51 protein-coding genes and 1 tRNA gene (1 of these 52 cut by a window edge) are annotated in these 56,756 nt (G+C 61.1%); 21 read left to right on the forward strand and 31 right to left on the reverse strand.

Annotation, left to right across the window (positions count from 1 at the left end):
• The 3 genes in view from aguB to GL4_RS13435 are tightly spaced (at most 41 nt apart) and all read left to right on the forward strand, a layout consistent with a single transcriptional unit that may run on beyond the window.
• Positions 1-362, forward strand: partial view of an N-carbamoylputrescine amidase gene (gene aguB, locus GL4_RS13425; protein ID WP_045368259.1) — the 3' end only. It extends 496 nt beyond the left edge of the window; only the last 362 of its 858 coding nucleotides appear in the window; its start codon lies off the left edge, out of view; the stop codon is at positions 360-362.
• Positions 359-1,270, forward strand: a complete 912-nt coding sequence (locus GL4_RS13430; protein ID WP_045368261.1) for a PhzF family phenazine biosynthesis protein — start codon at positions 359-361, stop codon at positions 1,268-1,270. Before aguB ends, GL4_RS13430 begins: the two co-directional genes overlap by 4 nt.
• Positions 1,271-1,311: 41 nt before the next feature.
• The gene (locus GL4_RS13435) at positions 1,312-2,232 is read left to right on the forward strand and encodes an aldose 1-epimerase (protein WP_052464534.1); all 921 of its coding nucleotides are present in this window, start codon (positions 1,312-1,314) and stop codon (positions 2,230-2,232) included.
• A 43-nt stretch (positions 2,233-2,275) separates the two neighbouring features.
• On the opposite strand, the gene GL4_RS13440 is transcribed toward GL4_RS13435, so the two are convergent.
• Positions 2,276-2,680, reverse strand: a complete 405-nt coding sequence (locus tag GL4_RS13440; RefSeq protein WP_045368263.1) for an ArsC/Spx/MgsR family protein — start codon at positions 2,678-2,680, stop codon at positions 2,276-2,278.
• A 221-nt stretch (positions 2,681-2,901) separates the two neighbouring features.
• Here GL4_RS13440 and lpxB point away from each other — a divergent pair, with 221 nt between their 5' ends.
• Entirely contained in the window at positions 2,902-4,068 is a 1,167-nt protein-coding gene (gene lpxB / locus GL4_RS13445) for a lipid-A-disaccharide synthase (RefSeq protein WP_045368265.1), read from the forward strand.
• Positions 4,069-4,080: 12 nt separating this feature from the next.
• On the opposite strand, the gene GL4_RS13450 is transcribed toward lpxB, so the two are convergent.
• Positions 4,081-5,082: a Gfo/Idh/MocA family protein gene (locus GL4_RS13450; RefSeq protein ID WP_045368266.1), complete on the reverse strand. Its 1,002-nt coding sequence runs from the start codon at positions 5,080-5,082 to the stop codon at positions 4,081-4,083.
• A gap of 365 nt (positions 5,083-5,447) precedes the next feature.
• Here GL4_RS13450 and GL4_RS13455 point away from each other — a divergent pair, with 365 nt between their 5' ends.
• Positions 5,448-6,605 carry an exo-beta-N-acetylmuramidase NamZ family protein gene (locus tag GL4_RS13455; RefSeq protein WP_045368267.1) on the forward strand — a complete coding sequence of 386 codons (1,158 nt, stop codon included), beginning with the start codon at positions 5,448-5,450 and terminating at the stop codon, positions 6,603-6,605.
• 8 nt (positions 6,606-6,613) lie between these two features.
• Here the strand turns inward: GL4_RS13455 and GL4_RS13460 are convergent, their stop codons facing one another.
• The 4 genes from GL4_RS13460 to GL4_RS13475 form a co-directional block, all read right to left on the reverse strand.
• Entirely contained in the window at positions 6,614-7,348 is a 735-nt protein-coding gene (locus GL4_RS13460; protein ID WP_052464536.1) for a vWA domain-containing protein, read from the reverse strand.
• A 61-nt stretch (positions 7,349-7,409) separates the two neighbouring features.
• Positions 7,410-8,159, reverse strand: a complete 750-nt coding sequence (locus tag GL4_RS13465) for a vWA domain-containing protein (RefSeq protein WP_045368268.1) — start codon at positions 8,157-8,159, stop codon at positions 7,410-7,412.
• 39 nt (positions 8,160-8,198) lie between these two features.
• Positions 8,199-8,840 (reverse strand): vWA domain-containing protein, encoded by a 642-nt coding sequence (locus GL4_RS13470; RefSeq protein ID WP_045370170.1) that lies wholly within the window; start codon positions 8,838-8,840, stop codon positions 8,199-8,201.
• A gap of 192 nt (positions 8,841-9,032) precedes the next feature.
• Entirely contained in the window at positions 9,033-9,566 is a 534-nt protein-coding gene (locus GL4_RS13475; RefSeq protein WP_045368270.1) for an HdeD family acid-resistance protein, read from the reverse strand.
• A 230-nt stretch (positions 9,567-9,796) separates the two neighbouring features.
• Between GL4_RS13475 and fdhD the strand changes: the two genes are divergently transcribed.
• The 4 genes from fdhD (at position 9,797) to GL4_RS13495 (ending at position 13,673) form a co-directional block, all read left to right on the forward strand.
• A complete protein-coding gene (fdhD, locus tag GL4_RS13480; protein WP_045368273.1) occupies positions 9,797-10,627 on the forward strand; it encodes a formate dehydrogenase accessory sulfurtransferase FdhD in 831 nt (276 codons plus the stop codon).
• Between the two features lie 326 nt (positions 10,628-10,953).
• Positions 10,954-11,508: a BPSL1445 family SYLF domain-containing lipoprotein gene (locus tag GL4_RS13485; protein ID WP_045368276.1), complete on the forward strand. Its 555-nt coding sequence runs from the start codon at positions 10,954-10,956 to the stop codon at positions 11,506-11,508.
• 125 nt (positions 11,509-11,633) lie between these two features.
• Positions 11,634-11,957 carry a DUF2853 family protein gene (locus GL4_RS13490; RefSeq protein ID WP_045368278.1) on the forward strand — a complete coding sequence of 108 codons (324 nt, stop codon included), beginning with the start codon at positions 11,634-11,636 and terminating at the stop codon, positions 11,955-11,957.
• Positions 11,958-12,188: 231 nt separating this feature from the next.
• Positions 12,189-13,673, forward strand: a complete 1,485-nt coding sequence (locus GL4_RS13495) for a glutamine synthetase family protein (protein ID WP_045368280.1) — start codon at positions 12,189-12,191, stop codon at positions 13,671-13,673.
• Between the two features lie 18 nt (positions 13,674-13,691).
• On the opposite strand, the gene GL4_RS13500 is transcribed toward GL4_RS13495, so the two are convergent.
• The 3 genes from GL4_RS13500 to aroQ all read right to left on the reverse strand — a co-directional run bounded on the left by GL4_RS13500 (position 13,692) and on the right by aroQ (position 15,226).
• A complete protein-coding gene (locus GL4_RS13500) occupies positions 13,692-14,228 on the reverse strand; it encodes an Lrp/AsnC family transcriptional regulator (RefSeq protein WP_045368283.1) in 537 nt (178 codons plus the stop codon).
• A 119-nt stretch (positions 14,229-14,347) separates the two neighbouring features.
• Positions 14,348-14,512, reverse strand: coding sequence for a hypothetical protein (locus GL4_RS13505; protein WP_156137605.1), 165 nt, complete (start codon positions 14,510-14,512; stop codon positions 14,348-14,350).
• A 147-nt stretch (positions 14,513-14,659) separates the two neighbouring features.
• Complete coding sequence (aroQ, locus tag GL4_RS16905; protein WP_052464544.1) at positions 14,660-15,226, reverse strand: gamma subclass chorismate mutase AroQ; 567 nt, start codon at positions 15,224-15,226, stop codon at positions 14,660-14,662.
• A 108-nt stretch (positions 15,227-15,334) separates the two neighbouring features.
• Here aroQ and ampH point away from each other — a divergent pair, with 108 nt between their 5' ends.
• The 3 genes from ampH (at position 15,335) to GL4_RS13520 (ending at position 17,893) form a co-directional block, all read left to right on the forward strand.
• Positions 15,335-16,492 carry a D-alanyl-D-alanine-carboxypeptidase/endopeptidase AmpH gene (gene ampH / locus GL4_RS13515; RefSeq protein WP_045368287.1) on the forward strand — a complete coding sequence of 386 codons (1,158 nt, stop codon included), beginning with the start codon at positions 15,335-15,337 and terminating at the stop codon, positions 16,490-16,492.
• Positions 16,493-16,593: 101 nt separating this feature from the next.
• Positions 16,594-16,764 (forward strand): Flp family type IVb pilin, encoded by a 171-nt coding sequence (locus GL4_RS17255; RefSeq protein WP_082025804.1) that lies wholly within the window; start codon positions 16,594-16,596, stop codon positions 16,762-16,764.
• Positions 16,765-16,897: 133 nt separating this feature from the next.
• Complete coding sequence (locus GL4_RS13520) at positions 16,898-17,893, forward strand: glutathione S-transferase family protein (protein WP_045368288.1); 996 nt, start codon at positions 16,898-16,900, stop codon at positions 17,891-17,893.
• Here GL4_RS13520 and GL4_RS13525 read toward each other — a convergent pair.
• A complete protein-coding gene (locus tag GL4_RS13525) occupies positions 17,890-18,393 on the reverse strand; it encodes a cupin domain-containing protein (protein ID WP_052464545.1) in 504 nt (167 codons plus the stop codon). The genes GL4_RS13520 and GL4_RS13525 overlap by 4 nt on opposite strands.
• Positions 18,394-18,570: 177 nt before the next feature.
• On the reverse strand, positions 18,571-18,837 hold the full coding sequence (locus GL4_RS13530) for a GlsB/YeaQ/YmgE family stress response membrane protein (protein ID WP_045368290.1): 267 nt from the start codon (positions 18,835-18,837) through the stop codon (positions 18,571-18,573).
• A gap of 513 nt (positions 18,838-19,350) precedes the next feature.
• Between GL4_RS13530 and GL4_RS17570 the strand changes: the two genes are divergently transcribed.
• Positions 19,351-19,494: a hypothetical protein gene (locus GL4_RS17570; RefSeq protein ID WP_156137606.1), complete on the forward strand. Its 144-nt coding sequence runs from the start codon at positions 19,351-19,353 to the stop codon at positions 19,492-19,494.
• Between the two features lie 210 nt (positions 19,495-19,704).
• On the opposite strand, the gene GL4_RS13540 is transcribed toward GL4_RS17570, so the two are convergent.
• From GL4_RS13540 to GL4_RS13585, 10 genes are all read right to left on the reverse strand, one after another.
• A complete protein-coding gene (locus GL4_RS13540; protein WP_156137607.1) occupies positions 19,705-21,021 on the reverse strand; it encodes a hypothetical protein in 1,317 nt (438 codons plus the stop codon).
• Between the two features lie 35 nt (positions 21,022-21,056).
• Positions 21,057-23,786 (reverse strand): nitrate reductase, encoded by a 2,730-nt coding sequence (locus GL4_RS13545; RefSeq protein ID WP_045368293.1) that lies wholly within the window; start codon positions 23,784-23,786, stop codon positions 21,057-21,059.
• Positions 23,776-25,377, reverse strand: coding sequence for a sulfite reductase subunit alpha (locus GL4_RS13550; protein ID WP_045368295.1), 1,602 nt, complete (start codon positions 25,375-25,377; stop codon positions 23,776-23,778). Before GL4_RS13550 ends, GL4_RS13545 begins: the two co-directional genes overlap by 11 nt.
• Positions 25,374-27,170, reverse strand: a complete 1,797-nt coding sequence (locus tag GL4_RS13555; RefSeq protein WP_045368297.1) for a NirA family protein — start codon at positions 27,168-27,170, stop codon at positions 25,374-25,376. The genes GL4_RS13550 and GL4_RS13555 overlap by 4 nt, the downstream gene beginning before the upstream one ends.
• Positions 27,167-28,411: an NAD(P)/FAD-dependent oxidoreductase gene (locus tag GL4_RS13560; RefSeq protein WP_082025671.1), complete on the reverse strand. Its 1,245-nt coding sequence runs from the start codon at positions 28,409-28,411 to the stop codon at positions 27,167-27,169. Before GL4_RS13560 ends, GL4_RS13555 begins: the two co-directional genes overlap by 4 nt.
• Positions 28,408-30,171: an ABC transporter ATP-binding protein gene (locus tag GL4_RS13565; RefSeq protein ID WP_045368300.1), complete on the reverse strand. Its 1,764-nt coding sequence runs from the start codon at positions 30,169-30,171 to the stop codon at positions 28,408-28,410. The genes GL4_RS13560 and GL4_RS13565 overlap by 4 nt, the downstream gene beginning before the upstream one ends.
• Before the next feature lie 9 nt (positions 30,172-30,180).
• On the reverse strand, positions 30,181-31,257 hold the full coding sequence (locus tag GL4_RS13570; RefSeq protein ID WP_082025672.1) for an ABC transporter permease: 1,077 nt from the start codon (positions 31,255-31,257) through the stop codon (positions 30,181-30,183).
• 58 nt (positions 31,258-31,315) lie between these two features.
• A complete protein-coding gene (locus GL4_RS13575; protein ID WP_045368302.1) occupies positions 31,316-32,701 on the reverse strand; it encodes a CmpA/NrtA family ABC transporter substrate-binding protein in 1,386 nt (461 codons plus the stop codon).
• Positions 32,702-33,026: 325 nt separating this feature from the next.
• On the reverse strand, positions 33,027-34,271 hold the full coding sequence (locus GL4_RS13580) for a CmpA/NrtA family ABC transporter substrate-binding protein (RefSeq protein ID WP_052464552.1): 1,245 nt from the start codon (positions 34,269-34,271) through the stop codon (positions 33,027-33,029).
• A gap of 10 nt (positions 34,272-34,281) precedes the next feature.
• On the reverse strand, positions 34,282-34,926 hold the full coding sequence (locus GL4_RS13585) for an ANTAR domain-containing response regulator (protein ID WP_045368304.1): 645 nt from the start codon (positions 34,924-34,926) through the stop codon (positions 34,282-34,284).
• Positions 34,927-35,486: 560 nt separating this feature from the next.
• Between GL4_RS13585 and GL4_RS13590 the strand changes: the two genes are divergently transcribed.
• Complete coding sequence (locus GL4_RS13590; protein ID WP_045368305.1) at positions 35,487-36,011, forward strand: hypothetical protein; 525 nt, start codon at positions 35,487-35,489, stop codon at positions 36,009-36,011.
• Between the two features lie 537 nt (positions 36,012-36,548).
• On the opposite strand, the gene GL4_RS16910 is transcribed toward GL4_RS13590, so the two are convergent.
• The 3 genes from GL4_RS16910 to GL4_RS16915 all read right to left on the reverse strand — a co-directional run bounded on the left by GL4_RS16910 (position 36,549) and on the right by GL4_RS16915 (position 43,742).
• On the reverse strand, positions 36,549-40,241 hold the full coding sequence (locus GL4_RS16910; RefSeq protein WP_052464554.1) for a glycosyltransferase: 3,693 nt from the start codon (positions 40,239-40,241) through the stop codon (positions 36,549-36,551).
• Between the two features lie 70 nt (positions 40,242-40,311).
• Complete coding sequence (locus GL4_RS13605) at positions 40,312-41,505, reverse strand: NAD-dependent epimerase/dehydratase family protein (protein WP_045368311.1); 1,194 nt, start codon at positions 41,503-41,505, stop codon at positions 40,312-40,314.
• Between the two features lie 272 nt (positions 41,506-41,777).
• Complete coding sequence (locus GL4_RS16915; protein WP_082025673.1) at positions 41,778-43,742, reverse strand: glycosyltransferase family 2 protein; 1,965 nt, start codon at positions 43,740-43,742, stop codon at positions 41,778-41,780.
• Between the two features lie 691 nt (positions 43,743-44,433).
• Between GL4_RS16915 and GL4_RS13620 the strand changes: the two genes are divergently transcribed.
• Both GL4_RS13620 and GL4_RS17575 read left to right on the forward strand, forming a co-directional pair.
• Positions 44,434-44,613, forward strand: a complete 180-nt coding sequence (locus GL4_RS13620) for a hypothetical protein (protein WP_045368315.1) — start codon at positions 44,434-44,436, stop codon at positions 44,611-44,613.
• A gap of 275 nt (positions 44,614-44,888) precedes the next feature.
• The gene (locus GL4_RS17575) at positions 44,889-45,032 is read left to right on the forward strand and encodes a hypothetical protein (protein WP_156137609.1); all 144 of its coding nucleotides are present in this window, start codon (positions 44,889-44,891) and stop codon (positions 45,030-45,032) included.
• A gap of 312 nt (positions 45,033-45,344) precedes the next feature.
• On the opposite strand, the gene GL4_RS18260 is transcribed toward GL4_RS17575, so the two are convergent.
• Positions 45,345-45,599, reverse strand: coding sequence for a helix-turn-helix domain-containing protein (locus GL4_RS18260; protein ID WP_425283175.1), 255 nt, complete (start codon positions 45,597-45,599; stop codon positions 45,345-45,347).
• 170 nt (positions 45,600-45,769) lie between these two features.
• Here GL4_RS18260 and GL4_RS13630 point away from each other — a divergent pair, with 170 nt between their 5' ends.
• From GL4_RS13630 to GL4_RS13645, 3 genes are all read left to right on the forward strand, one after another.
• Entirely contained in the window at positions 45,770-46,969 is a 1,200-nt protein-coding gene (locus GL4_RS13630) for a site-specific integrase (protein WP_244462624.1), read from the forward strand.
• 607 nt (positions 46,970-47,576) lie between these two features.
• The gene (locus GL4_RS13640; protein ID WP_045368318.1) at positions 47,577-48,242 is read left to right on the forward strand and encodes a hypothetical protein; all 666 of its coding nucleotides are present in this window, start codon (positions 47,577-47,579) and stop codon (positions 48,240-48,242) included.
• A gap of 660 nt (positions 48,243-48,902) precedes the next feature.
• A complete protein-coding gene (locus GL4_RS13645) occupies positions 48,903-49,973 on the forward strand; it encodes a tyrosine-type recombinase/integrase (RefSeq protein WP_082025674.1) in 1,071 nt (356 codons plus the stop codon).
• 68 nt (positions 49,974-50,041) lie between these two features.
• On the opposite strand, the gene GL4_RS13650 is transcribed toward GL4_RS13645, so the two are convergent.
• From GL4_RS13650 to mnmA, 3 genes are all read right to left on the reverse strand, one after another.
• Positions 50,042-50,118, reverse strand: a tRNA-Met gene (locus GL4_RS13650).
• 189 nt (positions 50,119-50,307) lie between these two features.
• The gene (locus GL4_RS13655) at positions 50,308-51,099 is read right to left on the reverse strand and encodes a class I SAM-dependent methyltransferase (protein WP_082025675.1); all 792 of its coding nucleotides are present in this window, start codon (positions 51,097-51,099) and stop codon (positions 50,308-50,310) included.
• Positions 51,100-51,164: 65 nt separating this feature from the next.
• Positions 51,165-52,370: a tRNA 2-thiouridine(34) synthase MnmA gene (gene mnmA, locus GL4_RS13660; RefSeq protein WP_045368323.1), complete on the reverse strand. Its 1,206-nt coding sequence runs from the start codon at positions 52,368-52,370 to the stop codon at positions 51,165-51,167.
• Between the two features lie 411 nt (positions 52,371-52,781).
• Here mnmA and sciP point away from each other — a divergent pair, with 411 nt between their 5' ends.
• A complete protein-coding gene (sciP, locus tag GL4_RS13665) occupies positions 52,782-53,060 on the forward strand; it encodes a CtrA inhibitor SciP (RefSeq protein ID WP_045368324.1) in 279 nt (92 codons plus the stop codon).
• 122 nt (positions 53,061-53,182) lie between these two features.
• Here the strand turns inward: sciP and GL4_RS13670 are convergent, their stop codons facing one another.
• The gene (locus GL4_RS13670; protein WP_045368326.1) at positions 53,183-54,289 is read right to left on the reverse strand and encodes a hypothetical protein; all 1,107 of its coding nucleotides are present in this window, start codon (positions 54,287-54,289) and stop codon (positions 53,183-53,185) included.
• A 275-nt stretch (positions 54,290-54,564) separates the two neighbouring features.
• On the opposite strand from GL4_RS13670, the gene GL4_RS13675 reads away from it, so the two are divergent.
• On the forward strand, positions 54,565-55,437 hold the full coding sequence (locus GL4_RS13675) for a hypothetical protein (RefSeq protein WP_156137610.1): 873 nt from the start codon (positions 54,565-54,567) through the stop codon (positions 55,435-55,437).
• Between the two features lie 103 nt (positions 55,438-55,540).
• Here the strand turns inward: GL4_RS13675 and GL4_RS13680 are convergent, their stop codons facing one another.
• Positions 55,541-56,026 (reverse strand): YajQ family cyclic di-GMP-binding protein, encoded by a 486-nt coding sequence (locus GL4_RS13680; RefSeq protein WP_045370190.1) that lies wholly within the window; start codon positions 56,024-56,026, stop codon positions 55,541-55,543.
• A 129-nt stretch (positions 56,027-56,155) separates the two neighbouring features.
• Entirely contained in the window at positions 56,156-56,554 is a 399-nt protein-coding gene (locus GL4_RS13685) for a flagellar export protein FliJ (RefSeq protein WP_045368331.1), read from the reverse strand.
• Positions 56,555-56,756 lie beyond the last annotated feature (202 nt).

Genomic DNA, 56,756 nt, shown 5'->3' on the forward strand with positions numbered 1-56,756 from the left:
TGGTGCTCCAGGGCGCGGAACTCTTGCTCTACCCCACCGCCATCGGCTCGGAGCCCTATGACGCGGGGCTGGACACGAGCGCGCGCTGGCGCCGGGTCATGCAGGGGCACGCCGTCGCCAACGCCATCCCCGTCATCGCCGCGAACCGCGTGGGCGAGGAAGACAATGACGGGGTATGCCAGCGCTATTACGGGCACTCCTTCGCCGCCGATCACACAGGCGAAATCGTCGCCGATATGGAAGAGGACGCCGAAGGCGTGAACTTGGCGGCGTTCGATCTCGACGATATTGCAGCCTATCGCGCCGACTGGGGATTCTTCCGGGACCGCCGCACGGATCTGTATGGGACTGCGCTGACATGACACTGTTTCGCTTCAACACCGTCGATGTATTCGCCGAGCGCCAGTTTGGCGGCAACCCGCTTGCCGTCGTCCATGGCGCCGACACGCTGACCACGGAGCAAATGCAGGCAGTGGCGGCCGAGTTCAATCTGTCCGAGACCACATTCGTGCTCAGGCCGCAGGATCCCGCCCATACGGCGCGCGTCCGCATCTTCACGCCGCGCGCGGAGCTGCCGTTTGCAGGCCACCCGAATGTGGGCACGGCCTATGTCCTGGCCTCCGAGGCGGAGCGCCGGGGACGGCCTTATGCGAACGATACGCTCACATTCGAGGAGCTCGGGGGCCTCGTCACCGTCAATGTGCTGCGGAACGGCGCCGGCATCGTCGGGGCCCACGTCGCGGCCCCGCAGCCGCTCAAGATAGGATCGGGCGTGGCGCCAGGCGCCGTCTCGGCACTGTGCGGGCTGCCCACCCATGCCATCGAGCAGAGCCGGCACCTTCCCCTGATTGCGAGCGCGGGCAATCCATTCGTGTTTACGCAGCTCCGGGACCGCGCAGCCTTACGGTCTGCCAAGCCCAACGAGGCCGCCTTCGAGGCCCATCTCCCGCGCGACATGGCTGCCGGCCTGTTTCTGTACATCCGCGAGCCGGCCAACGACCCGCCCATTCAGGCCCGCGCATTCGCACCGCTCCACGGCATTCCCGAGGATCCGGCGACGGGCTCGGCCAATGTGGCCTTGATCGGTCTTTTGGCGCATCTTAACAGCAAGCCGGATCTCGTCCTGAAAGCGCGGATAGGCCAGGGCGTCGATATGGGGCGTCCGAGCTTGCTGGAGGCGATGGCCGCAAAACGAGGCGGCGTTGTCACGGCGACAAAGGTCGGCGGCCAATGTATACCGGTGATGAGCGGCACACTGACGATCCGATGATCGCATGATGCCCGCCTCGCGCAGCGTCGAAGGAGATAAAAGTGACTGAGACTCACCTTCCCAATCTTCTCGGCGATCCCAATGCGACGCTAATTTCCGCGGGCGATACCGAGGCCGAATTCCTCCCCGGATTCGGAATGATCGGCATTTCGCTGAAGAAAGGTGACACGGAAGCCTTGCGCCGGGTCGACAATCTCATTGTCGCCGCGGCCGCCAACCGCACCGTGGGCATCCCGCTCTTGTTTCCGTTCGCGAACCGTCTCGCCGACTTCCAATACGAGGTCGCGGGGCGCGGCGTGACGCTGCCGCCGCGTTCGCTTGTGTTGCGCTATGACGAGAACGGACTTCCCATGCACGGGCTGATGTGGCCGCACCTGACGTGGGACATCGCCGATGTCTCGGATTCGGCTTTGTCGGCACGGCTCGACTGGTCCCATCCGCAAGGCCTCGCCATGTTTCCCTATCCTTGCCGGTTGACACTGACTGCCGCCGTCGAACCGGGCAGCTTGACGATCAAGACCGCGTTGACGGCGACAGGCGATATCGACGTTCCGGTGAGTTTCGGCTTTCATCCCTATTTTGGCTTCGAGGAAGATCGTGCGGATTGGCGCGTGCATCTCCCACCAATGCGCCACCTCACGCTGGACGCCCGCCAAATCCCGACCGGCGCGTCGGAACCCTATCCAGGGCTGGATGCGTTGCTGGGCACGCGGAGCTTCGACGACGGTTTCGCGCTGATCGAGCCAGAAGCGACGCTCTCGATCGCTTATGGCGACCACCAGATATCCGTGGACCTGCTCGACGGCTACACGCACACGCAGGTCTACGCACCGCACGACGAGAACTACCTCGCCTTCGAGCCTATGACGGCGCCGGCGAATGCGCTCATCAGCGGAGACGGTCTGCGCCTTGTCTCTCCCGGCGATACTTTCAGCGCGACATTCCGCATCCGCGTCGACTAGAGGGTCTCAATGGCCTCTATCGTGTATGTCGCCGGCTAGATGCCTACGCGCCCGCGCCCGACTTCAGATAGGTCTCGTCGACCCGCTCGCGCGTGCTCGACAGACCAATCCAGATATCGACCTGATCCTGTTCGAAGCCCGTTTCGCGGCGCGCGCCAACCTGCAGCAAGGGCCGGCGGATAAGCCGTGGATCCTCGATCATCAAGGCGAGCGCTTTGCTAGCGGCGATCGAGTGGGGGTCGATCTCCCCCGATTTGATTCGCGCCGCCGACGGGTTGAACCAAGCGCTGACCGGGCGCGTCCCGAAAAAAGCCCGCAACATTTCGGGCGTCCAAGCCTCGCTCAGGAGGTTGCGCACGTCCACTTCGTGGCCGGAGGCCATCAGCAGCGCCTTCTGCCGCGCATTTCCGCCGCAACCGGGCTTCTCATAGAAGATTATTCTCGCCATTCGTCCTGACGTCCTTCTCGCTAAAAGAGTTTCCGCCCTGGGGCGCAAGGTTTGCGCCAGCGGAAAATCTCACCAACATTTCAGAGGCTTGTGGGACCGCCACAGCATGCCTGCGACATGGATTGTCGGGGATACGACACACGTCGTGGCCAATTTTTCTGGAATAACGGCCCCCGCCTGCCCTAAGTCCTAGGGCTCACGAGTACAAATTGGAGCATAGCATGAATCGGCAGGAGCCGCTGGTCTTTATCATCGCGGGCGAACCCTCCGGCGACAATCTCGCCGGGCGGCTGATCGCCGCTCTGAGGGAGATGACCGGCGGCCGCGTCCAGATTGCCGGAATCGGCGGACCGCAAAGTGAGGCGCAAGGGCTGAAAAGCCTGTTTCCGATGCGCGAACTGGCCCTGATCGGCATCGCCGAAGTCGTCCCCCATCTCCCGCGCCTCTTGCGTCGGATGAACGAGACCGCCGCGACGATCCGCGAGATGAAGCCCGACATCGTGGTCACCGTCGACGCGCCGAGCTTTACCTTGCGTGTCGCAAATAAGCTGCGCGGGTCGGGCATCCCGATCGTGCACTACGTGGCGCCTCAGGCTTGGGCCTGGCGCGCCGGCCGCGCCAAGACGCTCGGTAAGCGCGTGAACCATCTCATGGCGTTGCTGCCCTTCGAGGTGCCGTTCTTCGCCGAACATGGCCTGCCGACCAGCTATGTCGGACATCCCGCGATCGAATCCGCAATGGCTGGAGACGGCAAGGCCTTCCGCAAGGCGCATGGCATCGACGAGGCGGCAACCCTCCTATGCGTGGTGCCGGGGAGCCGGAACAGCGAAGTCGGACGCATGCTGCCGGTCTTCGCCGAAGCGGTGGCGCTCCTGGCGGACCGCTATCCGGATCTTCACATCGTGATCCCAGTCGCGCCGAACGTGGCCGAACAAGTCCAAGAGCGGACGAAGGGCTGGCCTTTGCCCGTGCTGCACGTCACGGACCCGGCGGAACGGTTTCATGCCTTTGCCGCGAGCGATGTCGCCATGGCGAAGTCCGGCACGGTGACGTTGGAGCTTGGCCTGGCGCGCGTGCCCATGGCCGTGGCTTACCGCGTGAGCGCCCTCACCGCCTTCATCGTCCGCCGCATGCCGATCGCCGTGAAATTCGCCTCGCTCGTGAACCTGCTGGCCGACCGTGAAGTGGTACCCGAACTCATACAGGAAGAGTGCACGGCCGAAGCCGTGGCGGAAAAGGTCGGGCACCTTCTCGGGTCACCGGAAGCCCGCGCGGCGCAGCAGGCAGGCTTCGCTGAAGTCCTGCACGTTCTCGGCGACGCCGATCCGCCGCCGAGCCGGCGCGCGGCCAAGGTCGTGCTCGATCTCATCGAGAAGCGGGAAACCTGAACGGTTGAGCCTCTAGGTCTTCGCCGTGACTGTGACAGGCGAGCCCGGCGTGAGCCAGGCCTGCACCTTCTTGAGTTGCGCATCGATGCTCTGGTTGATCATGACGGCGACGCGCAACGCCTCCGACCCCGCGTAGCCGTCCACAAACGGCTTCTTGCCGGTTTTGACGCAGTCCAGGAACGAGGCGATCTCGTTGCCGAGGCTGTCCTCCTGCGGAATGTCGACCGTGTCGGTGGCGATGGCCGCTAGCCCTTCGGTCATCGGATCGCCGCGCAGGCTGTAGCCGAAGATCTTCCGCTCACCCAGATCGCAGTTGAGGTACTGGCTGTGCGAGAAGACGCGCAAGCGGCGCTCGGTCTTGTAGCTGATCCGGCTCGTGGTGACATTCGCCACGCAACCGGATTCGAAATTGATGCGCGCATTGGCGATGTCGACCTTGCGGCCCATCACGCCGGTGCCGACCGCATCGACGCTTGAGACGGGCGAGCCGACGAGACCGATGATCATGTCGATGTCGTGGATCATCAGGTCGAGGATCACGTCCACATCCACACCGCGCGCCTTCCAGGGCGCGATTCGGTAGCTCTCCAGATAAAGCGGGCGATCGATCTTCTCCGAGATCACCCGGTAGGCGGCGGAGTAGCGTTCGATATGGCCGACCTGCAGCACGGTACCGCGCTCCTCGGCCAGCTTCGTCAGGACCTGCGCCTGCTCGACCGTCTCGGTGATCGGCTTCTCGACATTGACGTGAAGCCCTGCATCGATCAGGTCCCGCGCCACATCGAAATGGAACGGAGTCGGCACGGCCACGCTCACCGCATCGACCTTGTCGTAGATCTCGCGATGATCCGTCACCGCCTCCGCGCCGAATTCCTCGGCCATCGCCTTGGCCCGCTCGGGATTGGCATCGACGACGGCAACCAGCTTCGCATCGGGGTTCTTCGTGTAATGATTTGCGTGGAACCGTCCAAAATACCCGGTGCCCACGACCGCCGTCCGAATCTGATCCGCCATTCCCGTAATCCTCTCAACGCTGCGCCGCCCGCGCGGGCGGTGTATTGCCCTGCCGGGCCCTGAATGGCCTTGCTCGCCTCTCTTCGCGAGAGTGTTGCTTGTGCAGGGCTTCCTTGCCCGGCTTTTTGTCGCAAAATTGACCCCATCGCCAGCCCCAAGACCATCCCAAGGCCGAGAATGGCGGGATGGCTTGCGAAATTGGGGCGTGGAAAGATCGGGCGACTCCGGTTAAGTCCTTGGCGGCGCTTGGCGATAGACGCCGCTCGGCCGCGAGCAACGGCCTGCGCATGGGGGAGAACAGAATGCCGCACCAACCGATTTTCGAGGCGCTTGCGCGCCGCGGCTTGCACGGAGGGCTCTAGGCCATGCTGCTCGGTTCCGAACGCCTACTGTCCTCAGACCGGCTCAACGGGCTCAAGGTCGGCATTCTGGCAAACCCCGCCTCCGTCGATCACGACTACCGCCATATCGTCGATCAGCTCGCCGCGTCCGAGGCGTTCGAGCTCGCGGCGATTTTCGGTCCTCAGCACGGCTTCAACTCCGACCTGCAGGACAACATGATCGAAACGCCGCACGCGACCGACCCCAAGCGAGGGGTCCCGATCTTTTCGCTGTACAGCGAGACCCGCGAGCCGACCGAGGACATGCTCGATCTCATCGACGTGCTCGTGATCGACCTGCAGGACGTGGGCGCGCGCATCTACACCTTCATCTACACGATGGCGAACTGCCTGCGCGCCGCCGCCAAGACGGGAACGCCCGTGATCGTGTGCGATCGCCCCAATCCGATCGGAGGCGTTGCGGTGGCCGGCCCCATGCTGGAGCCGGGCTATGAATCGTTTGTCGGCCAGTTTCCCATTCCCATGCGCCACGGCATGACCGTGGCCGAGCTCGCCAACCTGTTCAACGAGCATTTCGAGATCGGCGCGCCGCTCGAGACCGTCACCATGGAAGGCTGGACCCGGACCGACTATTTCGATGACACCGATGTGCCGTGGATCATGCCCTCTCCCAACATGCCGACGCTTACGACGGCGATCGTCTATCCCGGTACGGTGCTGTTCGAGGGCACGATGGTTTCGGAAGGGCGCGGGACCACCCGGCCCTTCGAGCTGATTGGCGCACCCTACCTCGATGCCGAGGCACTGGCGGCACGTATGAACGCCCACAATCTGAGCGGCGTCTATTTCCGTCCCGTCGTGTTCGAACCCACGTTCCAGAAACACGCCAAGACGCCCTGCGGCGGCTGTCAGCTACACGTCACCGAGCGCGAAGCCTTCGAGCCTGTAATCGCGGGCGCCGCGCTGATCCGTGAATGCTACGGGCTGGCGCCGGAACGGTTCGCGTGGCGCGAAGGGCCTTACGAGTACGAACACGACAAGATGCCGATCGATATTCTGGCCGGTTCGCCGGAACTCCGCGAACAGGTCGAAGCGCAAGCCGCGGTCACGGACATCGCGGAGAGCTGGACGGCAGGCGTCGCGGAATTCTCGGCGCTGCGACTTCCCTATCTGCTGTACTGAAGCCGGTTCTAGTGAACGGCGCGCAAGCTCTGCTGTGGTTCCCACATGGACATCATCGGGCAGCCTAGCGTCTGCTCGAATGCTTTGACGAGATCGTCCTCGCCGTGGACGTTCAGATAGGTCCCGCCCGTCTCCTCGGCGAGACACTTGGCGTCAAGATAACTCTGCGCGCCGAGCCATGAGTCGGACTGCAACCGAAAACCGATGACGTTGACGGTCAGATTGGGCGCCTCTGCGCCAAATCGCTTGCCCAACTCGCAAGGATGCCCGTCGCAGGTCTCTTGGCCATCCGTCAGGACGACAATCACGCCGGGCTTGGCGCGGTAGTCCAGCACCTCGGCGGCCTGTTCGATCGCCTGCGTCAGCGGCGTCTTGCCCGCCGGACGGAGGGCGTCGACGACGCGCATGATCGGCGCCGCTGCCTGGGGCGTCGGCCGGAGGTCGAGCGACACGTTGCATTGATTGTAAGCGCCCGCACCGTAGGTCACTAAACCGATCTTCCGGTTCAGCTGCGCCCTAGGCAAGACGCGCCGCAACGCTTTACGCACTTCGTCGATGCGCAACTGCACCACCGTCGAAAACGGATCCAGATTCCCGGACATGGATCCGGACGCATCGAAGACGATCATCGCGTCCTCGGTACAGGGCGACGGAGGCTCGGCCGTAAGGGCCGGTATCGTCGCGGCCAGGACGCCCGACAGCGCGAGCACGGCGCACGCGAGAAATTTGGAAAGGCGCTTCATGCGACGCTCACATCCATTCGCAAGGTAGATCCGTGACAGGTCCTTTATCGCCGATCTTGCCCTAGCGGTGCAAACGCAGGCTCGCGGAGGCGTGCTGCTCCAGCTCCGACGGATCCACGGCCGACATCATGGGGCAGCCGAGGGTCTTTTCGAAAGCCTTGACAAGTTCCTCTTGGCTGTTCGTGGCGATATAGAGCCCGCTCGTCTCCTTCGCCAAGCATTGCACGTCGAGCGCGCTCTGCGCCGCCGTCCAGAAGGCTGTCATGCGGAATCCGATCACGTGCACCGTCAACCGCGCGCCCTCTTTCTTGAGCTTCTTGCCAAGCTCGCAGGGCGCGCCGCCGCAGGTCTCCTCGCCATCGGTCAGGACCACGATGATGCCCGGCTGAGCCTTGTAGTCGAGCACCTCGGCCGCTTGCTCCACCGCCTCCGTCATGGGCGTCTTACCCGACGGGTTCAGCCCATCGACCGCGTGCAGAATAGGCTCCGCCGCGTCGGCCATCGGCTTTAGGTCCAGATTGACGTTGCATTGCTGATATGGACCCGGACCGTAGGTGATGAGCCCGATCTTGCGGAAATGAGTCACGCGGGGAAGCGCCTGAGCCAGGGCTTTGCGCACCTCGTCGATCCGCCGGATCTTCGCGCCGATGCCCTCGGCGAGGCTGCCTGCCATCGAACCCGACGCATCAAAGACGATCATGGCGTCCTCGGTGCAAGGCACCACCTCGTCGGCGGCACGCCCCGCAGCCGGCAGCGCGCAAACCGCCAGCAGCGCAAGACAGCATCGCCCGATCAAACCCATCCCAGTCATGAGATCCCCTCGCCCAGAAACGCTCGATCCCGTGGCGGACTATGGACCGCCGACGGACCCGGAAGACTTATCGGCCAAAAAGCGGCGCGAGTCCAAGTCCGACATGATGGGACAGCCGAGCGTTTGCTGGAAGGCTTTGACGAGATCTTCCTCGTTCTGCGCAGAGATGTAGAGACCACCCGTCTCCTTCGCGAGGCATTTTACGTCCAATACGCTTGCCTCGCCGGTCCAGGTGAAGTTCTTCATTTGAAAGCCGATGACGTGCACGGTCAGATTGCTGCTCGTCGCCGTGAGTTTCTTTCCCAAAGCGCAAGGGTCACCGTTACAGGTCTCCTCGCCATCCGTGAGCAGCACGACGACGCCGGGCTTCCGCCGATGATCGAGGACGTTCGCCGCCTGCTCCACCGCTTCGGTCAACGGGGTCTTGCCGGCCGGGTTCAGCCCTGACACCACCGTCATGATGGGCTCGGCAGCATCGGCGATCGGCTTCAGGTCGAGGTGGACATTGCACTGCCGGTACGGCCCCGGACCGTAGGTGATCAGCCCCACTTTGCGATATTGGGTGATGCTCGGCAGAACGCGCGAGAGCGCGCGGCGCACTTCGAAGATCCGCGGCTTCTCCGTCATGATGCCCTGACCGAGATTCCCCGCCATCGAGCCCGAGGCGTCGAAGACGATCATCGCATCTTCCGTGCACGGTGTTTTTTGGTCCTGCGCTCTGACGGTAGACGCTGGCGCGGCAATCAGAACCCAAAGAAGGAGGCTTGCGAGGAAGGTTCGACGCTGCAACTGCACTCTCACACCCTCCTCCCCGCAAGAAACGCTCCGTTCCGCCTGATGGCGACCGCGAAGGCGGTCCTTTCGGAAGACGGACTATTCGCGGATATTGAAGGCGTATACGATCAGGATCACGCCTTGGATCAGTAGAAGCGCTCCGAAAACGATCGGCACGGCCACGGCCGCGGGAATTGGCGCACCGAGCAGAATGACGCCAATGATCAAGTTTACCACGCCGAATATGAAGGAACCGATCCCGCCGCCGGTGAAGGACCCGATGATCCCGATGACACCGATCACGACGCCCAAGATGCCAAGCCACAGAACGATGGCTGTCGGCAAGATGATCGCGGAGAAGAGCGGGTGCTTGAGGACGATGATACCGGCCAGAATACCCAAGACGCCGATGATGAGAGACCAGTACCACGGCACGGTGTCGTCCACGAACACGCGCACCAGCTCGAGCACGCCGACGAACAACCAATACAGGCCGAGGAAAATCACTAACGCGACCAGCGTTTCCGCGGGTCTTGTAATCAGCAAGAACCCAAACAGGATCGACGCGATCCCTTCGAGCAAGAACACCCACCAGATATCGGACTGACTCTTTGAGGCGGTCATACCAGCCATCTTTGTTTCCTCCCTGAAGACATCTTGTTGCCGCGGGCCCCCGCCCGCGGAAAGTGCTTAGAATTATAGCAACTCTGCCGCGTCGACGCCGGACGATAAGTGAATCCCTTTGAATTCCACCACCTTATTAGCCACCCGCACCGGGTGGTGAAGGCTGGTATGTTCCACTATCTAAAAGAAGTGATTCTCTAGGGGCCGCCTTCGACCGCGGCCAGGCTCGGGAGTACCTTATGATCAAGCCCGCCGTCCGCGTTCCCTGCTCGATCTGGCGCTCGGACTCCGCCTCGCAAACGATGACCGCCGGCAAGCGCGCGATCCCGGAAGAGACCGCGATCGCCTTTACCTTCAATACGGCGTCGTACGCGGTGATGATGGCGACGCCCCAAGACCTCGAGGACTTTGCCGTCGGCTTTGCCCTCACCGAGGGCATAGTGGCGTCTTCGGATGCCATCGACACGGTCGAGATTGTCGAGGAGGACACCGGCATCGAGCTACGCGTCTGGTTGAAAGCCAAGGACGCGGCGGAGTTCTTGGGACGCCGCCGCAAGATCGCGGGTCCCACGGGCTGCGGTCTGTGTGGCGTCGAAAGCCTGAATGAAGCCATGCGCCCCCCGCCCGCAGTGGGCCAGGGACAGGTTCTGACACCGGACGAGATCATGACGGCGGTCGCATCGCTCGCCGCCCATCAAGAGCTCAATCGGGAGACACGCGCGGTCCACGCCGCGGGCTTTTGGGAGCCTGCGCGTGGCCTCATCGCGGTGCGCGAGGACGTGGGTCGTCACAATGCCCTCGACAAACTGGCCGGCGCCTGCGTGCGGGGCGGCGGCAACGCGGCTCACGGCATCGTCGTGCTGACGAGCCGGGTCTCGATCGAGATGATCCAGAAATCGGCCATGATCGGCGCGCCCCTCGTCGTCGCCGTGTCGGCGCCCACGGCGCTTGCCGTGCGCATGGCCGAGGCGTGCGGCATGACGTTGGCCGCAATCGCCCGCAAAGACGGGTTCGAAGTTTTCACCCATCCGCACCGGATCGCGGGCGCCTCGAAAAGCGACGTGGCCTAGCGCATCACGCCTGCCGATCCGGAAAGGCGTGCCGTCAGGTCCCGGGCGTGGTCGAGATCCTCTGGCATATTGATATTTTAGAACGGATCAACCTCGGTCTCTGCCATCGAGGCAGGAGCGAAAGGAACGCCCGCGGCACCTTGCGCCCGCAAGAATTGGCTGCCCCTGCGCTCCCCGCGCGCTAAGGCGTCCGCCGCCTTGCGCCGGTCGGACTGGACGGAAGAAACATTCGGCAATAGACCCGCCGATTGTTGCCCCAGGCAGGGCGAAGCTCTGCCACAATGCGGCCCTATAGGGCGGACTGGGGGACCTTAAGGAGCTGCGTCATGAAAGTTCTGACTACGAGTTTGTTTGCCGCCTTCCTCGCGCTTGCGCCGTCCTTGTCGGCGTCCTCGCCTGCAGAGGCGGCCTCGGCCCAGGAGATCGAGGACGACGTCAACGATACCCTGCATCGTTTTGTCGATCGGATCGGCGGGGCCAAGCCGCTCGCCAACAAGGCCGTGGGCATCTTGGTCTTCCCCTCGGTCGTCAAGGCCGGGTTCGGCGTGGGCGGCGAGTATGGCGAAGGCATGCTGATCGTCGATCAGAGACCGGCCGGCTACTACAATCTGGTCAGCGCCTCGTTCGGCTTTCAACTCGGCGTGCAAGAGCGATCGGTCATCATCATGTTCATGACGCAAGATGCGCTCGATCAGTTCTACAGCCTTTCGGGGTTCAAGATCGGCGTGGATGCCTCGGTGGCGATCATCACGTTGGGCGCCGGCGGGTCGATCGATACCGACAAGATCACCCAGCCCGTCATCGGCTTCGTGCTCGACCCGAAAGGCCTCATGTACAATCTGACGCTCGAAGGCTCGAAGATCACCAAGATCAACCGTTAAACGCGCGCGACGCGCTGGTACATTCTGGCGCACGCATGCAATTGTCTTGTCACAAGCGGATCCTACACACGTAGGATGCTGTCACAACACGCTTGCAGACTTCAAAGACGTTACGGGAGGAATTAATGGCTGACACAGATTGGAGCGAAGACGTCAAAAAATACGTGCCCGATGCCGACGACAACGCAATCGCCGGGATTGTTCGTCACTGCGGCATTGCGCTGCAAAGCCGGGACGCATCGCTCGTCTCCTTCACCGACAAATCCGAGCTCGAGCGTGTCCGCGAGAAGTTCCTGAAGAAAAAGCTCGGCCTCAGCATGTCGGATGCCGAGCTCGATGGCGCCATCGCGACGATCGGCGACAAGCTGAAGGATGTCCGCAACAAGAATCGGGTGACGGTCTACTACCTGCTGGCCGACCACTTCGGGAAGTTGTCCGACTTCGCCTAGGACGTCGCCTGAGGCACCTGCCCTGACACCAGGGCTTTCCCAAACCAAGACATTCACAAACGGCCGGAGCGCTCGGGGCTCTCCGGCCGTTTTGCGTATGTACTGTAAGGCACGCCCAAGAAGACGGTATGCCGCACTACGCCCCCTTGATGGATACGCATTACGTATCTACTGTGGCTATATCTTACGCATTACGTATTCACGCGGCAACACACAGAACCAGGGGGCACCATGCTCGGCACCACGGACAGTCCAGGCGAGACCGATCAATACGGGCCGGGAGAGACTTCACCGACCCCGCCGTTCCATGAGCGGTTCGAGGATGCGCTCCCCTCGCCCGAGAAGATCGCGGCCGTGCGGGAGCGCCTGGAAACGGCAGGCGTCAAATACGTGATGTCGTGCTGGATCGACCTGTTCGGCATCCCGAAGACCAAGCCGGTCCCCATGAGCGATTTCGACTCGCTCTGCGCCGGCAAAGGCCCGCAATTCGCCGTCCACTCGATTTCATACGTCCCGGAGCTGACCCCTGCGGATCCCGACCAGATCATGGTTCCGGATCTCGATGCGGTTTACATCTGCCCCTGGGATTCGAGCACGGCCTTCATCTTCGCCGACCTCTACTGGGAGGGCGCGCCCTACAACGTTTGCCCGCGACAGGCCCTGCGCCGCGCCGTCAAAGACGCGCGCGAAGCGGGTTATGTCGGGTTTGCCGGCGTCGAGCCCGAATTCATCGTGATGCGCTGGAACGAAGACGGCCAACCGGTCAAGGCGTTCGACGACGATCCCGCCGCCGGTCACGGCGTCCGGCCGCGCCGCCAGGCCTTCGGTTACGACGTGGAGTATTCGTGCGACTCCATGCCGTTTCTGAAAGAGCTGATGGACATCCTCAACGGACTGGGCTGGCAGCTTCACGACGTGGTCGCCGAAGGCGCCTACTCGCAATTCGAGCTGGACTTCCACTACACCCACCTTCTGGAGATGGCCGACCGGCTCGTGTTCTTGCGCATCCTCCTGAAGGAAGTGGCAAAGCAACACGGGCTGTTCGTGACGTTCATGCCGAAGCCCACCGTGGGCGACTGGCGGTCCGGAGCGCATATCAATTTTTCGCTGCGCAGCGTCACCGACCTCGACCGCAATCTCTTCAAAAGGCCCGATGGCGAATGGAGCGAGGCCTCGCGGCACGCGGTGGGCGGCCTCTTGGCGCACTCCGAGGCGCTGACCGCGATCGCGTGCTCGACGGTCAATTCCTACAACGGGTTGGTGCCGCGCGTCGGTGGCTTCGAAGGCGGCACCGTGACCTGGGCCCCGACCAACATCACCTATGGGCACAACAACCGGTCCGCCCAGTTCCGGCTGCCGCAAAGCCGCTACTGCATCGAGAACAGGGCCGCCGACATGTGCATGAATCCCTATCTGTCATTGGCGCTGACGCTGTCCGCGGCGGTCGAAGGCGTGACCCAGGCAATCGATCCGGGCGCACCGACCGACCAGGACCTCTACGCCATGACCCAGCAGGAGATCGACGCCGCCGGGATCCGCCGCCTTCCGAGAACACTCTTCGACGCGATTCAATGTCTCGCCAAGGACCCGCTTGCGGAGAAGGTGTTGGGGCCGACCATGCTGAACTCGTTCCTGGCCTATAAGACCGACGAATGGGAGCGCTATCACCAGGCCGTGACGGACTGGGAAGTGGCGGAGTATCTGCGGCTGTACTAGAGGCCAGCCCCTTCGCGGTTACTCGGCGGCATCGCGGGTCGTCTGGCCGTCGGGCAAATCGCGCTTCAGCAGGAACTGGTTCTTGAACATCTTGATGCCGGTCATGATCTCGGCCGAGGCGATCCCGGTATCGCGGTAGCACATGCCATTCATGAAACCCGCCAGGCCATCCTCGTCGTCGAAGACGACCTCGACCAGAAGATCGTATCGGCCGCTGACCCACATGACATAGACCACGCTCGGCGATGCGCCGAGACGAGCCGCCACGGCCTCGGGCGTATGCCCTGGCGCGACCTTGATGCCGAGCATGGCATCGGCGCGGTAGGAGATGGATGTCGGATCCACGATGGCGACGATTGCCAGATGGCCGGCCTCCTTCATCCAGGCGACCCGATTGCGCACCGTGCCCTCGGAGATATCCAGCATCTCGGCGATAGTACGGAACGAGGTTCGCCCGTCCTCCTGGAGGATCGCCACGATACGACGGTTCAATTCGTCGTAAGGCGACGCGATGTTCTTGTCGGGAGTTGGCGTTGTGCGCGTCGGAAGCGACATCGGCGATTATCGGACTTTCGAGCCTAAGCCGGACGGATCCGGACGAGAGCCCAGTCTAGCCGATTGCCGGCAACAATCCCAGGCGCGTTGGGATGGAGCGGGTGGCGTTAAGAAGGCCTCTAGCGGACGGGAGGCAGGTCGCGCTGCGGCTGAGACGCTGGCGCAGGAGCCTTTTCGGCCTCGAGCGGCCCCAGTTGGAAGGCCGACATCGGCACCTCGACCGCGCATCCCGCAACAGACAACGAGACGAGAGCAGCGGTGGCGAATAGGGCAATCTGTTTCATGATCGCAACGTACAAATTTGAGGTTTCGGAATGGCTTCCACTATAGGTAAGCGCGAATTGTCATAAAACCAGGGCAATAATCGGGTGAAAGCGGCGTCTCGGTTAGAAAAGTATGAACGGCGCCTCGACGCGATTGGCACTCTCGAGCTAGGGGCAGCCCCCGTGCTCCCCTAACACGCCGTCGACGGCTATGTTCCAAGCCCGGGGCACATCGGACAACGCCGGCGGGACCGGCCGCAGAACCGTGACCGCCGAACACTCTTCCAACTGGCTGCCGCCCTCGGCCATGGCCGCGATCAGACGAGCGGAAAGAGCACCGATCCTAGGGCGCAACTCGGTAACAAGGTCCGATGCACCGGTAACGTGAGTGGCCCCCTGGTCCTGCCATTTAGCGAAATAATAGCGCTGCACGGACTTGGCGGCCTCCATCTGAGACACGATGAATCGCCGCGCGGTCTCTTGATCGAGCCCGGCGGAGCGCGCCCGCGCCATCGTTGCTTTGAGGACGTTTTCCTCGCGAACCGGATCGTCGATCGGGAGTTTGCTGTTCCACTTGTAGGCGGCGACCTGTTCCATCAAGGCCAGCCGGTCGATCATGAGCCCGCGGAGCACCCGCACGTCATTTCCCGTCTCAGCGCGGCCGGGACTGGGCGGCAACGCCAAGACGACAACTAAGGCCAAAACCGCGTGGCGCAATTGATATGTCTCCGTCATATGTGCCGTGCCCCGAAGCGGCTATAAATACGCGCACAGAGCCTTGGACTACAGAACCTCAGACCGACACTAACAGCACCGAAGGCCTCGAAGCATATGCCCACTTCCATGCAAGTCGCACCGTCCCGCTTTCGCAAAACCATTCTTGGCCTACTCGGCTGCATTCTCGCAGCCGGAAGCCTACCAGCCCCCGCGGCGGCCGATCCGCTCCTCGACGAGACGGTCGGCTTCACCGGCACGGTCCTGTTCCTGCAGACCAAGGTTCCCGGGCTGGTGATCGGCGCGGTCAGGAACGGTGAAATGTCCATACACGGCTTCGGCGAGCGCATGGACGGCGGCGAGGAACCCGACGGCGACACGGTGATGCGGATTGGATCGATCACCAAGGCCTTCACGGGCCAGGTTCTGGCCACGCTCGCAGCCGATGGAACGGTATCGCTGACGCAGCGGCTGGGGTCGCTCGCCCCCGATCTCGGCACCGGCAAAGATCCCAACACCGCGAAGATCAGGCTCATCGACATCGCGACCCAGTCCGCGGGCCTGCCCCGCGAAGTCCCGCACAAGCCGGGCCCGGCCGGCGATCCGTTCGCACCGATCACGCGCAAGGCCTTTGCCGGATGGCTCGCCGAGAATGATCTGCTGTATCCGCCCGGCACCGGCATCCTCTACTCGAATTTTGCTTTCGACCTTCTGGCCATCGGCCTGTCGGAAGCTGCCAAGACGCCCTACCCGGAACTCCTCGCAAAACACATCACCGGCCCGCTCGGCATGAAAGACACCGTTTTCGAAGTGTCGGACGAACAGCGCAAACGGCTGATGGAGGGCCACGGGTTCGACGGCGAAGCGCTGCGTGACGTGCCGACAGGAGACGTCATCGTCGGCTCCGGCGGCCTGTATTCCACGCCGAAAGACCTGTTGCGTTGGATGCAATGGCACCTGGACCGGTTCGGCGAAAAGGACGCGGAGATCAGGATGCTCGATCACGCGGCCTATCTCGTCCGCGACAACCTCAATCCCGTGTCCGGCATGGACGAGTCAGGCCATATGGACGCCATGAGCCTAGGCTGGGTGGTGATGATGCCCGAGGGGGACCGACCGCTGATCCTGCAAAAGGCCGGCGGTCTGCAAGGCACGTTCTCATACATCGCCTTCGCGCCGACGAGGGGCGTCGCCGCCTTCGTCGCCATCAACAAATTCGATTTCGGCGCCGCTATGCTCATGGCTGAAGTGGTTAACGAGATGATCACCTCGCTCGCCCCACGCTGAACTCTTCCGTATGGCTCATTTAAGAGTAGCCAGACTCGCGCAATGAAACCTTAAGGGAATGGCTGTGTAATCGGAGCGCTTCAACTTGGAGATACATGGCGATGGGTTCGCAGTTCGCGACGTTCCTGAAGGACGCATCCGGTGCCACAGCCATCGAATATGGCATGCTCGCTGCCGGCATCGCCGTCGCGATCATGACATCCGTCTCTACGCTGGGCTGTTCGCTGGCCGACATTTTCAACTCGATTGATACAAGCCTGAAATCGATGTAAGCGCCCCGCGCCGGCATCTATGCTTATCCGGGCGCCTTGAATTCAAACCGGCACTTCCCACATTGCGTTTTGTAACAAACGCTACAATTTGCGCGCCGCTCGCCCGGGCGGCCTTATCCCCACGAGAGGTTCCATGGGTTTGCTGGTTGACGGTGTCTGGCACGACGCCTGGTACGATACGAAGGAACACGGAGGACGGTTTGTCCGGTCCAAAGCGCAATTCCGCAACTGGGTGACGCCCGACGGCGCGCCGGGTCCCAGCAGTGAAGGCGGCTTCAAAGCCGAGCCCGGCCGCTATCACCTTTACGTCTCCTACGCCTGCCCTTGGGCCCATCGAACCCTGATCTTCCGCGCCCTCAAAGGCCTCGAGGACATGATCGACGTGTCGTTCGTACATTGGTTCATGGGCGACAAGGGCTGGACCTTCCAGCCGGACGACGCCGGAATCGTCGGCGATCGTCTGTTCCAGTCGAAGTACTATTACGAGATCTACCTGAAGGCCGACCCCGACTATTCAGGCCGCGTCACGGTGCCCGTTCTCTGGGACAAGAAAACCGGCACGATCGTCTCCAACGAATCCTCCGAGATCATCCGCATGTTCAACAGCGCCTTCGATGGCGTTGGCGCCAAGCCTGGCGACTATTATCCCAAAGAGCTTCGCGACGAGATCGAGTCCTTGAACAGCCGCATCTACGACACGGTGAATAACGGCGTGTACAAGGCAGGCTTCGCCACGTCTCAGGAAGCTTACGAAGAAGCGGTCTATCCGCTGTTCGAGAGCCTGGACTGGCTCGAGCAGCGCCTACAGAACCAGCGCTACCTGACCGGCGATCGGCTCACCGAAGCAGACTGGCGCTTGTTCACCACCTTGATGCGCTTCGATGCGGTCTATCACGGACACTTCAAGTGCAATCTGAAGCGCCTCGCCGACTACGAGGCACTGTCGGCCTATGTGCGCGACCTCTACCAGCAGCCCGGCATCGCCGGCACGCTGAACTTCGAGCACAATCGGCGGCACTATTACGAGAGCCACAGCACCATCAACCCGTCCGGCGTCGTCGCCATCGGGCCCGAGCTCGACTTCGATGCGCCGCACGGCCGCGAACGCCTCGCGTCCGGAGGCGCCTAGTCCTTCGGAGCCTCATCGAGCGGGTATGGCACCACGTGCTCCTGCTCGTCCGCCGCATTGCGTGCGACGATCGCGATCGCCGGTTCCGTCTCGCTGAGATTGCGCGGCTGGTGCGGGATGCCCGCCGGGATGAATATGAAGTCGCCCGTTTCGTTGACGACGCTCTTCTTGAGACCATCGCCGTAGCGGGTCTCGACGCGGCCCTGGATGAGATAGATTGCGGACTCGTAGCCCTTGTGAATATGCGCCTTGGCCGTGGCGCCCGGCGGGATCACGACCTTCGTCAACGAGAGGCCCGTCGCGCCGGCCGTCTTGTCCGAGATGCCCGGAAAGATCGGCAGCGACTGCTTCGATCCGGTCTGTTCGATCCCGCGCACTGTGACGATGTCCTTGCCGTCACGCTCGCCGATGATCTTCGGTTCGGCTGAGACGGATCCTAGCGACCCGGCGGCAACAGCCGCGGCAAGAAACATAACCAGAAAAAAGCGTTCAAGGCTCATCGAAGGACTCCTTCCAATTCATCCGTGAACGCTACAACGGTGCGATCAAGACGAAAAGCGACGTTCCAGGCTCAGGCGTAACCCGAGCCGGAGGCCGAAAACGAGAATCCAGAGTCCATCAACGTCACACGAGAGAGAGAGCGCGGCCTGAACGGCTGCGCCCCCTAGAACCTCGAATCAGCCGATCAGCCGCTGGATCAGATTGACCACGACCAGCAGGATGATCGCACCGAGCGCTGCCGAGACGATTGCGCCGATGACACCGCCGGCGATGGCCAAACGGAGGCCCAGTCTCGGAAATAGCCAGCCCGCGATAAACGCGCCCGCGATACCGATGATGATGTTCCACAACAGGCCGAAGCCTGCGCCCTCGACGATGACGCCGGCCAGCCAGCCCGCGATAGCGCCGATAATCAGAGTTACGAGAATGCCGACGAGATCCATGAGTTTCCTCCCCCTATTGGTGCAGGATCATTGCCCAGCGCGCCCTAAAATAGCAGCGACGCGGGATCCAAGCACGCGCAAACGAAGAGCGCCTTCCCCCAACCAGGCAAATCAGATTTCACGGAGTCGCGCACGATAGATGTTTGCTATCAGCATCACATCTTGCCTAGCGCCCTCTTGAAGTATGCTTCAAGCCTCTTAGGTCTGAAGGATAACGTGATTGTTGAGCCCTATGGCCAACGCTTGGAGCACTAAAGGCGTGCTTCGAGGCCATTTTTCTGGTCTTCGGGCCGCCTCATGTGGCTCGGACGGTGTGTTTTGAACTGCCGTGCTGGACTGTAGGTTCATTGGGCGTTTTAGAGCCCTAAACCTATCGACCTTTCCCTGGTGCTCAGCATGCCATCGCATTGCGACGGAAACGTCGGCGCCGATCGGGCGTCGCCGCGGCTTGCACTCCACCATACAGGTGCGCGACCGCATCGGCCGCGAGATAACAACCAAAAGGAGGACGATATGGATAGAGACGAGAAAACAGGCACCCCCGTTTTGAACCCAACGGAAGCGCGACAGGCCGAGCGCGTCGGATTGATCTGGGTGCTCATCGCTTCTCTGGCGTTCGTGGCAATCATTGCCCTCGCCGTTGGCGCCTTCATGTAGGAGCGCCGGCCTGAGAGCGAGACCGCGGCCAACGCCATTCAATGGCGCACGGATCGCCGAAATCGGCCGCGCGCCCCGCCGGGACTGTACGATCTGCTGGCCGCAGTTGACCGCAGATTGACAAACCTCGGCGTCCGATTCGCGCGCTGAAGAGGACATGTTCCCCTCTTCGGAAACACGTCCGCTTCGCGCCAATGGCCGCCGTCGGATCTAGTACTGATATCCCAGTCCGAAGATGAACTTCTGTGTGTCGACGGAAAAATCGTCGGCTTGGTAGTTGGCGTATTTGGCCTGCGCATAGAGGCCAGCCTTCAGCGGCAGGTAGGAATAGAAGTCGAACTCCGACCCGTAATCGAGGTCTTGCACCGCCGAGCGGTACTCGTGGTACTGCGCCAAGAGAAGCAGTCCGCCAAAATAACTGAACGGGCCGTCGGAACTCGCCGGCACCTTGTATTTGGCTTGCACGTAAAAGTCCTGCAGGCCCGTTGGCGGCGTCACCAGGAAGATATCGGCGAAGCCATTGAAGACGTGTCCCGTGGCGAGCGGCGTTTGGAACGCGGCCACGCCGTTGTCGCTGCCGAGAAGTTCGTAGATGAGGGTGCCGGTGAATCCGCCGTAAGATAGGCCCTGCTCGACCCGCACATAGTCGGCATCGTAATCGATCGGCTGATCGCCGTAGTCGGTTTGGCGCGCGTATTCGAGGCGATACAGATAGTTCCACTTGTCGCTGATCTTCTGCTTGCCCTTGAGAAACCCGCCGAAGCTCGCATTCGACAGAAAGTCCAAGTCATAGAGATCGATCAGGTAGGCGTACGCGGTCAGTTTGCCGAAGCCGTATTCCTTGCTCTGCGCATGCATCAGGTGGATGTTCGATTGAATGTTCCCGACCGGCGACTCGTCGCTGAAGATGCGGTTGACGTTGCCGATATAGGCATAGAGGAACTCCCAATCGGGAAGAGCCGTGATGGTTGTTTTGCCGCCGTCGAAGGTCTGATCGTTTTGGCGCCAGGCCACGGACCCCACATAGCGCATATTGTCCAAGTTCTCGAGGAAGCGTCCGCCGAGAAGCGCGACGCCCGGTATATTGTGTGACTCAAGATAAGCCTGGTCCACCTCGGCGGATTGGACGTCGGCAACAACAGGAAACTGAGTGCGGCCGTTGATGGTGTTATTGAAGTCGTCCGGTCCGAGCTGAAGAACGAACTCGCCCTCGACGCCGGCCCGGAAGCCATGGAAGAAGCCGGACTCGACGCCCGTCTTGTTGCGGATCGTGGAAGCGTTCGCGTTCCTCGGCTTGTTGGCTTGATCCACCCACTCATAACGGTAGCGCGTGTCGGTCCAGAACTTGCCGTTCAGAATGCCCTCGTGCGGCGGCTCGTACCGCGTCGGCGACCCTGCTTCCGGATTGTAGAGGGGGTTCTGAGCCTCTGCTTCGGCACTGAATGTCACGATAACGGCGAAGCATGCCGCCCCTGCAGTCAAAACACGCGCCGCCCCACGCAGCCCTCTGTACTCAAGTATTGTCATTGTTTTGGATAGCCCCCGCTATTGATGCTTCTTGATTACGCCTGCGCTCCCGCAAGGGCGCGTTCCCCCTGATTGCTCTTTATGAGTTTCTTGATTTCGGGCTGGCACGAGCCGCAGTTCGTGCCGGCTTTCAAACAAGCGCCCACCTCTTCTACGGAGGTGGCTGCGCCGCTTGCGATCAGCGTCTCGATGGCCGTGAGCCCCACGCCGAAGCAGGCGCAAACGATCGGGCCAGTGTCAGCGGCTCCGTCGGCCGCGTGGCCGGCCAGAAGCGCCTTACGCTGGCTTGCATCGACCGCATCCGCGCCGAGCTGAGCCTTCAGCCAGTCGACGCCCGGCAGCGCGGACGCCGAAGACGAGATATAGATGCAGGCCTGGAGCTGCTGTTCACGGACGACCGCCGCGCGGTAATGTCCCTGCTCTTCGTCGCGCAGCTCGATAAAGCCGCCGTCGGTCCCCAGCATTGCCTGGGCAACGCTCTTCCAGGTGCCGGGATCGGCGTTGGACGCGAACCGCGTGAGTGTCCCGGCCGGAACGGTCGCCCGCGCCCACCAATAATCCGCAGGAAGCGAAACGGGGTCCCGCGAAAGCACAAATCCATGGGCCGCGAACCGCACAGGTTCGAGCCTCACGGGCGTGGCTTTCATGTCCGGCTGACCGGAATAGGGGTCGCAATACGCATGGCTCACGGCGCCCACCCGGGCACTAGAGGCCGTCTGCGCGTTCCAGTGAATTGGCGCGAACAATTCGCTCCGCCGCTGCCCCTCGCTCACGCGCACGCGCATCACGGCGCTACCGTGCTTCGACGTTACGCGCGCCAACCCGCCCTCCGAAAGATCCGCCGCAACAGCATCGCCGCGGGAAACCTCCACGAAGGGTTCGTCGATGTGACTGCTCAGCCGGGGCGACTTCCCCGTGCGCGTCATGGTGTGCCAATGATCGCGAACGCGGCCCGTGTTGAGGCGGTAAGGAAACGCACCCATGCTGCGCGCCGCCGGCCGCGGCTGCTCCACGGCAACAAACCGCCCGCGTCCGTCAGGCGTGTCGAAGCGGCCGTCCGCGAAAACGCGCGATTGTCCTTTTGCCGATTCGGCGCGCACAGGCCATTGCACCGGCGCTAGTTCTTCGTAGTCGAACGGGCTGAGCGTGCTGAGCCCGCCGATATCGAAATCTCGGCCGCCGTCGTTCTCGAACGTCGAGAGGGCGGCGTGTTCACGGAAGATCTCGCACGGACTGCGGAAGCCGAACGCATCCTTGTATCCGAGCCGCTTTGCGACTTCGCAGATAATCCACCAATCGGGCTTGGCTTCTGCTGGCGGAACCAGAAAGGCCCGTTGGCGCGAGATGCGCCGCTCCGAATTGGTGACGGTTCCGTCCTTCTCGCCCCAGGTCGCCGCCGGCAAAAGCACGTCGGGGCGCGCGTCGAGCGTGTCATTGGACGCGACCGCCTCGGAAAGAACGAAGACATCGAGTTCTTTCAGCGCCGCCTTGATACGGTCGGCACGCGGTAGGCTCACAACCGGGTTGGTGGCCATCACCCAAAGCGCCTTGATTCGCCCGTCCTGCACGGCGTCAAAGAGATCGACCGCCTTCAGGCCAGGTCGCGTGGCCATGGACGGGGCTTTCCAAAAGCGCCTGACACGATCGATCTCGGCCGGCGCGAAGTCCATATGCGCGGCAAGCTGATTGGCGAGCCCCCCAACCTCGCGCCCGCCCATGGCATTGGGCTGTCCTGTCAGCGAGAAAGGCCCCATGCCTTCCTTGCCGATCCGGCCCGTGGCGAGATGGCAGTTGATGATGGCGTTGACCTTGTCGGTCCCCTGCGCCGCCTGGTTCACACCTTGCGAGTACAAGGTGACGGCCTTCTCCGTGACGCGAAACAAGTCGAAGAAGGCCGCCACATCCTGCACGTCCAGGTCGCACGCGCGTGCGACCGCTGGGACGGTTGGCGCAATCGCACGGGCCCGCGCGAGCGCCTCTGCATAACCGTCCGTGCGGTTTTCGATATAGGCCGTGTCGACGACGCCGTTGTCGGCCAGATAGACGAGAAGCCCGGAGAACAGGACGCTGTCCGTGCCGGGCGCGATCTGCAGGACGAGATCGGCATCCTCGGCTGTGGTCGTCCGCCGCGGATCGATGACGACGATGCGCGCGCCCCGCTCGTTTCTGTTCTTGACCATGCGCTGATGCAGGATCGGGTGGCACCAGGCTGCATTTGACCCGGTGAGAACGAGAAGGTCCGCGCTGTCGAGGTCTTCGTAACAGCCCGGCACGACGTCGGCGCCAAAGGCTCGCTTGTGGCCTGCGACCGACGAAGCCATGCAAAGCCTGGAATTGGTGTCGATATTCGCCGACCCCAGGAAGCCCTTCATGAGTTTGTTGGCGACGTAGTAGTCCTCGGTTAGAAGCTGGCCGGAAACGTAGAAGGCGACAGAGTCGGGCCCATGCCGCTCCAGCGTCTCGCGGAATCCATCGGCTACGCGATCCAGCGCGGCGCTCCAGCTTGCCTGCGCCATGCGGCCGTCGGCGCCGCGTATCATGGGATGGTGGAGCCGTCCGTCGAAGCTGAGCGTCTCGCCGAGGGCGGACCCTTTCGAACACAACCGGCCGAAGTTGGCCGGGTGGTCCGGATCGCCACTGATGCGGGTCCCCCCTTTGCCGTCGGGCGCCGCGAGCACACCGCACCCAACCCCGCAATAAGGGCACGTGGTGCGCACCGGCGGCACCGTGAGCGCGAGCTCCAAATGTTGCGCCTTAGTAGACATCGGTCTGATAGCGTCCCGATGCCCGCAAAGATTCGACATAGGCTTTCGCGTCTTCGGGCGAGCGTTTGCCGTGCTCGGCGATGACGTCGATTAGCGCTGCCTCGACATCCTTCGCCATGCGCTGGGCGTCGCCGCAGATGTAGAAATGAGCGCCGCGCTCGAGCCAGGCGTAAAGCTCCTCGCCCTCCTCCCGCATCTTGTTCTGCACGTAGACTTTTTCGCCGCCATCGCGCGACCAGGCGAGCGACAGGCGCGAGAGGGCGCCGGCGTTCTGCAGGCCCTCGAGTTCGTCCTTGTAGAAGAAGTCGCAGGCGCTGCGTTGATGCCCGTAGAAGAGCCAGGCGCCGCCATCGGCCTTCGTCGCCAGGCGCTCCTGCAGGAACGCGCGGAACGGCGCTATACCCGTGCCGGGGCCAACCATGATGATGGGCGTTGCGCCATCCTCCGGCAGCGCGAAGCCGTGCGCCTTCTGGACGTAGACTTTCAGCGTGTCGCCCGGCGCGATGCGCGCATCGAGATAAGTCGAGGCGAGCCCTTCGCGTTTGCGGTCGCGCAAGGTGTAGCGCACCGCATCCACCGTCAGGCTTACCTTGCCGGGCTCGGCCTTCGGCGAAGACGAGATCGAATACAGTCGGGGCTGAAGCGGCTCCAACGCCTCTATGAAGGCTTCCGGATCGGGATGGATGCCTGGAAACTTCTGCAGCGCCTCAAGCACATCCAGCATCTCGGCATCGCCATCGGGGTCCTCGCCCTTGGCCAAGGCTTGCGCCTTCTTCCGCCGCTCGCCGCCGGTGAGATAGGAGATCAGCTGGAAAAGCTCATCGGGCGCGGGCGACAGAGAGCTTTCGTTGATCAGCACATCGCGGAACGTACTATCGAGCACCGGAAAGTCGGCCGGCGCGCCGATGGCCTCGATGATGGCGTCCACAAGCGCGGGATCGTTGGCTGCATAGACGCCGAGGCTATCGCCGACTTCGTAGTCGAGCTCGCTCTCCGAGAGATCAATCTCGATATGGTTGGTGATCTTCTCCGACCCCTCGCCGTTGAGCCGGGCGCGCATCACGAATTTCGCGGTCACCGGATTCTCGCGGCTGCGGCCCGGTCGCTGATCGGTGGACTTCGGCATCTTCGCCGCGTCCTTGACCGCCTGCTCCTCTGGATCGATCACCCCGCCGCCCATCTCTTCGACAAGAGACTTCAACATGCGCGCCGTCGCCTTGCCGCCAGGAACGCACAGATTGAGTCGCGGTTCTGCCTGTTCGGCAATAGCGTTCGAATATTCTTCGCAACTGGACCCGCATTGACCGCAATCCTGCTGCGCCATGGCCGCCATCATGCGCCGGTTCAGCGGACGCCCCTCAGCGAGCGCCATTCTCTCGTCGATCGGCATGGCAGGGTCATGCCAGGGCGCCTCCCCATCATCGCCATCCTCGCCCGGTAGCGAAACGGCGCCGGCCGGCGCAACCCCAACGCCCGGGTCCAGCGACATGAGACCGGCGAAGAACCCGTTGAGCCAAGCCCGCTGGTCTTCATTAAAGGGGGCCGATTCCGGAATCAGCGGCGTCTGCGGTGCGGGTTGCTGGATCGTCATGCGTCGTGCTGCTCCATCAGCTCGGTGAGTTGATCCGTGTCGAGACGGTTAGCGAAAGAGAAGAACAGCTCATCTTCGTCCTGCCGGTTCGCGAGGTAGGCCCGCAGGAGCTGCTCGACCTTTTGGGGGCAGTCTTCTTTCTTCACATCGCGCAGCAGTTCGCGGCCGATCTTTGCGTTGCCGCCCGTGCCGCCGCCTACGACCATGTGGAAGCCTTCGACGGTGTCTCCGTCGTCGTTTACAGGCACTTGGCAGGCGATCAAACCGATGTCGCCGATGTAGTGCTGCGCGCAGGAATGGTGGCAGCCGGTCAGGTGGATATTCACCGGCTTGTCGAGTTCGAGCTTGCTCTCCACATGGGTGGCGATCGCTTCGGCGGTGCCTTTCGTGTTGGCCGCCGCGAACTTGCAGCCCGTGTTGCCGGTGCAGGCAACAAGGCCTGCGCGGATCGCCGTCGCCTTGGTTGAGAGGCCCAGCCCCTCGATACGCGATACCGCCTCGGTTACCTTTTCGTCCGGCACACCTGAAATGAGCAGGTTCTGCCAGACGGAGAGGCGGATATCGCCGTCGCCGAGATCGCGGGCGATAGCGGCGATGCCTTTCATCTGGTCGACCGTGAGCTTGCCTGTTTGCAGCACGAGACCGATCCAGTTCAGCCCTTCCTGCTTTTGAGCATGAACCCCGAGATGCGCCATGCGGTCGGCCTCGGCACGCGGCTTCACGTGGCCCGTGTCCACCCTGTCGAGCTTGCGGCCGAGCTTCTCTTCGACGGCGGCGAGGAACTTGTCGAAGCCCCAGTCGTCGAGCACGTATTTCAGGCGCGCCTTGTTTCTATTGGTGCGGTCGCCGTTTTCGACGAACACCCGCACGATGGCGTCGGCAACCTTGGTGGCATCGCCGGGGACAAGTACCACACCGGTATCGCGGGCGATGTCGTGGTGGCCGGTGATGCCGCCGAGGACCAGCCGGAAATAGATTCCGGCCGGGACGCTCGCGCCCTCCGTCACCTCGATCGCGGAGAACCCGATATCGTTCGTCTCTTCGAGCGCGGCGACCGTTCCGGCGCCATCGAAGGCCACATTGAACTTGCGCGGCAGCCCCGTGAGCGACCGATCGTTCAGGACGTGATAGTGCCAGCTCTTGGCATAGGGCCGTGTGTCTAGCAGTTCCCGCGGATCGATACCCGCCGTCGGCGTGCCGGTGACGTTGCGGATATTGTCGGCGCCGGAGCCGCGAGACGTGAGCCCAAGTTCTTGGATGCCCTCGACCACGTTCACGGCATTCGCCGCTTCGATCTCTCGAATCTGCAAGTTCGCGCGCGTGGTGACATGGGCGTAGCCGCCGCCGAAATCTTCCGCGATCCGTGCCACGCCTTCGAACTGAGCCGCGCTCAAGATGCCGTTCGGAATCCGCAACCGGCACATATACGAGTCTTGCGCGGGGGCCACGTAGAAGAGACCGTAATAGCGCCACCGAAAATTGTCCGCCGGCTTTGGATATTCATTCTTTGCCGCTTGTTCGTTGAGCCGCGCGTAGGCGTCGAACGGATGCTCCTCGCGCTTCCACTTCTCCGGATCCACGAGCTTCTTGCCGGAGGCTTCGGTCTTGCTCTGGGCCTTCAGATGCTCCGCGTCAGGGCCGACGGGCGCCCCGCCGCCACCCTCGCCGATGGGCTTCAGGCCCGACGCCGCGCGTTTGGCCTGCAGACCGGAGACGAGCCCCTCCAGGTAGCTCTTCTGTTCGCCGGAAAAGCCCTCGTTCGTTGCCGGTTTCTCTTTCGTCTCCGCGCTCATGCCGCCTCCGCGTTCTCTGTTGCGGGACCGGATACGCTTTCGGCACAGAACGCCTGTCCGAAAATAAGAGAGCTCCGGATCCCGGACAGGGACGCGCCGGATCGCATGAGGTCGAGGTACCAAAGGCCGTCGGCCGTATCGCCAAGCAGAACTGCACCGGTGAGGTGTCCGTCTTTCAGAACGAGTTTTCGATAGCTGCCTTCATCGGGATCGGAGAAGACGACCTGGTCCGTATCGAGACCGCCCAAATAGTCACCGGCGGAAAACACGCCCACACCCGAAACCTTGAGGTTCGTGGCCAGGAGAGAACCGGTGTAGGAGGCAGAAGCGCCGGTCAGATGTGCCGCCAGCGCAGCCGCCTGTTCGTAAGCCGGCTCGACCAAACCGTAGCAAAGACCGCGATGTTCCGCGCATTCGCCAAGCGCGTAGATCCCGTCGGCACTGGTACACATCCGGTCGTCGACGACGATGCCACGATCGACGGCAAGCCCAGCGTCCCGCGCGAGCGCCGTACGGGGACGGATGCCGGCGGCCATGACGATAAGATCGGCCGGAAGCAGAGTACCATCCGCAAGGCGAAGCCGTTCCACGCGGCCGGCGCCTTCAATGCCGACGCTCTCGGCCTCAAGCAGAACCTCGATGCCGAGGTCTTCGAGCGCCGTCGTCAACATGGCCGCGCCGCGCGCGTCGAGCTGCCGCTCCATGAGACGGTCGGCAAGATGGACGACCGTGACCGCTGCGCCAGCCTTGACGAGCCCGTAGGCAGCCTCGAGCCCCAACAGCCCGCCGCCGATCACCACCGCGCGTCTTTTTGCCCCCGCCTTGCCGAGCATCGAAGTCACGTCGTCGTGGGTGCGGAACGTCACGACGCCCGGCAGATCGGCACCGGGGAGCGGGAGTTGGACAGGCTCCGAGCCCGTCGCGAGAACGAGCGCGTCATACGGGATCGCCAGTCCGGACTGGACTCGGACGAGCCGCTCCCCGATGTCGATAGCTGTGGCGCGTGCGCCGGCCACCAGCGTCACGCCGCGCTCCTCCCACCAAGTGCGCGGCTTGAGGTCCAGGTCCGACCCTTCAACCTCGCGCGCCAAAAGCGACGACAACAGCACGCGATTGTACGGAAGCCGCTGCTCCTCGCCGATCACGGTGATGTCGTAACGGTCGGGCGCACGTGCCGTCACCTCGTCGACGAGACGCGTGGCGGCCATACCACCGCCGATTATTACGAGCCGGTCTTTCACGCGGCAGCCTCAAGTTTCTTGCTGCCGGAACGCGCAGGCTTCTTTTCGTCCTCGGGGCCAGCGGCCTCCGTTTTCGACTTGCTGACGGCGCCATGCTCGTACTCATCCAGGAAACCGAGTACGGCTTCGCGGTATTCGTAGTAGCGGGGATGAGCGAGGAGCGCCTTGCGGGTGCGCGGGCGCGGGATATCGATATCGACGATGCGCCCCACCCGTGCGTGCGGGCCATTGGTCATCATCACGACCCGGTCCGCGAGCAGAATGGCTTCGTCTACGTCGTGGGTCACGCAGACGGCCGTCACGGACGTGCGCGTCCACACCTCCATCAGGACTTCCTGCAAGGCCCAGCGGGTCAGGCTGTCCAGCATGCCGAAGGGCTCATCGAGCAGCAGAAGCTTCGGCGACAAGGAAAACGCGCGGGCCAGCCCGACGCGCTGCTTCATGCCGTTGGAGAGCTCGGCCGCGTTTTTCTGCATGGCGTCGCCGAGACCCACGCGCTCCAGGTAGTAGTGCACAACGTCCTGCCGCTCGGCCCGGGTCGCGTCGGGGTAGACGCGGTCGACGCCCAGCGCGACGTTCTGCTCGGCCGTGAGCCACGGCACCAAGGACGGCGCCTGGAACACGACAGCCCGGTCCGGACCTGCCTCGTGCACTTGGCGATTGTCGAGAAAGATGCCGCCTTCGGTGACGTCCTGCAGACCGGCCGCCATGGACAGGACCGTGGATTTGCCGCAGCCCGAATGACCGATAAGCGAGATGAACTCGCCCTTCTTCATCTTGAGATCGAAACCGTCGACCACGGTCAGCGGTCCGTTGGGCGTAGGGAACGTTTTCGAGATCTGGCTGAAATCGAGATAGCGGTCTTCGCGCATCGTTTCCGCGGCCGCCTTGGCGTAGGCGGCGGGGAGAGCCTCGTCGGGCTGCGCGTCTTCGCTCGCGTGGAACGGCACGACGTTGGGCAGCACGACGCCGCTCTCGCCCGAGCCGTTCCGCAATTCGCCCGCCTCCATCAGATAGGCCGTGATCTCGGAGCGCAGACGGTGGAAAGTCTCGTCGTGGTTCAGCGCGACGCGATCACGCGGACGCGCGAGTTCGACCTTGTAATCCGGGCCAAGCGTGCCGTCCGGATTGAGCGGCACGATGCGATCGGCCAGAATGATGGCTTCGTCCACATCGTTGGTGATCAGCACGAAGGTCGCCTTGGTCTTCGCGCGGATCTCCGCGAACTCGTCCTGCAGCTTGGCCCGCGACAGTGCGTCGAGCGCCGAAAGAGGTTCGTCGAGAAGCAAGACCTCCGGCTGCATCGCCAGCGCGCGGGCCACCGAAACACGCTGGCGCATGCCGCCAGACAATTCGGCGGGACGGCGATCGCGCGCATGGGTCAGCCCGACCATGCTCATATAAGTGTCGGTGAGGTCCTTGCGCTCACGTTTGGAGGCGGCGCCATGAACAGCGCCGACCGAGAGGCCGATATTCTCCTCCACCGTGAGCCAGGGCATCAGCGCGTAGCTTTGAAAAGCAACGCCACGCTCCGGCCCTGGCCCATCGACCGCTTCCCCCTTGAAGAGGACCTCCCCCTCGTCGGCCGCCTTCAGACCGGCTAGCAGCGAGATCAACGTGGTCTTGCCGGTCCCGGAAAACCCGAGGATCGCGAGAAACTCGCCATCCTCAATCGCGAGGTTGAGACCCTTGAGCACTTCCGTGCGGCCGGGACCCGTGCCATAGCCCGCTTGAACGTCCTTGAGTTCGAGTATCGCCATGGGTCGCTCCTACCGGCTCGGGCTATGGGTGATGGCCGTCTGCAGGGCGACCATCACGCGGTCGAGCAGGAAGCCGATGATGCCGATAGTCAGAACGGCGACCATGATTCGGGCGAGCGAGTCGGAGGAGCCGTTCTGGAATTCGTCCCAGACGAATTTTCCGAGTCCCGGATTCTGCGCGAGCATCTCGGCGGCGATGAGCACCATCCAGCCCACGCCGAGCGACAGCCGCAAGCCCGTGAAGATGTAGGGCAGCGCCGACGGCAGCACGACCTTGAAGACCTTCGTGTGCCAAGGGAGCTTCAAGACCCGCCCGACATTGACAAGATCCCGGTCGATCGAGGCAACGCCGATGGCCGTGTTAATGAGCGTCGGCCACAGCGAACACAGCGTGACCGTCACCGCGGACGTGACGAAGCTTTTCGGGAAGCCCGCAATCTCTTCGACGTAGACCGCCGACACCACCATGGTCACGATCGGCAACCACGCGAGCGGCGAGACGGGCTTAAATATCTGGACGATGGGATTGAGCGCAGCATTGAACGTGCTCGACAGCCCGCAAAGAACGCCGAGGGGGATCGCGATCAAACTGGCCAGCAGAAAGCCGGTGAACACCGTCAGCAGGGACGTGAAGATCTGATCGACAAAGGTGGGGCGGCCGATATAGCTCCGCCATTTCACCGTCGCATCGGGATCCTTGGCGAGCTTCGCCGCATTGCGCTTTTCCTGACGCTCGTAATAGGCCGCTTCCTTGTCACGCTCCGACAGGTGGTCCTGCCACAGGACGCCGGCCTGTTCTGCGACGGCGACCGGTCCCGGAATGGCGCCGAGCGAGGTCACAACCCGCGGCGCAAGCGCGGCCCATAGGCCGAGGAAAATGCCGATGGCGATCAACGGCACGAGTAGGCTGTGCCAAATCGCTTTGAGTTGCTGCTGCGGCCGGTCGCCCACGCAAAGCCGTGCGATCGGGACGGCCCAGCCGAGGCCGAGCGGCGTCAGGGCGCGATCGGCCCGCTCGAAGGTCGGGGCCAGCCTTTCCTTCAGCGGCGGCTGCGGCGCGGCGCCGGCGTCGTCTGCGATGCTCATCTCATGCTGTCCTTTTGTGCGAAAATTCGAATAGGGCCGTGCGTGCGACCGGTGGGCATCAGCCGCCCACCACACCCGTGCCTGCAACGGTCTGCTTGTCCTTCAAGCCGATCGGGAATTTCGACAGGTAGTCGTTCGGCTTCTTGCCGTCGTACTCGACACCGTCGATGAACTCCGCCGTCGGCGCTTTGAAGCCGTCCGTGTCGAAGGGAAAGTCTTCCTTCTGCGCGTAGCCCTCTTCGATCAGGGCTTCGGCGGCCTGCATGTAGATGTCCGGCCGGTAGACCTTCTTCGCGGTCTCGATGTACCAGTCGTCCGGCTTGGCATTCTCGATCTGCCCCCATCGGCGCATCTGGGTCAGGTACCAGATAGCATCGGAGTAGTACGGGTACGTCGCAAAGTGCTTGAAGAAGACGTTGAACTCGGGCGCGGGGCGCTTGTCGCCCTTTTCGTATTCGAAGGAGCCCGTCATGGAGTTCGCGATCACTTCCTCGTCGGCGCCGACATATTCGGAACGCGACAGGATCTCGACCGCTTCTTCGCGATTGGCCGGATCGTCGAGCCATTGGCCGGCACGGATCAGCGCCTTCACCACGGCGAGGTGCGTGTTGGGATTCTCCTCGGCCCACTGCTTGGTAACGCCGAAAACTTTCTCCGGGTTGTACTTCCAGATTCCGTGGTCGGTGATGACGGGCACGCCGATGCCCTTGAACACGGCCGCCTGGTTCCAGGGCTCGCCGACGCAGTAGCCGAGGATCGTGCCGGCCTCCATCGTCGCGGGCATTTGCGGCGGCGGCGTCACCGACAGCAGGACGTCGGCATCAACCTGCCCCGCCGTGTTGTCCGGCGAGTAATATCCCGGCTTCAGACCGCCGGCGGCGAGCCAATAGCGAAGCTCGTAATTGTGCGTGGATACGGGAAAGACCATGCCCATGTTGAAGGGCTTCCCGTCCGCCTTGTAACGCTCGACGACCGGCTTGAGTGCGGCCGCCGAAATGGGATGCTTCGGCTTGCCGTCCTCGTCCTTCTCGATGTGCTCCTTCATCTCCTCGAAGACATCGTTGGAGACGGTGATGGCGTTACCGTTGAGGTCCATCGAAAAGGCGGTGATGACGTCGGCCTGGGTGCCATAGCCGATGGTCGCGCCCAGGGGCTGGCCCGCCAGCATGTGCGCGCCGTCGAGTTCGCCGGTGATCACACGGTCGAGCAGGACCTTCCAATTGGCTTGGGCTTCAAGCTCGACCTGCAGGCCTTCGTCCTCGAAGAAAAACTTCTCCTTGGCGATGGCGAGCGGCGCCATGTCCGTCAGCTTGATGAAGCCGAACTTCAGAACGTCTTTCTCAGGCTCGGCCGCGGCGCTCTGACCGAGCGTCAGCCCAAACGCCAGGGCAAGGCCTGTGCACGACAGAGCCACGGTTTTCAGAGTTTTGGTCCAACTCAGCATTGTCATCTCCCAGTTCGCCTTTCAGGCGCGCAAAACAAAAAAACGCTGCATCGAGAAACCGACCGCGGACGCAGTTGGCTTTCGAGGCAGCGTTGCCTTGTGCGGCCCGCCTTTGGACCGCGAATGAATTGTTAGGAAGGGTCGTTCCTTCGCTCGGAACTAAACTATCAAGATGCGTGCCAACGCTCTCACGTCGGCGTTTTTAGTTCTAAATCAATGAGATGATCGAAATCGCAGCAAACGCCCGTTCGGCGCCGCTGCATAACCATTGTGCACCGCACGCAGGCAAGTGCTGGCAAGATCGGCAGTTCTACGCGCATCGACGCTAGAGATTATGCTCAGCAAAGGCCTCGAGATCGGCGCCCGCAGTCCGAATTGAGAGCGCCTTCAACTGGCCGATCACATCCTCCGGGTCGAAGATCTCGCCGCCGAAGAAATCGTCGTCTCGCCCTTCGGGCTTGTAATCGCGATCGGGGATGTCGATACCGCAACCGGCCAGCGCGGCACGATAAAGGTCCGGCCGGTAGACACGCTCGGCCAATGCCAGAATGTCGAAGGGATCGCGCACCTGCCCCCAACGGATCATCTGCATCACGATCCAAACCGCATGCGATCGCCACGGGAAGTTGGCGGCACCCCGATAGAACACGACGCTATCGGGATCGGCGATATCGGGCTTGTCTCCCCCGAACTTGAGGAGGCCTTTCAACGGTCGCTCCAAAATGTGCTCGGGCACTCCGACATAGTGAGGCTCAGCCAGGATCTTCGCCGCCGCGCTCCGGTTGTCCGGTTCGTCGAGCCACTCGCACGCGGCGACGAGTGCCCGCATGGCGTCACTCAAGAGCGCGGCGTTGTCCCGCGCCCAATCCTCCCGAACGCCGAGCACTTTCTCGGGGCTCATCGGCCAAATCTGATTCTTGGTCGCGAGAATGACGCCCTGGCCGTCTTCGACAGCCACGCTGTTCCACGGCTGGCCAACGCAAAAGCCGTCGACCCGGCCCGCTTTCAATTGCTCGGCGATCAAGGGCGGCGGCACGACCACGAGGTTGATGTCGTTGTCCGGATCGATCCCCGCGGCGGCGAGCCAAACGCGCAGGTCGTAGTTGTGGCACGAGAACGGGTAGACCATGCCGAACGTGAGCGGCGTCCTCCCGTCAGCGTTTCTCGCTCGCACGACCCGGGCAAGCGCACTGGCCGGCGCCATGCCGCCCGCCCGCGCCGACTGCGCGTCGGCCGCACACATCTCATCGAAAAGACTTTGAGACACGGTGATGGCATTGCCATTGAGGCTCAGCGACATGGGCGCGATCACAGGCTCGGCGGCACGGCCGAGACCGAGCGTGGCAGCCAGCGGCATGGGGGCCAGCATGTGGGCGCAGTCGAACACCCCCACGTCGAGCTTGTCCCGAATATTGGCCCAAGACACTTCGCGATGAAGCTGGAACGAAAAGCCGAACTGCTGGTCGAAGCCGCGCTCGCGGGCAATGACGAGCGGCGCGCAATCCAGCAGCGGAATGAAACCCGCGTGCACTACGCGCTCGTGTCGTCTGATGGGCTTCGGTTCGTGCATCCCTTGCGTCCTAGTCCTTCAATAGCTCGAACGAGCTGACGAGGCCTTCGGCGACCTCGGCGAGCCGTTTTCCCTGGCCCATGGCCGTCTTGCGCAGGAGCCCGTAGGCCTCGTCCTCGCTCATGCCTCGGCTCTTCATCAGAATGCCCTTGGCCCTATCGATGACTTTCCGGTCTTTCAGCGCGCTCTTTGTCTCTTCCAGCTCGGTACGCAGACGATCGAACGCCTTGAAGCGCGAAACGGTCATCTCGAGGATCGGCTTGACACGCTCCTTCTTCAACCCGTCGACAATGTAGGCACTGACGCCGGCATCGATCGCTTCCTCGATCGTGGCTTTGTCGCTCTGCTCCACGAACATGGCGATGGGCCGCCGGACCGCACGCGAAACCTGAAACATCTGCTCCAGCACGTCGCGGCTTGGATTGTCGAGATCGATCAGAATGACGTCCGGATCCAACTTGTAGATCTGCTCGACGAGGTGGTTGGCGCTGTCGAGCGTGGTAACGTCGGAGAACCCCGCCTCTTTCAGACCGCTTTCAAGAATCGCACGCCGTATCGGCGTCTCGTCGATGACAAGGATCTTCAGTCTACGGTCTGAACTATCGAAAACGGAAAAGGCCAAGGGTGCCGGCGCCTCTATTGTGCGTTGCACCATACTCTCTCCGGTGGCCCTTGCATGCAAGCCCTTCGTGTACGAAACGGCCCGTGCCGTCTCTTGGCCGACCTCATTACAGCCGAAGGGCCAGTCGTTACCGCAGAAGTTACGGCCACTCCGGCATTGGGCCGGCCCTGAATCATTGGCTTGAGAGATGGCACGCCCGCTCAAGGGCGCGAAAGGGATTCCAAGATTCGATGTCGCGGTCGGAATTTCCGAACGCCAGACATTGACTATCTCTATCTCATTGATGGTGGTGGTAGCGGAGGAGGGACTCGAACCCCCGACACGCGGATTATGATGCCGAGCGCAAGCCTTGCGCCTCAAGCAGTTACAGGTGGGGTTCCTGTCAAACCCCCAACCAGGCATCAAAGACTTAGTCTGGGATTGTCAAACCTGGCGAGAAAACCCCCTCCCCCAAAAGGAACCACCGCCCGCGGCTGGCACCGGGGCGGCGGAATGAAAGGCACAGCAGAAAATTCTAAGCAGAAGTCTCATACTAAGAATTCATTCCTATCGCAAGTTAGGATGTTGTCAGCACTTCCGAAACGGAGTGCGCGATGACAGACGCCTCGGAAATCTTTGACTGGTCAGACGACGACTCCGTTTGCGTGCACAATCAGCCCGCCACGGCCGTCTACGCCAACAAGTACAAGCAGGTTGTCATTCGGCAAGAGGCGGACTGGAACGAAGAGCACGACCAGTTCGTCTTTATATCGCCCGACTATTTGCTGACCGTTGTGCACGCGATGCTCAGGGCTGCTGGCCGCGAGGACGCCTGCCTTTGCCGCCCGCACGTCGGAGGCGCTCGCCGCGACATAGACAGGGAGGTCGGCCTCGAGGACATCCACGTGGCCGAGCGCCGCGAGCCTGGACCCGTGCACATCCCTGTCAAGGAGCGCAGGGAACGAGTCGGTGCGGCGCTCAGAGCCGACCCAAACCAATCCAATCGTTTGATAGCCTCCCGCTGTGGCGTTTCCGACAAGACCGTCGCCGCGGTGCGCGCGGAAATTGATACGGAATTTCCGAACCAAAGTGCGGAATTCCGCAGTCGAGAGGCGCTCGAGCTCGTCGCTGCGGAGTAGCGCAGTCGTCAATCCCGCGATTGTCGGCTGCGAGCTTCCTGTCTTGCCAGGTCTGCTCGGAGGTTCCCGCTGGCAACAGATCTTGTGGCCAGTCGTCGCGTCAAAGCGGTGGTCTGGTTAGAGCTTGTCCCACTGCTCGCCGACAGGGCGTCGATGAAGCTCTAGGAGTTGCCGGTCTTCGCACCAAAACCGGATAGCACGGCGGGAACTTTGCCCCGAGACCGGATTTCCGACCGCCCGACTGCCCGAACGCGGGTTGAGGGAAAACCAGGACTAACGAACCCCCCCAACGAACTGTTGGCCGTTCATAAGGCTGGGGGAGCGGCTGGCCCCCGATATAGGGCATCCTGGCTATACCGTGCTGAAAAGCGTTCCCCTGGAGCCGCGCCCCTGAGATTGTCGGGAGGGGGAGGGTAGCGGAAAGGAGAACTATGTCCGGATGCAGGTCGGACGAGAAAAAGCCTTCCATGTCGGTTCCTACGACCTGCGCACGCACGCGATGTACTGTGTCGTTTCAGGCAGGACGTCACTCGGAGCTCACTGGTACCCTAGTTCTCGGTTTATTAAGTAGAGGCCCAGGTCTTGGTATAGCGCCTCCACCTGATCGCCCCAAAAGTCGCGATGGTTTGATCGATGTCCTGAGAAGGTTCGAGTGTTCACCCCCAACACTTTATCTTGGAGGAGGGACAGCGGGTCTGAGGGCATTTTGAGGCCGGCGCCGATGCAAACCGTCTCAACCAATTTGCTTTGTACGCCCTCACCCCGGTCTCCCATTATGTCTTCAAACCGCAGAAGCTGAACGGAAGGATCCTTTAGCCAGTCCAGTGCGGGCAGGATCCGAGCCTTTGCCAGCTTCCCGCCGGGGCCTTGCATATAACGGAGAAAGAGTTCTGGCCCGTCGTGCTCGCTGGACCATCTCCCTTTCGCAGAACCAACACGCCGGGGGTCCATAAGAAAACGCATGTGGGAGATGAGGAGATCGCGAAGGTCGCGGACGCAAAAAAAATGAACGAACCTTTTGCTGGCCTCAACAGTTACCGCTGAATATGACACGTGACCGACGGCGAATTGGCCGCCTTTGACTAAGACTGATGATCGTTCAAAAGGAACAGGAACGCGAAACTGTACGGGATGCGAAACCAAGTCCTCCAGGTCGATGCCGCGAAAATCCTGGTACGAGTCGCTGAAGAGGTGGACGTCGACATTCGTAGCACCGAGGCAGGCAAGCAGACGTGCGAAAAGATATGTCCCGGCCTTGGGTATGCTGTTGAGCAAAATGGGCTTCTTGCGGGAACTCCAGACCGGAGCGAATGAGATCTCTTCTTGCTTGCGATAGAGCGGCCTCGTGTCCCAATTGCCGATATCGGGAAAAACCTCGTCTATAGAGACAGGTCGAACAGCGCCCTTCCGCGCTGATCCTTTGTAGTCGATATCCGCTCTTCTCCACGCAACTATGCCGGCGCGCATGGCGCTTATCTCGGCCTCTGCGTCTGCAAGCCTCGTTGACGACTTGTTCAACTCGGAAACGCGATTGCTGACGAACGCTAAATCGCTTCTTGTAGCGTCAAGTTTGCGGCTTTCCTTCGCGAGTCTCTTCAGCTCGCTTGAAATCTTGGCGATAGCCTTTGAAGCTTCACGCCTCTCATTCGACTGGGCCTCGGTTAGCTTTAAGAGCGCATCAATGTGTTGAACGTGCTCTGCTCTGGTTCCGACCAGTAAGCTGATGTTGTTCGAGGCTTCCTGGAGGCGCCCGCTGACCGAACCCAGCTCCGCTTCCAATGACCTTAGCCGGGAGCTTCCTGATGTCAGGTCTTCCTCTAACCGGTTAGATCGGGCTTCGACGGAATCCACTCGGCGACGGTTTCCGTCGATTATTGCGAGAATGTTGCGCATACGAATCGATTCATGAGCAAGCGCCACGATCGCAAAAACAAAGAGAAGAGCCGACTGCCCGATGGCAAGCACATGAAACTGCTGCGAAGGCTCAACGAGAAGAGCAGCTATAGCAGGCGAAAAAGCAATGAGTAGACCGACAAGAATCCCAAGAGGTCTCGTCCACGATAATCTGATGACCCTGCTCCCGACCTGGCCGAGTCTGAACAGGCCGGGCAGCTGGCGCCGCGTTGCACCGGCAAATCGTGCGTAGGCTTGCTTTGCGGCGTGTTTCCGATTCCGAATGAAAGCTCGGGCTCCCCCAATGCCCTTCAATGAGGGATCGATCTCAATGGCGGCCGCCATGATATTTCTATGTCGTGACAACGCAAATCGAGCACGGAGCAGGTCCCGAAACCCGATGTGGCGGTCGTTCACGCATTGCTGGTACCAATCGGACAATATCCGGCCAGGAAGTCCAGTCAGCCCCATCTCGCGGAGCTGTTCACTATCCAGGTTCAGAGCGATCGATATTGGATCAATATCCAGCTGCTGACCCCAAGCAATGATTTCACTAGAGATGTATGACTGGCGCTCGGAGTCGTCGCCTATCCTATATTTGGCGGCTTCCGTGAGTAGGCGATGAGCAAGGTCTAGATTGGCAGCTGCCAAGCACCGTGCAGCCATTCTAATTCGCACTCGAAAACGGGCGTTCGCCAGTAAGGCCTCGAGTTCAGAATCCATGGCTTGGCCAAACACCCGTTCGACCACATCAATGTGCGCGCGAGCGTAGTCGTCTGTGGTCTTAGCGATTGCCTGATCTGTCATTCGATAGAGCCCGACGCACTCTGGGTGCGAGAGTACGCGGCAGTTCATTGACATCAGCAACTCTTGCGCGAAGACCCAATCTTCCGCATATCTGCGTCCCTCTTCAAAACGCAATCCTCGGTCGATGAAGTCTCGCCGAATCATCGACATAGAGAGCAAGAGAGGGTTGCCGGCAATGGCACTCCTCGCCCGCAGGACCCTTCGCTTCTGTTCCGCGCGGACCCTGAGTAGCTCTCCAGTTTTGCTAATACGCTTCCAAGCACCGCGGACACCACCGAGCTTCGGCCGATCGCGCAGCAATTTGACCTGTATCTCGAGCTTGTTGGGTTCAAAAAGGTCATCGGCATCAAGGAAAGCGATGAATTCTCCGCGAGCGACCTCAAGCGCAGCATTCCGAGCGGAGGCGCGCCCCTTATTTTCCTGACGTATGTACCTTATTCGATGGTTTGTATACGACTGGATGATCGAAGATGTCGTGTCGGTCGACCCGTCATCGACTATGATGAGTTCCCAGTCCTCGAAAGTCTGAGTAAGGACACTATCGATTGCCGCCGCTATATGCTCGCTGGCGTTATAGGCTGGCATGATGATGCTTACAGTGGGGTGGCGCTCAATCGCCGCGCCGGCCGTCGTTGTAAAAAGGGACTCGAAATCTACCCGCGGTATGACATCGAGCTTGCCCCCAGCCGTCGCGTTGAGTAGCTGTCGACCTCGGGCCTCCATGGCTTCGCGGCAGCGGTGAAAGCCGACCACCATGTTCTCCGTATTCGGGTTATGCCAGCGTTTGCCGGCCCCGAAATAACGAGGATCAAAGTGGTTGATATCATCGTCCTGAGTGCTTCGGAGAAATTGTAGATTGCCATCGCTGAAGCGTTTGGAGCCTGACTGCTCGACGGTGTCCTGAATCTTGTAGTCCACATCGACCCCGATGAGATAGATGGGGTCGAAACCGAGATAGTATGCGATCTGAATGGCGCAGGTCATTACTGTGCCGCCCATGATCGCGCCATCTTCGAGGTCATAGCTGAAGAATTCGCCTGGGCGCTCGGCGTGCCGACTATTGTAGTAGTAGGCACTTTGCATCGAATCGAACAAGCCGCGGAATCGAACTGGGATGAATGATATGGAGTCGACTCTTTCTTGTATTTCGCCGGCATTGTCCGGCGCCACCTCCCAGTCATTCACAGTGTAGAATGTCGGCCGCCAAGATATCCGGTCGTACAGCAGATAAATTCGGTTTACGCCGAACGTGTACTCGTCTCGGAGCTTATCAAGGTCGAGACGGTTTAGACTCGGCCCGCTGCCGAGAAGGAATATTCTCTGTCCGCGGTATTTATCCTTCAGTTGTCGGAGGGCAGCATTCTCGCGCGACGTCGTAGGCAGGTTCCCCCATCGGTGAAAGAGGTTTCGCCGCTGCTTTGCCCAGAGATCATATTGGGTATGAGAATTGGACCGATTTCGGAACAAGGTCCACTCGGCTTCTGCTGCGAAATTTCTGAGTTGAGGGGGCAGCCACAATAGTTTCGTCATTGCCAAGCATTAGGTTGTCTAGCGCGAGAAAAGATTTCTTGGAGCCCGGAACGGACGCGCATGGCGGTATTTAGGAGACTGTTTCAAGGCGCGTCTGCGCATCGGCATTCCAGGCGGAGACGCAAGGGATCTTCGCCGGATCGCATCGGTCGGCGTACTTCTGAGCGATGTCGCGCACCTCTTCCAACAGCCCCGCTTCCAACGTGATGGGTTCCAGGCCCATTGCGAGAAACCGATCGTTGGCCACGAACAGATCATTCTCGTCGGCCTCGTTGCGCGGGTTCGGGACGAACGCGATTTGCGTTCCCGACAGGTCGGCTACCATCTTGGCGAGATCGCGGACGCGATGTGTCTCCGTCATCTGGTTCAGGATGTTGACTCGCTCGCCTGTCTGCGGCGGGTTCTCGATGGCAAGCTGGATGCACTTGACAGTATCCTGGATGTGGATGAAGGCACGCGTCTGTCCCCCGGTGCCATGGACCGTCAGCGGATAGTTTACGGCAGCCTGCGCCAGGAACCGGTTGAGCACCGTTCCGTAGTCGCCGTCGTAGTCGAAGCGGTTGACGAGCCGCTCGTCCAGCTTTGTCTCCGCCGTCTGCGTCCCCCAAACGATGCCCTGATGAAGATCCGTGATCTTGAGCTTGTCGTTCTTGTTGTAGAAGTGGAAGAACAGCTGATCCTGGGTTTTCGTCATGTGATAGATCGATCCGGGATTGGCCGGATACAGGATCTCCTGATCGATCAGTTCGCCGTCCTTGGTCTCGACGCGAATTGGCAAGTACCCTTCCGGGATTTGCATGCCGGCGGTGCCGTATCCGTAGACGCCCATCGTGCCGAGATGAACGAGATGCACGTCGACGCCTGACTCAACGATGGCCGCGCAGACATCGTTGGTCGCGTTGAGGTTGTTGTTGACGGTGTAGCGCTTATGGGCCGACGACTTCATCGAGTAAGGCGCCGCGCGCTGTTCGGCGAAGTGGACGATGGCGTCCGGCTTCTCGTCTTCGATTAGCGAGAGCAGCCGGTGGTAGTGCTCGCCAACCGTGAACGTGTGGAGGTCGATGTCGCGCCCGGAAACCTCCTTCCAGGCCCGGAGGCGTTCGTGGATCGGCCGGATTGGCGTCAGGGACTCGGCCTCGAGTTCGATATCGATCTTCCGGCGGGACAGGTTGTCAACGATTGCGACGTCGTGCCCCAGATTCGACAGATGCAGAGCGGTCGGCCATCCGCAGAAGCCATCGCCGCCAAGTACCAAAACACGCACAGATAGGCTCCCCACTCAAATTCCCCGATTAGGAAAAAGCACACGGAGTCAATCAGGGTCAACTAAAGATTGTTGCTAATCTGTCGCACCCACATGGGGTAGTTCTTCGCTGCTGTCGATAGCGCGGAAGCAACTCTCGGTTTTTGTGGTGAAGTTCCACGTCAGCGGAAGCTTTTGTTCCGCCTAGTACGAGACTTATCGCTCAAGTCTCAGTGCAGCGACTCCCGGCTTCATTTGTTTGGGTTTGGGCGCGATAGGCTGGCTCAGAGGATCTATTGGGAGGGAACTGCTGCTAATCTCTTGCGGCGCAGTAATCCCAACAATGATCTGGGTTTAATGGCAGTCTCTGCTGTCAGGGCAGTCTTTGGCGGAATATCAGCTGGCGGTTCGACCGCTTTTTTTTCGTTTGCTTCTCGGATTTGACGTGAAGTGGCAAACTGGGAGTTGACCCGTTCGCCAAGGATTAGGGCGTTGGCCTCTGCACATACATTTTGAACGCGCTTAACAAGTTCTTTGTCCGGATTGTCCAAGGCATAAAGCTTTCGGCGTGCTGCGCTCACCAGTCGCCGAAGTCGCTTCATAAATGCTCTTCTTTCCTTTCCGTTTATGTTCCGCGATCTGATTAGGTTCATAGAATCAAATAGAATTACGCACCAGTCTTCTAAATGCTTTGGAGTGACTTGTTCAGTTATTGATCCCGGTCGCTGCCGATACCAATAAGTGTTCGTGGCTAAAACGGCGACGGACCTGGCTTCGCTGAAAAGACTAGGGCAAAACAGTTCATCCTCATGCAATATGCCAGGCTTGAATGGTAGGCGTTTTGCGAGGCAAGCCTTGATGAGCTTATTGCATGCCGGTGCGCCGAAGCACCTTTCAACATACGCGTGAAGTATGCTGTTCTTGTGCAGAGAGTCTTTTTCTGGGCCGAACCGGACCTCGACCTCCCCTGAAGAATCTACTGTCGAATGCCCTGCAACGACAACATCAACATTCGTACTATCGGCTTTGGCCACCATAATACTTAGCGCGTTGGGCTCTATGAAATCATCCCCATCAAGAAAGTATACGTACCGCCCATTCGCGGCTGACGTGCCGGTGTTCCTCGCTACGGAGAGGCCCTGATTTGGCTGACTTATCAACTTTAGCCGGGAGTCGGTGATTGACTCACAGACGCATTCCGTATCGTCGGTGCTGCCATCATTGACGACAATTACCTCAACGGACACGTCTTCCTGCCTTAGCGCGGAACAGAGGCATTCGTTGAGAAACGGCGCGACGTTGTACGCTGCAACAATGACGCTGACATCGGGGATGTGTGCTGGTGCGCGGCGCCACGATGTCGGCTTCGCGTGAGCGATTTTCGACAGATGTCCCTCAAAATATCGTTCGGCTTCTGAGCCCTTGAATGCGGTATCGCCAGTCTGAGGCAGCCTCTCAAAGTACAAGTCTGCAAGCGCACGGTACTCAGATGTGCCCATGTGGTCTGTCCGCCGTTCAGCAATTTTGTTATGAAGGTCGATTAGGTAACCGTCGTTGATGCCAAGCTTACGTAGCAGTCCCTCACGGATTTTGGCCGCAGCGAGTGCTTGTGCGTCCTCATGGGTCGCGCTGATGGTGTTGCCGTGTTTTCTGAGAAGTAGAACGACTTTGTCGACTACAGCGACTGAGACGTCGGGGTTGAAAACTGCGGCAGACCATGCGGCATAGTCTGCCGCCGGAAACGAGGTTGGATCATATCGGAAGTTGGTTCTTTCCAAGAATGACCTTGTAATCATCGCCGAAGAGTTTGCGAAGGGGGAACCAAAGAGCGCGACACGTTTCAGTCCAATCTGATGCCGTGGCGTGCGCCAAACCGATCCGTGTGAATGCAAGGTCGGGGCTCGAAGACTGTAACCACCGCAGATATCAAAGCCGCGCTTGAGGGTGCTCGCTTGCATCGACAATCGCCAGGGACAGGCGACGTCATCCGAATCCATTATGGCTATAAAGTCCCCAAGCGCAGCTTTGAACGCAACGTTGCGGCATGCGATATTGCCCTGGTTCTGATTGAGTCTGATTAGGCGGACCCGGGAGTCCTTAATGGAAGACACGACTTCCGCTGTTTCGTCCGTCGAGCCGTCATCAACGATGATCAGCTCTAACGAACTATAGTCCTGGTTGAGTATCGAATAGGCAGCCTCGAGAACCTGATCAGCCCGATTGTAGACCGGCATACAAACGGAAATGAGCTCGCGCATCGTGCCTTCCTATGGATAGCGATCAAGAGTTCATGTGTACTTCAAACAATCACAAGTAGCGTAACGGCGGCGACGAGAGCAAGGGTTTGTTGCGGGGCCGAAGGTCAAAGGCGTGGCGGGCCCTACACCTGAGCGGTACTCAGGTCGGCTGGTCCGCATGTTCAGGCTTTGGATAATTACTCGTCCCGCAACAACTCGGCACGGCAGAAACGGCGGAAACGACGTTCCAGCTCGCAGCTTCATGGCGCATGCTCTCGACAAAATTCGCGCAGACCCACCGGGAGGTTCGGCATGCACGAGGCATACGAGCCCATCATCGAAGACGGACGCGGCCGATTTCCTGAAGACATTCGCGTCAAGGCTCCACGCGGCACCCGGGCAGCGGTTAGGGCCGCTGCGCATATCAAGAACACGACCAACGCTGAGTACGTTCGGCAAGCACTCTTACGTTGTCTCGACTTGGACGGCGTCACGCTTCGACGCGGCCTGGTAGAGTTGTCCTTGGAGGATTAGCCGTGTGCCAAGCTTCCGCGCCACCGGCCCCGGCGGCCGACGCGACGATTTCCGACACGGCCGACGCGCAAGCCAAACTCGGTCAGAACTATCTCGATTTCGCCAAAGAACAGTTCCGGGTCAGCCAGCGCCGGCAACGCGACATCGATGACCGTCGAAGGAGGTCAGCTCGTACTTCATGGATCTCGCGAAAGGAGACCGTGAGCGGTACGAGACCGTTTTCAAGCTGCTCGAGTACGACTTCGTCGAGACTGCGCAGGAGTTCGACAGTCCCAAGCGCCAGGCAGAAGCTGCGGCACGGGCCAATTCGGATTTTGCGAGCGAGAAGGCAACCCAGAGCGGGGTGAGGGAACGTTAGACCGCGTGATACGGGATCGAGCCCGATCCGGGGCGCTTCACCGGGATCGAGTGCGCCGCCGACCGGGGCACGGTCGCCTCGCCCGTCGGCGCGCAGAACCAAGCGCGGGAGGCGATCGGCCTGGGTCAAGGTCTCGAGGCGGATGCAGCCGAGGCTGCCAGCCTAGTCATTGATGCCGCCACTGCAGCCAAACAGGAGTTTCTTGCCTCGCAGGACATTGTGAGCCAGGGCCATCGAGCGGCAGCGAGGGCCTTTCGAAGCAAGGGGCGGCCTATTTGGGTATCTGTGAGCAGGCGAAACCGGCACTGGGTGACGCGAAGCGGTTCCCGATACAGGACGCCACCGGCATCACCATGGGCGCGGTCAAGGATCGGTCCGCCAAGGTCGATCGTCTCACCGAGGCCGTCGGTATCTGGTAGAAGCCGTGCATGGTGGAAGCGGCGTAGGAATAGGACGGACTGGAGCCCGTATGGCAACGGGTAGAAAGACAGCTCTGCATCAGCGACGCGGTTGTCAACGAATGTCAAATCGTGGCGCGCGCCAGCTTGACAACAAATGCGAACATCTTTGCCTGTGTAAGAGAACTAGTCGAGAGCGCAGCCGATAAGGCGATCATCGATATTTCACGCACGATGTGGGGGATTGATGCGTTGGTCAGCCGAACATCCGCAGGCTGCGCGTCGCAGTAAAGTGACGTTGATCTGCTCGTCACCACTACTCAGCGCTGCACTCTATCGCTGGACGGATCGAAACCTCACACCCGGGCCGCCGCCGTTCTCGCCAATGAAGGTCACTCCAGCCTTCTCCAGTGCCAGCCGAATTACCGTTATGGTTGCTTGCCGAGGATCGGCTCCACCGCCCTCGAACTGGCGGATTGTAACGACCCCTACACCAGCAGCGTTGGCGAGCTGCACTTGCGTCCAGTCGAGAAGTCCACGGGCGGCTCGGCACTGCGATGGTGTAAGCATGCTCGCTTCTGGGCACATGCGTTGAAATTCGTCAATAGCATCTTTTTAATATTGAAAACGCGTTATGCGATTGTTATCGTCGTATCTGTTGGAAATAGACAGGTTATGAATGCATCAATGCCGGCCACAAAGGCCGCCGATGTCAGACCCGAGTGCCGTTTTGGAGAGGTAGGAAAGGACGCGCAACGATGAGTCAGGACGCTCTCGAGAGCGGAATTAGTCGCTCCCACCAACTGCCTGCTCTGCTCGGCATGTCCGAACATGACGCCCGGCACATTGGTGGACCTAACGAGGCGCACGTGGTCGGCGCGTCAGGAATTCTCGCGTACGCGTTAAAGCTTGCCCGCGAGATGGCCTGCGACGTTCATGACGACAAAAAAATGGCCAGTATTGCAAGAGCCACGACAACTGAGCAGGCCGACGAGCCCACCATGCTTCAAGAGGTGACCATCAGGCCAGGCCGATCGTCACAGCTGCAACGAGCAACAACCGCGGCAGGAGAATTCGCCCGTGCCTCAAAGTCGGAGGCCACGAGGCGGGCATACCAATCGGATGCCGCAGACTTCTCCGCATGGTGCGACCGACACGGAGTCGAAGCCCTTCCCGCAACTGTGGAAACGATAGCAGCGTATCTGGCGTCGCTAGCACAAACGGGACTGAAGGCGTCCACCGTCACTCGACGGTGCGCCGGAATAGGTTACATGCATCGGATAGCTGGTTTCGAGCCGCCAACGAACAATCAAGCGATCAAGGTCGTGCTTGCCGGCATCAAGAGGAGCATCGGGACGGCCGACCATAGGAAGGCGCCGGCTACCGCCGAGACGCTTCGGGCTATTGTCGCGGACATGCCATCGGACCTGCGGGGCTTGAGGGACCGGGCGCTGTTGCTGCTAGGGTTCGCAGCGGCCTTGCGTCGCTCTGAACTCGTCGCACTTAACGTCGAAGATCTCGAGCAGACCGACGAGGGCCTGTTGGTGGCCATCCGACGGTCGAAGACGGATCAAGAAGGGCTAGGCGATTTCGTATCCATTCCGCATGGATCGCGGCTAAAGCCGGTCGCAGCGGTCGAGGCGTGGCTGGAGGCGGCCGAAATCACAGAGGGGCCAATCTTCCGCTCAATTCGAAAAGGCAACTCAGCAATTTCAGGAAGGCTCTCAGATCGATCTGTGGCAATGATAGTAAAGGCAAGAGCTGAAGCTGCCGGTTTCGACCCGACGATGTTCTCTGGACACAGCCTACGTGCTGGCTTCGTGACCTCGGCCCTTTATCACGGGGCTGACGTTCTTCGGGTCATGGACGTGACCAGGCATCGTGAAGTCAGCACGCTCAAGACATATGATCGCCGCGCCAAAGCTTTCAAAGAGCATGCGGGGGAAGCCTTCCTTTAGCCGCTGCGTATGGCGAGCAACCAGACGCCGCCATATGCAATTGCCACGAGTCGCGGGATTCAACGCTGCGGACTATGTACTCGCGGCGATTGTGCGAGTGGTCCCGGGGGCATGATGGAACGTATGACGAGGCTCGAGTTGCCCATATTGACCCATGGAGGCAACGCGGAACTTCTTTCCGATGAACTCGACCACATCGAAATGGTCGCGTTATCGGGCCTATTCCGGCTGTGGGCACTCTATGAACCCAGCTGGACTCCCGAACAGCGAACACAACTAATTGGCTACTCTGCGGATCTCGAGGAATTGGCGACTTGGGTCGGGGAAGGTTGGCGTGCGGCCAATCCAGTGGGTGCTCTGCCTGTATCGCATATGCTCGTCACCCGGGCGCTTAGCCGCGGAAATGTCGTCAAGATCAAGCGCGCCAAACACTCGCTAGATAGGGCCCGAACGCCCGAGCCTATGCGGTGACATCTGCCATACGTCTTTAAATGTGCCATTGAGCTGTATTAAGTTTGAATCGCGCGGCTAGGCTGATCCCCGAACGTCGAGCTTCCGCACTCGGTTGCCGCGCGACTTTCCTTTGCGGGACGTTGCGGAGCGTTGAGTGGCGCGGACTAAGCCCAAACTCCCGATCAGCTTCGTTTCCGTCGAAGAGACGCTCACGATTCCTGCGCTGGATTGGCACCAACTCCAAGACGCCATTGACGGATCGATCCCGCCACGGGTGCGCGACGCCGTGTTTAGCGCGACAAATAGATTTCTCGACTTGGAGCGGCTCGAGCGCGCTGCCGAGCCGATCTCTAATGCTGTGGAGCACCTCGAACTATGGAAGGAGGGTGCTGACGCCTTTCTAGATTTGCTCCCGACCCGTCGCAATACGTCGACTGCCTACGTCTACGCAAAGAGCGCCGTAGGGCAATACTGGTCCCATAGGTTTCCGTCTGACCCTTTTGAGGAGACTGCGGAACTAATTGCTTCGTTCCGATCTGCCTGCGAGGCGGCGCAGATGGATCTGAATAGCGAATGTGGGGACGGAGAGGTAGACGATCACTTCAAAGACGGAGAAGCGTGGAGATTTTGGATCAGGACGCTAAAGGATGTCTTCAAGGAGGCGGGGCTTAGCACCACAGCTCGGCGAGATATGCCTGAAGACGACAGGCAGTCCCCCTTCGTCGAGTTTGTGTGGCAACTCCAGATTTGCCTACCTGCCGGCAAGCGCCACACGCACTCGAAAAGCGCACTGGCGCTTGCGATCAGCAGAGTCCGCTAAAGATCGGGTCACGAAACGGCTTGTTTCATTCCAGAATATGACCCGAGCGAATCTCATTTAATGGGGCATTCTCGGGTCTGCGCCATAGGCGGACGCAAATAGAAGCGCCGCCCCGAGTCAGGAACGGAAGCGGCGCTGAAGGCACTTGACGATGTCGGACTTAGAAGCCGCCGCACCTCCGAGCAATCGCCAAAGTGGCTGGTACGAAACGTTCCCCATATGGCCTGTCGTACTCCACCCCTGTGACCGGCACGAACCATTAACAGTCGCGGCGGCGGCGAAGATCGCGAACCGGTCGAAGCGAACGGTGCGCGATTGCATCCGAGAATGACAGTTATCGGAATCAAAGTATCGGGCGACGACCGAGCCACGCTTCGCAGGACTCGCCCCATTGGTGACCGCCCTTTGCGTAAGTCCCACAGTAGTTTTGGGAGGACGTGATGGCTCAAGTGCGCTCTGTCACCCCACGCATGGTGCCAACAAGGATCGCAGCCTTCTACTGCGGCCTCACGGTCAGGGGGTTTAAGGCGAATTGTCCCCTCTCCCCTCGGACGTTTCCCGACGGGACAGAACGACACGACCTCAGGGACATAGACAAGTGGCTGGACAGCCTAATCGGAGGCCCCCCACAATCGGCCGATGGATGGCTAGCGAGGCTGGATGAGGATGACTGTCGTGCGGGTTAAAGGCATTAAGAAATTCCGTTCGACCAAGAACGGTAAGATCTACTGCTACCACCGCAAAACCGGCAAACGCATCCAGGCAGAATTTGGCACTGGCGCATTCTTTGCCGAACTCGCGAGGCTGGACGATCTGGTTGCCGAGGTGGATCCCAAGCCGGGCACGCTGGGCGGGCTGTTCGCCGAATGGAGAGCGGGGCCCGAGGCCCAAGAACTCGCACCGCGGTCTCAAAGCGACTACGCCAAGATGCTCGACTACCTCGCACCGTTGGAGGCGATGCCGCTGGTCGAACTCGACCGCCCGTTCGTTATCCGGCTTCGCGACAAGGCCTACAGGAAGCGCAAACGCCGCTTTGCGAACTATGTCATCGCGGTACTTTCAAGCGTGTGTTCCTGGGGAGTCGATCATGGCCTGCTTGATGAGAATCCCTGCCGCGGCGTGCGACCGATAAAGCGACCCAAGAGTCTGCCCCGGGCCAACCGGCCCTGGACAGACGAGGAGCGGGAGGCCGTGATTGCAGAAGCCCCGAAACACCTTCTCGTACCCATTGGGCTTGGAATGTTTGCGGGGCTGCGTGAAGGGGATGCGATTGCTGTTACAAAGACGGCCTATGACGGTACTGCAATCGGCAAAAGGACCAATAAGACGGGTCAGACAGTCTGGTGGCCCTGCCCTGCTCCATTACGGAGGATCCTGGACAACGCACCCAAGCACAGTGCCGTGACCCTCGCGGCCAACAGTCGGGGACGGCCATGGACCGAAAGTGGTTTCCGATCGTCGTTTTTCAAATTCATCCGCAAGCTAGAGGCCGAGGGGCGCGTGGGCAAAGGCCTCACGTTCCACGGGCTGCGCCATACCGTGGCGACCACCTTGAGAGAGCTCGGATACGACAACGAAACCATCGCCGATGCCCTGGGCCAGTCGTCCCCGGGTATGGCCAAGCACTACGCTAAGGACGCTGATTTGCGGAAGAAGATGACGGGTGTGGTGAAGAGATTCGACCGCCGCATGAACAAAGTGGCGACGAAGCGTGTCAAACCAACGGAGTGACCTTGTCAAACCGGCCCGCGCGCCCAGCCCATGGAGAGGAAAATCAACATGAACATCATAGGGATAAATGGTAGCGGAGGAGGGACTCGAACCCCCGACACGCGGATTATGATTCCGCTGCTCTAACCGGCTGAGCTACTCCGCCCCAATACGCCGTGGGTAGGACCCCACGCGTTCCAGATCGCCGACCTCTTAGACCTCAAAGTGGTCCTGCGCTCAAGGCGTGAAGAGCGCGGCGTCACAAATATCCCGCGCTCAAGCAGACCGGAGGCTGTTGGCGCAAGAGAATCACGCGCTCAAGTAGGCCGCTAGGCCGATAGCGCAAACAAACAAACTAGCGCTCGGCCAATTGACTCTGGAGGCGGCGATATAGAGACCGCCAGTAATTCAAGTCAAGCATTCTCCGCGCAAATGCGGCCTTGGGCTGCGGCGCGGCTGCCTCCGCTTCCCCGATGTCCCGCGCACCCGAGGCCAAGAACGTCCTGGCGGCCTGGGTGCCGATGCCAAGGCCCGGCTCCTTGACGAAGCGCAGCATGGTGAACAGGCCAAGCGGCCAGAGCGGCCGCCGCTCCACAAGACGCAGGTCCTCGCAGACCAGAATGCGCTCTGGCTCGAACACCGCATGCCAGCCGATGAGATCGGCGAAATGCGCCAGCTTCCGTTCGAAGAAGCCGCGAATGCCATGCTCCTGGCTGAAATGGTTGACGAGGATGACCTCGCCGCCCGGGGCACAAACACGCTCCAGTTCGCGCATGACCTTTACCGGGTCGGGCACAACCGTCATCACATACATCGCGACCACGGTGTCGAAGCTCTCGTCCGCGAAGCCGAGTGCGCTCGCGTCCATTTCGTGCAGCCCGTCCACGTTGTCGAGCCCCTTCTTGGCGACCTTGCCCATCGCCTTTTCCAGCATCTCCGGCGACAGGTCGATGCCGGTGATGGTCAGATGCTTGCCGTAGGCCGGCAGCGAAAGTCCCGTGCCCACGCCGACCTCGAGCACGCGGCCCTTGCGATTGTTGATGATCCGCACCGCGTGCTTGCGGCCCGCATCGGCGACCTGGCCGAACGTGTAGTCGTACACCGGCGCCCAGCGGCGGTAAGCGTGACGAACCGACTCCGTATCCATCGTCGGATGATTGGAAGACAACGCTGAACCCTCCCCGAGACTATGCCGCTTGCCCGTGCCGCGGCCTAACGCGATTGTGCCAGGAACGCCTCGGCCGGCAGCGGCGCTGCCTGGGCCGGGATTGCATCCTTGGCCGTAAAGGCTCCCGCGGCAGACTTGATCCAGCCGCCGCCGAGAAGCCGCTCGCCGCCGCCCGTCGCGGCGTAAAATACACAAGCCTGTCCGGGCGACACGCCCTCCTCGCCGTCTACGAGCTCCACGTAGACGGACCCGTTCTCTGACACGACCGTCGCCGACTGCAGCGGACCCGTGGACCGGATCCGCGCCAGAACCTCGAGGCCGCCGGCCACCGCCGTCTCGAAGGGCTCGTCGCCCAGCCAGTTAATATCGCGCAGTTCCACGCTCCGCGCCAGCAGCGCATCGCGCGGTCCCACGACTACCTCGTGTCGGGCCGCGTCGAGCTTGACCACATAAAGCGGCTCGGCCGCGGCGATCCCAAGGCCGCGGCGCTGGCCGATCGTATAATTGATAATGCCCGTGTGCCGGCCCAGCACCCGCCCGTCCACATGGACGATATTGCCGGCCTCGGCCGCCCCCGGACGCAGCCGCTCGATCACCTGGGTGTAGCGGCCGGACGGCACGAAGCAGATGTCCTGGCTGTCGGACTTTTCGGCGACGTCGAGGCCGAACTCGCGCGCGAGCGCCCGCGTCTCGTCCTTCGGCATGCCGCCTAGAGGGAAGCGCAGGAAGGCAAGCTGCTCGGGCGTGGTGTTGAACAGGAAATAGCTCTGATCGCGCTCCTTGTCGGCGGCGCGGTGCAGTTCCCAGGCCTTCTCGCCGGGGAAACTCTTGATGTAGTGACCCGTGGCGAGGGCGTCGGCGCCCAGCCCCCGCGCCGTCTCCAGCAGATCCCGAAACTTGACCGTCTGATTGCAGGCCACGCACGGCACCGGGGTCTCGCCGGACAGATAGCTGTCGGCGAAGGCGCCCATGACCGCCTTCTCGAACTCACGCTCGTAATCGAGCACGTAATGGGGAATATCGAGCGCCGCGGACACACGGCGGGCGTCCTTGATGTCCTGGCCGGCGCAGCAGGCGCCCTTCTTGGCCACGGCCTCGCCATGGTCGTAGAGCTGCAAGGTGATGCCGACGACGTCGTACCCCTCGCGCTTCAAGAGGCCTGCCACGACCGAAGAGTCGACGCCGCCCGACATGGCGACGACCACCCGTGTCTCGGACGGACGGCCCGGAAGATGCAAACTGTTAACCATAATCGCTGTTAGGCGCTCTTTCGGATCGATGCGCTTCCGGCCTCTCGCCTTTCGGAGCCGGCCGCGCGGCCCACGCAACCTGTAAACTTAGGCGGACGATCATGCAACGACACCCGGCCGACCGCCGTCTCATATCCGTCGCCACGCAGACGCTGCCTGTCCCCTAATCCCTTGTGACAGTTTGGATAAGTCCCGAAACATAGGCAGCGCGACCGGCACGCGCAAGCCAAAGGGGCGGCAAACGGCGCCAAGTCGCAATTCAAGAAGCTAAGAAACTTTAGACAATTCAGAGAGTTTTGCGGATTTGCTTGCGGGTAATTTTACTGCCCGGCTTAGGCAATTCTTAAATGGGGCGGCGGTAAGGTCCCCCTTGATTGTTGCTCATCGAGTGTATTGTGAGTGTTGCGTACGATGACTGAACATTACAGGCCGCGTGTCCGATATGTGATCGGGCCGGACGGCAGTCCGCTGACCGTCGCCGACCTACCCCCGAAGAACACCCGCCGCTGGGTCATCCGGCGTAAAGCGGAAGTCGTGGCCGCCGTCCGCGGTGGCTTGCTTAGCCTCGAAGAGGCCTGCGACCGCTACACGCTGACCGTGGACGAGTTTCTCAGCTGGCAGCGCTCCATCGACAAGCACGGCCTCGCCGGCCTGCGCGCGACCCGCATCCAAGAATATCGCGGCGGCTAGCCGCACACGCTTTCACCGAAGCGTCGTCGACCGAAAAATCTGAGCTTAGAAATGGCCGGGCCCGCCCCGGCCATTTTGTTTGGCGACTTCGTCGCTTGGCCGCCATGCGGACAGGCCGAATGTCAGGGCTGCTGGCCCACGACCGGCCCCGGCCCCGGCGGGAACCCCACGAAGAAGATTCTGCACGGCACAGGCTCGGCCAGGCTCTCCTTGAACCAGCTAGGCTCGTCGCCGGGTCGATTGACGCCTATCTGATAGTCCTTGTCGAAGAAGCCGACGAAGGACGACAGATCCGGGTGCAGCCTTTTCATCCCCGTGAGATTGGGAAAGTCGTTGCTCTTGTATCGTGTTTTGACATGGAGATCGTACGGGCCCTCGTAGGGTTTGATCGTACCTGAGACGATGTCCGTGTAGATCTCGTTGGACGCGGCCGGACCTTGCAGCGTGAACGCGCTCGACCCTTGCGGATTCTCGAGGGGGATGAAGAGGAACAACGAGGCCTTCCCGCCCAGCTTGGCGGCCTCCTCGTTGCAAATGACCATGTCGTTCTTGATCCGGTTCACGGCGCTGATGCGGTTCGAGACCGTGGCCTCGTCGATCTTGTGCAGGATGCCGATGGACTCGATGTTCTGGATCTTGTCGTGCTGGTGCCAGTCGATACGCCCGACTTCCGGCGAGAGCAGCAACTTCAGATCGTCTTGAACAAAGCTGTCGCCTTTGAGCACGGACTTGGTCTCGCCGACCCAGGTAACGCCGTCGTTCTCGAGTTTTCCGTCGATGCGGACCTTGTATTCGATGTCACCGTCCTTGTAGATCTCGAGGACCTTGTCCTTCTTGGCCGGATCGACCCGCAGGACATAGGCCTTCTCACCGAGCACCTGCCCGCCGTTCTGGACGGACCGGATCAGCCCCGCATAGACGCCTTCGATCTGCCGGTCGTCGCGGCTGACGTTCTTCTTGACGGCAACCGCTTTCTTTTCGGGTACCGGCACCTCGGCCGGCGCTTCGGCCTTCTTGCCGAAAACGAGCTCGTAGATCTGGTTGTCCAGATAGCCCAGGAAATTGTCCGTATCGACCTTGGGGAAGGACGTGACGATGACGGCCGCCGCGACGGAGCCCGCGATGCCTAAGATCACTTCGATGAGGATCGCATCCCGGTTTTTGCTGCTGCGCCGTGCGATAACCAGCAGAAGAACCACGAGGACGACGAAGACGATGATCGAAATCATGGGCTAGATATAGACGAAACGGGCTTGGCAGGCAGCGGCGGGGCGATGAGGCGCATCGCCGCTTAAATGGGCCCCCGGCACCGGAAATGCAATTCGTGGGGAGCACTCAACCCCTGCCCCCATTTACCCATCATACAGATTGCGGCGCTCCGTCCCTAGACGAACGCCCTACTACGCCTGCAGGATAGCGGCCTGATTCACAACCTTTGGTTCGGGCCGCACAGTTCCACACCAGTTCAAGAAGGGCGCGCCAGAAAACCTGGCTCGCGACCACATTGATTCTCTTCGTCCTCGTCTATTGGCCTGTGTTGTTGGCCATTCTTGTGCTGTGCACCGCGCTCGTTGTCATCGGCCGCTTCGCACACCTGTCCTGGGGCTGGTCGTACGCGTTGATTGCGGCGGCGGCAGCCGTGTTCTGGATAGGATATAGCATTGCGTTTCCTTGGCATGTCTATCGCTACAAGCTCACCGTCGATCTAGACGTTGACGGGGAGACAATCAGCAAGTCTGAGATCTACGAGGTTCGCAACGCGAAGACTCCTTTGAAGAGGTTCTTCACCCTGGGCTCCCCTACTGCGGGCCAAGAGCACGAGGTTTTTGGTGAGGCGATCGATTTTGACATAGGCGGCAGGCACTTACTAATCACGATGAAAGGCGGCTCTGACTTGCAGGGTCCATTTGGGTCCTTGCTGCTCGCCCAGAGAATGCTTGGCATCAATGTTTGGTGGTCTCCAGAGCTGCGTCGCGCGATGGAACAGGGCATCAAGAAGGCCGTCCCTATCGATGCGCTGCCAATCATGGTCACTTTCGATGATCCATCTGAGCCGAATTCGCTAAGTATCGTCGATCGCGATCAACTGTCTGCCGAGTTCGGACGCTCTGTATCAATAAAGTCCGCCTCACTTCAGATGACGACGGATAGGCCAGGACCATTTGACCTGCCGCGCGTGCTTACCTGGTTGTCTTCGATCAATAGGCCGTTTCCGAGCAGAATAGTCGACGGCGAAGTCCACTACTGCCCGGTGAGCTTTCAGCGTGACGATTTTGTCCGATATCCAGGGTTTGGCCTTTGGGCAGACTTAACCAAGCGCGATTTGCCGGCGCGGAGATCCTATAGGGACCCGTGGTGCATCCAACGAAAAGGCTAGCGCCATGACAGGCCCGAGCCCCAGACCCATTCAGCGTACGGTCCTAGCCATGGATGCATTCTTGCAGGGGGGGACTCCCTACGACGGATTCTGACGAAGTCAGTCAGTCGCGGAAATTCTCGAACTGGAGCGGCTGCTCGATCTTCAGGTCTTTGACGAACTGGATCACCTCTTGGAGGTCGTCACGCTTCTTGCCGGTGACGCGCAGCTCGTCGCCCTGGATGGCGACCTGGACCTTCATCTTCGAGCCCTTGACCTCCTTGACGATGCGCTTGGCCAGCTCCTTGTCGATGCCTTGGCGTAGCAGCACGTTTTGCCGGACCGACTGGCCGGCCGCCTTCTCCACGGCCTGGTAATCGATCACGCCCGGCTCGATGCCCCGCTTGGCGAGATGGCCCTGCAGGAGCTCGTGCATCTGCTTGAGCTTCAGGTCGTCGTCCGCGTGGATGACGATCACGCCCTCGTTCCGTTCGATCTTGGAATTGGAGCCCTTGAAGTCGTACCGCTGGCTCATCTCGCGGGTCATGTTCGCGAGGGCGTTGTCGACGTCGGGCATCTCCGTCTTGGAGACGATATCGAATGAGGGCATGGCGAGACCTCCGAACGGGGCAAACGTGTGTTTCGCGCCCATCTAACGAAAACCGGCGGTGGAGGTCCACCGCCGGTTCATGTTCTTCAAAATATAGCGGGACGTCTAAGGCCGCCCAAGAGGCCGATGTCAGCCCGCGACGCGGGCCACGCCGATCATGCCGAAGCCGGCTTCCGGCTCGACCTCGCGGCCGCGATCGGTCTCACGGCCTTGGAGCGCCTCGATCTTCCGAAGCTCTTCCTCGGCCTCCTCGAGTTCGCCCTTGGCCGCGCTGAGCTTGGCCTCGAGGCCCGCCACCGACACCGCCAGATTGTCCCGGCGCTGCATGGCCGCCTTCGCGAAGGTCGGATAGGCGTAATGATTGACGTCCGAAATGCCGGCGCGCTCTTGCTCGACGGCAATCTGCCGGTCGAGGTCCACCGCCATATCGTTGAATTCGGCGATCATGGACTCGATGTCGGCCACCTTACGGCGCTTCTCGTCGACCTCGAAGCGCTTCAAACGAATGACTCCGTCGCGTGACTTCATACTGAATACCCTCAAGCCTGTTCGGGTCCGTGCATTTTACACGGACGTTACTCTACTGCCACGAGCCGACTGACGGGCGCCCGGCATTCCCCAAGCCAGGTCCCTGAACGGCCTCTAACAAGTCTCAAGGACCGGTTCCCCCCGCCCCTTCACGCAAGATCATCGCCGACAGGACTTAAGCGGCGGTAAACCATATGAATTG

This window comes from Methyloceanibacter caenitepidi, from assembly GCF_000828475.1.
Taxonomy (GTDB): domain Bacteria; phylum Pseudomonadota; class Alphaproteobacteria; order Rhizobiales; family Methyloligellaceae; genus Methyloceanibacter; species Methyloceanibacter caenitepidi.

What these genes read in the sequence shown, in the direction of transcription:
- GL4_RS13430 (WP_045368261.1), top strand. Translation starts at nt 359, where the DNA reads ATGACACTGTTTCGCTTCAACACCGTCGATGTATTCGCCGAGCGCCAG.
- GL4_RS13440 (WP_045368263.1), bottom strand. Translation starts at nt 2,680, where the DNA reads ATGGCGAGAATAATCTTCTATGAGAAGCCCGGTTGCGGCGGAAATGCG.
- lpxB (WP_045368265.1), top strand. Translation starts at nt 2,902, where the DNA reads ATGAATCGGCAGGAGCCGCTGGTCTTTATCATCGCGGGCGAACCCTCC.
- GL4_RS13450 (WP_045368266.1), bottom strand. Translation starts at nt 5,082, where the DNA reads ATGGCGGATCAGATTCGGACGGCGGTCGTGGGCACCGGGTATTTTGGA.
- GL4_RS13455 (WP_045368267.1), top strand. Translation starts at nt 5,448, where the DNA reads ATGCTGCTCGGTTCCGAACGCCTACTGTCCTCAGACCGGCTCAACGGG.
- GL4_RS13460 (WP_052464536.1), bottom strand. Translation starts at nt 7,348, where the DNA reads ATGAAGCGCCTTTCCAAATTTCTCGCGTGCGCCGTGCTCGCGCTGTCG.
- GL4_RS13465 (WP_045368268.1), bottom strand. Translation starts at nt 8,159, where the DNA reads ATGACTGGGATGGGTTTGATCGGGCGATGCTGTCTTGCGCTGCTGGCG.
- GL4_RS13470 (WP_045370170.1), bottom strand. Translation starts at nt 8,840, where the DNA reads ATGATCGTCTTCGACGCCTCGGGCTCGATGGCGGGGAATCTCGGTCAG.
- GL4_RS13475 (WP_045368270.1), bottom strand. Translation starts at nt 9,566, where the DNA reads ATGGCTGGTATGACCGCCTCAAAGAGTCAGTCCGATATCTGGTGGGTG.
- fdhD (WP_045368273.1), top strand. Translation starts at nt 9,797, where the DNA reads ATGATCAAGCCCGCCGTCCGCGTTCCCTGCTCGATCTGGCGCTCGGAC.
- GL4_RS13485 (WP_045368276.1), top strand. Translation starts at nt 10,954, where the DNA reads ATGAAAGTTCTGACTACGAGTTTGTTTGCCGCCTTCCTCGCGCTTGCG.
- GL4_RS13490 (WP_045368278.1), top strand. Translation starts at nt 11,634, where the DNA reads ATGGCTGACACAGATTGGAGCGAAGACGTCAAAAAATACGTGCCCGAT.
- GL4_RS13495 (WP_045368280.1), top strand. Translation starts at nt 12,189, where the DNA reads ATGCTCGGCACCACGGACAGTCCAGGCGAGACCGATCAATACGGGCCG.
- GL4_RS13500 (WP_045368283.1), bottom strand. Translation starts at nt 14,228, where the DNA reads ATGTCGCTTCCGACGCGCACAACGCCAACTCCCGACAAGAACATCGCG.
- GL4_RS13505 (WP_156137605.1), bottom strand. Translation starts at nt 14,512, where the DNA reads ATGAAACAGATTGCCCTATTCGCCACCGCTGCTCTCGTCTCGTTGTCT.
- aroQ (WP_052464544.1), bottom strand. Translation starts at nt 15,226, where the DNA reads ATGACGGAGACATATCAATTGCGCCACGCGGTTTTGGCCTTAGTTGTC.
- ampH (WP_045368287.1), top strand. Translation starts at nt 15,335, where the DNA reads ATGCAAGTCGCACCGTCCCGCTTTCGCAAAACCATTCTTGGCCTACTC.
- GL4_RS17255 (WP_082025804.1), top strand. Translation starts at nt 16,594, where the DNA reads ATGGGTTCGCAGTTCGCGACGTTCCTGAAGGACGCATCCGGTGCCACA.
- GL4_RS13520 (WP_045368288.1), top strand. Translation starts at nt 16,898, where the DNA reads ATGGGTTTGCTGGTTGACGGTGTCTGGCACGACGCCTGGTACGATACG.
- GL4_RS13525 (WP_052464545.1), bottom strand. Translation starts at nt 18,393, where the DNA reads ATGAGCCTTGAACGCTTTTTTCTGGTTATGTTTCTTGCCGCGGCTGTT.
- GL4_RS13530 (WP_045368290.1), bottom strand. Translation starts at nt 18,837, where the DNA reads ATGGATCTCGTCGGCATTCTCGTAACTCTGATTATCGGCGCTATCGCG.
- GL4_RS17570 (WP_156137606.1), top strand. Translation starts at nt 19,351, where the DNA reads ATGGATAGAGACGAGAAAACAGGCACCCCCGTTTTGAACCCAACGGAA.
- GL4_RS13540 (WP_156137607.1), bottom strand. Translation starts at nt 21,021, where the DNA reads ATGACAATACTTGAGTACAGAGGGCTGCGTGGGGCGGCGCGTGTTTTG.
- GL4_RS13545 (WP_045368293.1), bottom strand. Translation starts at nt 23,786, where the DNA reads ATGTCTACTAAGGCGCAACATTTGGAGCTCGCGCTCACGGTGCCGCCG.
- GL4_RS13550 (WP_045368295.1), bottom strand. Translation starts at nt 25,377, where the DNA reads ATGACGATCCAGCAACCCGCACCGCAGACGCCGCTGATTCCGGAATCG.
- GL4_RS13555 (WP_045368297.1), bottom strand. Translation starts at nt 27,170, where the DNA reads ATGAGCGCGGAGACGAAAGAGAAACCGGCAACGAACGAGGGCTTTTCC.
- GL4_RS13565 (WP_045368300.1), bottom strand. Translation starts at nt 30,171, where the DNA reads ATGGCGATACTCGAACTCAAGGACGTTCAAGCGGGCTATGGCACGGGT.
- GL4_RS13570 (WP_082025672.1), bottom strand. Translation starts at nt 31,257, where the DNA reads ATGAGCATCGCAGACGACGCCGGCGCCGCGCCGCAGCCGCCGCTGAAG.
- GL4_RS13575 (WP_045368302.1), bottom strand. Translation starts at nt 32,701, where the DNA reads ATGCTGAGTTGGACCAAAACTCTGAAAACCGTGGCTCTGTCGTGCACA.
- GL4_RS13580 (WP_052464552.1), bottom strand. Translation starts at nt 34,271, where the DNA reads ATGCACGAACCGAAGCCCATCAGACGACACGAGCGCGTAGTGCACGCG.
- GL4_RS13585 (WP_045368304.1), bottom strand. Translation starts at nt 34,926, where the DNA reads ATGGTGCAACGCACAATAGAGGCGCCGGCACCCTTGGCCTTTTCCGTT.
- GL4_RS13590 (WP_045368305.1), top strand. Translation starts at nt 35,487, where the DNA reads ATGACAGACGCCTCGGAAATCTTTGACTGGTCAGACGACGACTCCGTT.
- GL4_RS16910 (WP_052464554.1), bottom strand. Translation starts at nt 40,241, where the DNA reads ATGACGAAACTATTGTGGCTGCCCCCTCAACTCAGAAATTTCGCAGCA.
- GL4_RS16915 (WP_082025673.1), bottom strand. Translation starts at nt 43,742, where the DNA reads ATGCGCGAGCTCATTTCCGTTTGTATGCCGGTCTACAATCGGGCTGAT.
- GL4_RS13620 (WP_045368315.1), top strand. Translation starts at nt 44,434, where the DNA reads ATGGATCTCGCGAAAGGAGACCGTGAGCGGTACGAGACCGTTTTCAAG.
- GL4_RS18260 (WP_425283175.1), bottom strand. Translation starts at nt 45,599, where the DNA reads ATGTGCCCAGAAGCGAGCATGCTTACACCATCGCAGTGCCGAGCCGCC.
- GL4_RS13630 (WP_244462624.1), top strand. Translation starts at nt 45,770, where the DNA reads ATGAGTCAGGACGCTCTCGAGAGCGGAATTAGTCGCTCCCACCAACTG.
- GL4_RS13645 (WP_082025674.1), top strand. Translation starts at nt 48,903, where the DNA reads ATGAGGATGACTGTCGTGCGGGTTAAAGGCATTAAGAAATTCCGTTCG.
- GL4_RS13655 (WP_082025675.1), bottom strand. Translation starts at nt 51,099, where the DNA reads ATGGATACGGAGTCGGTTCGTCACGCTTACCGCCGCTGGGCGCCGGTG.
- mnmA (WP_045368323.1), bottom strand. Translation starts at nt 52,370, where the DNA reads ATGGTTAACAGTTTGCATCTTCCGGGCCGTCCGTCCGAGACACGGGTG.
- sciP (WP_045368324.1), top strand. Translation starts at nt 52,782, where the DNA reads ATGACTGAACATTACAGGCCGCGTGTCCGATATGTGATCGGGCCGGAC.
- GL4_RS13670 (WP_045368326.1), bottom strand. Translation starts at nt 54,289, where the DNA reads ATGATTTCGATCATCGTCTTCGTCGTCCTCGTGGTTCTTCTGCTGGTT.
- GL4_RS13680 (WP_045370190.1), bottom strand. Translation starts at nt 56,026, where the DNA reads ATGCCCTCATTCGATATCGTCTCCAAGACGGAGATGCCCGACGTCGAC.
- GL4_RS13685 (WP_045368331.1), bottom strand. Translation starts at nt 56,554, where the DNA reads ATGAAGTCACGCGACGGAGTCATTCGTTTGAAGCGCTTCGAGGTCGAC.